We start from the raw sequence: 57,671 nt of genomic DNA, 5'->3' as shown, positions 1-57,671 counted from the left end.
GGATAAGGTTATCTTTCAGCCGCTTAGCTGTCATGAAGATCCCCGCTACAAGCATTTTTGTTTTAGCTGTAAACGTACCTTATTCCGCAGTAATTCAATTTTGTAAACCACATTCCCTGAGCAAGCTCAGGTCCCACAAGGCTAGATAGCATCTTGTGGGACCGCAGCTCGCTGCGGGAATAGGTTTAATGTCATTCACTAATGCTCGCTAACACATCTTGCATATCAAACAGTTCAATGTAGTTTTGCCCTGGCGTGAGGCTGATTTCAAAATTCAGCACTTCGCGACACACTTGCTTTAATTGATCGTCCATTTTTTCACTATCAAAGTCATCCACCACGGCGATCAGTTGCTCGGTAGAGTGCTTACCCACCAAGCCATCTTCGGATAACACATCAATAAAGCTGGCAACTAAGCCGTACAAGTCTTTTTCCGCGCTACCTTCTAGGCGCCATAGGGTTGGGTCGGCATATTGTTGGGCATATTGACTGGTGGCGACATCCCAACCAATACCAAAGTTAACCAACACGGCACGTTCACTGTTGCACACAATGTTCTTGGGGCAAATTGCACCATGAAAAATATCCAAACTGTGCAGGTATTGTAACCCCGTTAACAGCTGCACAAACCAGCGTACAGGCTGGCCCGGCACGATCTCGGGTAACTCGTCTAGTGTATGGCCTGGGATCCAAGCTCGGGTGATATATAAGTCTTGGCTGGTGCCTAATTGGCCAAAGGTGATCACCCGCTCGATATGGGGGTGATACAAGGTTGATAAACTGCGAAACAGGTTACTCAACTGAAACCATTGTGCATCCACATTGCGATAAAGGGATAAAGCACAATCATATTGACCCTGAATATGTCGCGCCTTCCAAAGCTCGGTATCGGCAGTAAAGTTGAGCAAACGTTCGAGCTGATAGTGGTGATCGATCACAGCGCCATTTTCGGCCTTCACATCCACCATGTCAGGATCAGGATAAAGGCGACGATAGGCTATCACGGCCGCGATGTCGGAACGAATGGTATCCAAATCACTCATGCGCCCTAGTGCTGCTTGCTTGAACCATTGACTAATGCGCGGCTCAAGGGTGGCCATGGCGGTTTGCTCAAAAATGCTCGCAAACGCTTTAATATCTTCATTAAAGCCCACGTTATCCTTGATATCGATAAATTCCACGGCGCCATCATCGGCCACAAACACGCAGTTTTTATCCCAACCACCTACTGTCATGCCTCGGCGGTGAATTTGCTGCAGTGAAGACACACCGCAACGCAGCACTTCTAAGATTTGATTAATATTGAGCTTGGCCGGGTCGAGTTCGCTCACTGGCTCGCCTTTAGGCATACGCACAGGGAGTACAAGTTGCTCGCCATCTTGGATCAAGGGCGCACAATAGGGCACACCCGAGCATCCCGCTAACGTTTGTAGGCGGTAGAATTCTTTACGCAGTAAGTTCTCGTGAGTAACTTGCATGGCTTTATCATCAAATGCCGACGGCACGATAATTTTAAGTAGCCAAGGGGCACTCCAGTCGCCCGGGCTATATTGCGCCTGCCACACTTCTAGGCCGTGTTGAATAAATAAACATTTAGTTTTTTCAAAGTCTTGGATCTTGTTATTACGCTGCTCCACCACAGCCACTTGGCCCAAGGTATCCAATACTAACTCTCGTTGTTTTTTGGTCACCGGATATTTACGCGGCGCGGTTAATCCCCACTCTTTGGTCAGCGCGGCAACAATCTGTTGCGGAGTGTAGATGGAAAGAGAACCATCGCTTTTTTCTAACGCGATTTCATTTCCTTTGCGACCCGTGACAAACACCATGCCTTGGCACCAAGGGGCATAGACGCCCACAGGAATTTTATGCTTAAGCTTGCCTGATAACACGCGCGCCACATAATTCGCTTTAGCTAGGCTGTTATCTACGTTCCTGCCATCTAACGCCCAAGCATGTTGCCCGGCTTCAAGACAGCCGATGTAGCCTTTCACATCAACCACATACACACCCCATTCACCAATGACTAAGGCATCGACTTCAAGGGCTTGGCCCGATGGGGTGGGAATTTCAATATTGGTCAATAAAACATAATCTGAGGGGAGCTCATCGCTCAGTAATTTAAATGCCCAGCGCTCGGCCTCATTAACCGGTTCGCCAAAACTTATCTGTTTTGCCATGACAAACTTCCCTGTTGCGATAGATAAAAATTTGAGAGCTTGAGCTTAGCATATTGGTTTTCGTCGGAGAACACTTACATCAAGCGCGAACACTGCGCCTGATGATGTGCAAATCCGCTAGGAGAAAATGCGCTTAAGCGCAATGACACTTTGCCATGACGCTTAAATTAAGGTGCTTAAATCGCAAAACACTTAACGCATTGAGGGGGGCAATTTTAGCGAGCCACATTTTAGATCGACCCATAAGCTCCTGACCGTCGGATCAAACCAGCGGCTAATAGTGTGTCTAATGATCACGAGCAAGATGGTCGCTATAATCACACTGAGCCAAAGCTCACTCACCCAAGCCAACAACAAACTAAGTACAACAATCGCGATTAAACTATTGCGGATAGAGCGTAATCGACTGAAGTGGTGGGTGTTCAAGATCAGTCTTTGGGGTAAGTAGCGTTGTAGGCGAACCAAGGCATGGGCTTTGACCGTAGGATTAAGAAACTCAATACGAGCAACCTGCTCAACACCGTATTCAATGGCAATCACGTCACTTGAATGGTCGCTTTTGATACATGTGATGTCTGAATAAGGGATCTCCTTTAGCTTACCATGAGACGCGGCCAAGATTTGTTCCCACGACCCTTGGTTTTGATAAAGGTGCTGCACCTCGTCTAGGTGCTTTTTATGGATCGACAAGGCGGATAAGCATTGCTCGTTCAGCACCACTAAATAGCCATCCTCAACATCAAGCCAGCTATTCTCACTGTAAAAGCCTTCTGGCAGATAGCCTTTTGGCTCACGGGCGAACAGCAAGGTGAGCAAATAATACAGCATGACAGTAGCAGGGATGATAAACATGGCCAATCGTAATGCACGCCGTACAGTAGATTGCGAGGTCAGTTGTTCATTGATCTTAAATGGGGCCATATTGATGCTAGGATCGGTGGCTTGATACCAAATCTCTAATTGCTGTTGACCAGCAAATTCAGTGTATTGTTCAGCCGTCAACGCGATTTCACCAAAATACACTTGGTTGGCGACCGAAAAATCATAGCGTAAATAATACACATCGCGTGTTTTGGTTTTGCCATTACGCCCTTGATACTGCTCAACGTCTTGGTATAAATCGGTGATTGAGCCCTGTGTGGCTTGATGATACAGATACAGAGATTGTGCTTGTTTAAGTTGGCTGTCTTGCATCGAAACCCCCACCACGATGGCTAACACCGAGATCAAGATACAACACATTTGAATGATGCGTTTTCGCTTCTGCCCTTGCGTTAATAGCTTCTTAGCCATAGCTTTGGCCATTCCCTTGCCCATTAATGATTAAAATATTGTTATGGGCATATTTTAACCAATTGAAATGCAAATACCGCTCAATGCGACGAACGGTAAGGTAAAAACGCCTTACCCAACAAGCTGAATAAAGCGCCCTTACCAACAATAATAAGACGAGAGACCAATGCTAATATAAAGTATAAAATATTTATCTTTTATATAATCGTAATTTAGCAAAACCTACCAAAAGGCATGAAAGCACTGATAGTGAGAGCTCGCTCTCAGTTTAGGCGAGCACCCGCTCAAACCCGGCCATACCACGTACCCGAGCGATATAATCGTGGATCACGCTATCTTGCTTTATCACCGCCAACTCTGCGGGTAACAGTGTGACATATTGCAAGGTAGGCACTAATAACGCATCAGCGATACAAAATTCATCACCGGCAATAAAGTCATGTTGTTGTAATTGACGCTCAACCACAGCAACAGCCTGCTCCGCATCGGGTTTACGCCTTGCCATTCGCTCTAGGTTAGGGTTTTCAACCAGCCCATCCATACCGACAAATTCAAGCAAATAACGTCTTATAAGCAGCCTGTCTATGTCCCCTGCTGCTAGCGTTGCCCACATATCTTGTACGGCTTGAACCTTAGGATCGGCATCAATTAATGCTGCCCCTTGAGGTTGTTGCGCTAAATAACGGCAGATGGCCAAACTTTCCGCTAACACAAGATCGCCATCAAACAAGATAGGCATCTTGCCAAAGGGGTGTAATTGAAAGTGCTCAGGGCTTTTCCATTTGATTAAGCGCCCCTGAAACTCACCCCCGATTTGATAATCGACTTGTTTTTGTAAACACACTAGCTCAACACTGCGCACAAAATTACTACGCTGATCGCCATAAATCGTTACCTTACTCATTTGCTATCCTTTTGTCGTAAACGTCCAGCCTGATTGCCAAACTGTTACTAGAGTAAAAAGCATGACAATATGTTCAAGAACATATTTTATGATTATTTTAATATCCTAATTTCAGTTCCGGTTAACCAAAATTGCAATCAGCGAGGAGCGAAAATGCCTTGGCAAGCAGATCATAAACAACAAACGCGGCAGCGCATTTTACACAGTGCAGGAGCCCTGTTTACGGAGCAAGGCTTTAAACAAGTGTCGATTGATGATGTGATGCGACACGCCAAACTCACCCGAGGGGCGTTTTATCATCACTTTGCGTCTAAGCAAGCCCTCTATAGTGAAGCTATCGTGTTTTTTGCCAAGCACGCTTCACAAGCCAGACGCCAAGGTGCCACTTCACTTTTGGAAATCATTGAACGATACCTTTCTCTTGAGCATGTGAAAGGTGAGCAAAGCCCTTGTCCGCTGGCTTTTTTAATATCTGATATTGGCTTGCAAGATCAGCAAGCCAAACAAAGCTACGGCCGCGTATTTGACGGCTTAGTGCAGCGCTTAAGGGATACGGCGGCAGTCAGCCACACCCAAGCGATGCAAGCAGCCATTAGCATGGTGGGCGCCGTCGCCCTGGCGCGCTCAACCCAGTGTGAGGAGCAAGCAACCAAGATATTGGCCGCAGCCCGCACTAACACACTTAATCTATTAGGCTTAAGCAGTGAGACATCCTGTTAATAATGCAAACAAGCGTTAAGGATAAATTAACCTTATATCAACATTCTTGATAAGACTAATAAGCTTAGTAAGGTAATTAAATTACTACTTTATTGACCTAGATAGGTATTTTGATCCGGCATCAGACTACATCTGTAACTCAATAACAGCTGTTCATCGCCCTACGGCAGCATAAAACCTAACGTAAAAAAGGCAATTTGCCACTTGGGGAATGGGCTGAAGCCCTAGGGCCTTAGTTTTAGATAAAAAAAAACCTTGGCACTTGGCCAAGGTTTTAATAAGGCATCACAGATGAGCTGATTAAATCAACTTAGGAATGCCAGGTAACATACCGACTGCCGCCATGGCGATAGTACAAATAACAAACGCAAGGCCCGGTACCACAATGCGATCCGCAAACGACAGTTTGGTTGCACGCTCTTTATCACCAATCAAACCATTGTTGTCGAGTAACATGGTTAATGCCCAAGCAAATACAGGATTAGCAACAAAGGCGGCAAAGATACAGATACCCGCAGACTGGCTGCTCTTAGTGTCTTTAACCATTTGCATACCCGCTTCCAGTAGCGGTAAGAATACACCTACTAACAATGCGATAGACATAACCGGACGCCATACAGTGACATCCATTGGGTAACCTAAGATAGCAACGATAATACAAAGAGCACCCAGCAAGATAGCACCAGCAGGAATTGGACGTTTGGCGATGGCCGCAGGGATCATGTAAGTACCCCAGCTTGATGTAATGTTACCACCACCAACAGCGGTACCTACGATTTGACGCACCGAACAACAAGTCATGGTGTCATCCACGTCCATCAGTACTTTTTCAGTCTTCTTCGGATAGTTCAACTCTTGGAAAATACGGTGACCTAGGAAGTCAGGCGACCACATGGCAACCGCCAAGATAGCGAACGGTAAAGAAGCGATAAAGTGCTCTAGGTTAGGTAAACCAAGCTGCCAACCGGTTTCCGTAGAGCCCCACCAGTAAACAGGGTTCAGGTTCGGTAGACCCGGCTCAGTGACAAATTTAAGGTCAAGACCCGCACCTAAACCAAGTGCAACGACAATGGCCGCAATCGCACACAATGGAATGGCTAACCAGCGTTTACCGATACGCGCTAGGTAGGCGTAAATAACGATGTTAATGGCGAGGATAATAAAGGCCACGTGACTCAAGCTGTAATCAAGGGCATGGGCCGTTTGTAAACCGGCAGACCAATCAAATAATGACGTGATCTGGCTTTTTGCCCCCATAAACCCGAGGAACACCAGTAATCCCCCAGCAACCCCATCACTGGTGAGATTAACCAGCTTCGAGCCCCCCTTAAAGTAGGCTAGTAACAAACCAAATATACCGAGTAGGATTGCCAATGCCAGTGGGTGAGCACCCGCTAACGCAATCGCACCAATTAGGGGAATCATTGGCCCGTGGTTACCGGCCAAGTTGGCTTTCGGGTTAAAGAAACCTGAGCCTAAAATACAAAATAGTAATGCAGGGATCAGCATTTCAACGCGAACCACCTCAATGGCAAATTCTGCCCCAAGGTTAACGTGTTCCCATTTAGCTGACAGGCCACTGGCCCACGCTTGCATTACCGCCGAGTACATCACGGTAATACCAATCGTACCGGCAATCGCTGGCACTAGGTCTTCCCACTCAAAACGAAAATCACGACCCGGCAGGTTTAAGCCCCAGCGGCGTGGCTTCATGATTTGTAATTCATGATCTAAGTAATCTGAGCGTGAAGCAAATTCAGAAGCGGGCTTGTGGAGCTCCTGATATGTTTTGCCTGCTTCAGCATCAGGTTTTGCTGTGTCAGTCATAACGTCCTCGACTATTTCAATATAAAAACGGTACTATCGGTAACGAATTGCAGTATGTTGCTAAATCCGCTGCAAAATCCTTTGCCATGCCGATATTCTGTGACTGTAGAGACTACTGGAGCACAGGTAAATTAGTTAAACAAGTTTTACTGATTAAGTATATAATTCTTTTTGATATGAAATTTTCTCTAAAACAAATAGCTATTTTCGATGCCATCGCCGATACCGGTAGCGTAAGTGCGGCCGCAACCCGTATTGCCATTAGCCAATCAGCAGCCAGTATGGCACTGCAACAACTCGAACAGCAGGTGGGAACCTTACTGTTTGATCGGCAAGGTAAACGCTTAGTATTAAATTCCTGGGGCTTGTGGCTGAGGCCGCGTGCTAAAGCCTTGTTGCAAGATGTCCATCAAATTGAAATGGGTCTCAATGCTAAGCACTCCCTCAGTGGCCAGCTCAAACTGAGTGCCAGCCAAACCGTGGCGGAAAGCTTGATCCCCAGTTTAATCAGTAACCTCGACAGTAACTTCCCACAAATCCAAGTGAAGCTAGAGGTCAAAAATAGCCAACAAATCATCCATGATGTGCGCAGCTTTAATATCGACCTCGGCGTCATTGAAGGCCGCTGTGATGACAGCCGTATTCATCAATCCTTATGGTGTGAAGATGAGCTGATTATCGTCGCTGCCGCCACCCACCCCTATTCTCGTCAAGAGGAAGTCTCATATAGTCAGCTTGAAGCCAGTAAATGGGTATTACGCGAGTCAGGCTCAGGCACGCGAGACGTATTTGATGCTGCCATTTTTGGTAAGTTAGAACATTTAGATGTGATCAAAGAATATGACCATATACCAACACTGATTGCGCTGATTGCAGCAGGTGAATACATCAGTTGCTTACCCGCCCGCAGTTGCGCCAGCGGGATCCAACAAGGCCTTTTAAAGCCCCTTAATATTAAAGGGTTAAGCCTTAAACGTCATTTTTCTTTTATTTGGCATAAAGACATGAACGACCATGCTTTACGGGATTGCTTAATCAAAGAAGCCAAACGGCTTATCCGTTAGGCCAAAAAGTCGAACAAGGTACCCACCTGACGACTCGTGCCAGCGCCTGCGCCGCCAAATAAACTGTCGGCCTGCTGGTTAGCATAGTCTTTGATGGCCAACTGCATTTCATTCACTAATTCATCAAGCTCTTGCTGCAAGGGCTTTAGCTGATCATCTTTTTCACCTGATGTCAGCGACGTATTGTAACGAACCTCAGCCATCGACTGCTTGACCCTTTGAATACCTTCTAAAATGGTTTCCCGTGTGGAGGGAGCAGCTTCCTCTTGATCCGTCTCGGGCAAGGTCGTTGCAGGTGAGTCTGGCTTAACCAAACCAGCCTGGGGAGCTTCAGCTTGAGATTGTGCCGCATTAGCCTCTGCCTGTTGCCGTTTTAATTGCGCCAGCTCAGCTTGGATCCCAATACTATGATAATCGTTTAATTTCACCTCATACTCCACTATATAAAACGGCCAATGCGTCAAAAACCCGACAAAACTCATTGGTAAAGCCTTATCAGCGAAATAAAGTAAGCAATATTCATACCCAACTAGGTATAACCTCAGCTTTGGTTAACTGAGAGTGGTGGTCAGCTTGTGCTTATATTTTTCGCCGAGCAAGCTCGTCTCCCACAAGGAAGCAATCCATGCAGCTGTGTAGAACGCTTTGTAAGCCGCGGCTCTGTGGGAGCTGCAGTCATGCAGCGATTAAATTAAGGTGTTGCTTAACCAAAGTTCAGGTAGTTATAGGTAAATATAAGCAAGCTCAGGTGCCACAAACTCACAACCACAGGCAATCCTCGTGGTCTCCCTATATCGCCCGTCGTATAAAAAATAGCCGCAAATGGTAATTGACATATAATGTCTCAAAGTTATGATGAGGCCACCTCTATTTAAATTGAGAAAACCCTACAAATGAAAAAGTTTTTTATGATGTTCGCGCTGATTTTTGCAGTCGGCCTTGGCGCTAGCCCAGACGTTGAAGCCAAAAAATTCGGCGGCAGTAAATCCTTTGGTAAAAGCCACAAAACTGCACCGGCTCAGCCAGCATCACCGAATAAACCTGCAACCACCCCTGCTACCAACCCAGGTAAAAAAGGCCTAATGGGCGGCATGCTAGGTGGTTTGCTGGCCGGTGGTTTATTAGCCGCATTGTTTATGGGTGGCGGCTTTGAAAATATCCAAATCATGGATATCTTAATCATTGCCTTAGTGGCGTTTGTGTTATTTAAAGTGTTCCGAGCGGTGATGGCATCCAAAGCAGGAGCACAGCAACGCCCCGCTTATGCAACAGGTCAAAGCCAAGATCAGTTCCGCCAACAAGCAGACCAAGGTGGCTTTGCTAACAGCGGCAATGGCGGCTTCGCTCAAGCGGCAAGCGATGTCCCCTTTGATTTGCCACCCGGATTTGATTTACCTGCGTTTTTAGAAGGCTCTCGCAGCCACTACAAAACCCTGCAACAAGCTTGGAACGACAACGACCTGAGCAAGATCCAAGAGTACGTATCGATTGAGCTATATAACGAACTCAGCCAACAGCGTCGTGAGCTGGAAGGCGCACAGCATACCGAGGTGATGTTCTTAGACGCAGAGCTAGTACGCGCAACCCACAATGCTAGCCTAGCTGAAGTGAGCGTTAAGTTTAGCGGTCGTTACCGCGACACGGTGGAAGGCGTTGAAGAAGACATTAAAGAAGTATGGCACTTAGAGCGCAACCTAGCGCAAGCTAATGCCCCTTGGTTAATCGTCGGTATCGAGCAATAAGAGCGACGTTCAATCCATCTGTTGTTAACGAAGCCCCTTTATAGGGGCTTTTTTGTTAGCAGTGCTAACACACTTAAGTTACATTAAAATGGCAGAGCAATGAGATTGTGGTAACAGAGGAGAATGATTGGATTGCAGCCACTGAGCTTTAAAAGCCACGAAAAACTGTCGATCAAGCTAACTCACCAATTAGCCAAGGGCGAGCTGCGTCGGCTAGACCTGTTCTTTTCATTACCCAAAGAGATGGGGATTAATCGCAACACCCTCAGTGAAACCGATTACTTTAATTCCGCCATCACCGGCCAGCGAGCTTATTACACCCAGGGCTTACATTTACCCTTGCTGCATACCCGTTTTGCAAGTCGAATGAAACGCTCACCGGAAGAATACCGCACCAACTTAAACCTGTTTGCCTACCAATATATAGTGGCGTTAGATACCGATATCGCCGAAGCCTTGGTGTTAGAAGACAGTGAATACACCCATGCGTTTTACGATGCCGCCATTGTGCTGGCTGCAAACAGTGTCACCATCCTCAAAAAAATGCGCCGTAATGCTCCCAATGATGTGAAGTTAAACTCCATCTTTGAGAACGTAGACAATTATTTATCTTGGTACACAGAGCAAGCATTACTGGCCATGCTGGCTAAAAAGCCCCGTCAGTCAGATTACAGTCAACAACGCAGCGATTTGTTGGCCATTTGCCAACAAGAAAACCAATATCGCTTAGACCTTAACTACAACTCCACGGCCACCCTCAACGACCCGAACCGCATATCCAACAAAATGCGCTTATTACGCCGTTTGATTGAACATGGCGTGGTGTTTCGCGAGCACACCACCGCATTAGGCAATATCACCAAAAAAGTGGTCACCGGGGTCGCGACTTCTTTAGTGATGATAGTCGTGCTCACCTTAATCATTAAAACCCAAGGCGCCCTCAGCGGCCTCACTTCGGCGATGATCTTAACCCTGTCGGTGATTTACGGCATACGTGAAGTATTTAAAGAAGACTTTCGTAATATCCTGTGGCGCTGGATCCGACGTGGCAAACCTAAGTGGTTGCGCACCTTAAAGGACTCGGTTAATCAAACAGAAATGGCGAAACAGCGCATTTGGCTCGACTATATTCGCTCGGCTAAATTGCCCCAAGCAGCCAAAGAGCTCTTGGCCCGCCGCCATAGTCAAAATCAACAAAGTGCCGTATTGCTGCATTATCGTTTGGAAACCAAGGTCGCCAATGCCGAATTCCAGCCCGGCTATGAAACCTTAGAAGAAAACCTGATCTTTAGCCTGCGCCCCTTCGCGCGATATTTAGAGCGGGGCCAAGGTAAGTTATACGAGCAAAACAACGACAAGATCCAAAAGACCTCGATAGAAAGGCGTTACCAAATCAATGTGGTGGTGGCCATCAACCAAAACAGTCAACAAGCCCAATTTGAACGCTATAAAATCACCCTAAATCGCTCGGGGATCGTCGACATTGAACACGCCGGCTCATACCAGCCTAACGCCGAAGAAAAGCCAAAATAAGTTAGCGTCGATAAGCTTCCAATAATTTCATAAACAAGGGTTTAGCCTGGTCGAATAAGGGGTTCATCTCCACCACACCTGAGTTTTTGAGGTAGCGCCCCACGGTTTGATGGTTGGGCCGAAACACAAAGCTGTAATGATGAGGGCGCTCTTCAATGCCAAATTCATCTTCACTTAAATGCACCGCATTATCTGAATAAATTTGAAACACCTTGAGGATCTTCTCCATGGTTGGCGATACCAACTCCGAGCGCGCCATGGTGGCGCCTTGCGCGTTAGAAATAAGCACTTCAAACACATTAGAACGATAAGCCACCAGAGAATACAATTTGCGGATTTGGTTACGCGTTGGCGGGCTCGCCGCATGAATTTCCCCTCGCAGGCAAAAGCGTAATAAGCGCAGTTCCGCCATCAACTTGATCAAGTCCACTTCGTTCCATTGCTTGCCCGACTCAGGCGGGCCATACATCACGGTCACAGCATCAACATGATTACGGCGGCGATCGGGATACCAGCGTTGTAAATTAAGCATGCGTCCATCAGGCAGAATAAACCCCACATCTTTGGCCGCAGTGGACAGACCAAAATGGTCGATTAAGACTTGCGTTTTTTGCTCTGGTGACAACTCTTGCATGGTTTCGCCTCTGATTCGCAAAGTGCTGATAATCAAACTATAAAAGCTATGCAGTAAAAGCAAATGTGATCGAGAATAATTGTGAATAGTTACAGCTTATTGGTAATTTTTGACGTAGCACAGCGTTTTATCTGCCTAAACTGTTTACTGTGACTACAACTTATAGCCTATTGAGGAAGACATATGAAAGGCGCTGACATCATTTCCGCTGAATTAGTAAACGACTTAAAGATCCTCTCTTGTTTTAATACCGACAACCACGAACAGGGCATTAAAATTCACAGTGACTGCGCTCCCGAACTGGCAGCGGCAGCCAAACGACTCTTCGACAAAGGCTTAATCAGTCGCGATGACGGCGGTTACCTGACCGACCTAGGGGTCACCACCGCCGAGCATTTAGAGGCGTTGTTACTTTCGCTTCGTTAATTGTCATTCATTACTGAGGGTTGCAAGCTAGGCTTAGGGTCTAGCTTGCGAATAGACAAGATCACCTCACCCACTTCAAAGCCCCATTTCACTATCTTGCTGCGATTGATGATTTCTCGCTCGGATACCTGATACATCCAGTCATCAAATTTTACCTCGTATTCGGTGCCGTCAACCGTTAACACCAAATCATAAACCCAATGCAGCGCATTGCCGTTACTGCGGCCTTGAGCGGTGCCGATAATGTCTCCTGCGGTGCCTGTGTATTGACCATTACCCAGATCGGTAATGCGCCAAGTGCGTGTGGTTTTTTCACCATCATCAAACACAAACCATTCTTCTAACACCCCTTGGTTATCTTGCCAGGTGCCCAGTAACTCAACGGTAAAAGTGCGGGTAACCACACCGGAGCGATCAATCACCACACCAGCGGCTTCTAATTCACCAGTGAAAAACTGCTGCAAGTCGAGTTGAGGTTGTTTGTTATCGTAATCACTGAGCTGCTGGCTGCTGCAGGCAAACAGGAGCAAGCTGGTCAATAGCAAGGCAAAAATACGCATTTAGAGGGCTCCTATCAGTTGTTGACGCAAGTCGGGGCGGCTCGTTTGTTCAGATAACCAGATGGCAATAAAGGCATTGGCGAAGTCGCCCCCTTCAATTTGACCCAGCAAGCGATTGTTGAAGAAAAATTGGCCCTCACTGGGTGAACTGGCCACAAAAGTGAGCACATCTCCATCTTTAACATCAGGCCAAAGCTGGGATAATTGTGCTAGCCACTTTGATTGCTCAGGATGGTTAAGACCAAGGTGCTGCCACTGATCTTGGGTCGCACTGACAAGATCGTCACGATCAATGTTTTTGTGATACTTGATTTGCAGCGCAACGGGATATTGCTGTGCTTGGTAACGCCCTGTCGGGCTGTATAAAGTGGCATCGTACAAGGTAAAAAATAACCAATCCATGGAGCCACTGCCTACCTGCTTTAAACCTTGTAAGGGTGAGGCGCTGACGGGGCTGGCGATAATAAGTGCAAGCCAAAGCGCGGTAAATAATGTGGCTGCTCGATGTTTCATTCAATCTTCTCCTTTGGCCGTTGCTGTTGTCTTATACGAAGCGAACCAAGGGGAAGATCTTAAATGCGCCTAACTCCACAGTAAATTCCACCAACGTTGCCACCAACTTTCAACGCGCCCTAGCCACTCACCTTGACTCGTCCCTTGAAAGTGAAAGCGCACCGTCACCGGCAGGTTTTCGATTTGTGCATCGATTAAACGCTCAGGTTTAATGGTGACTTCAAGGGCAGCATTATCCCGTTGAAATGCGGTGCTCAAGCTATCGGGGATCATCGCCGCCATCACGGTGGGCGCACTGACCTGACCGGCCACTGTTTTTCCATTGGGCAAGATAATGGTCACGGCTTGGCCGATATGGGAATAATCAAGGAATTTAGCCGGTAAGTAACTGATAACCTGCTGATTTTTAGGCTGACTTAGGAGCACTAATGGCGAGGTATTGGTAACAATGTCACCTTGCTTTACAAACACATGATGCACGGTCGCCGCGCGAGGCGCTTGTAGGTTTAACGCCGCTTGCTGTAACTGCAACAAGTTGATTTGTTGGTTAAGGTCACGCATCAAATTGGCAATGGGGCCGGTGATGGATTCGTTATAAAATTCGCGCTTGGCATTATCCAGCGCATACTGGCGATCATGAACCAGTATCCGAGCTTGAGTATATTGGTTACGAATTTCCGCCATTTCCGCTTCGTTTAATACCCCTTCGCGGCGTAGCGCGTTATATTTGGCCAGCGTCGCCCCTTGATCGGACAACCCCTCCTTCGCCGCAGCCAATGCTTTTTCCAAGCTTCTTAACAGCACCGAGCTGCGGTTTTGTTGCCGATTATGTAAGCTGGCCAGCTCAGTGGCTAACAAGGCTTGCTGACCTGTTAGACTTTCGCTGGATAGCTGGATCAAAGGCTGCCCCGCCACCACTGGCTGCCCCGGCTGCACTAAAATCCGCTCAACAATCGCTCTATCACTGGAATATAAGATTGCCGCATCGGTATTAAGCAACCCCTTAGCTTTCACTATGATGGTGTCATTAGCCAATTGGTACAGCATAAACACCACAGGGCTGATCACCACCAACAAGATAGCATACCAACGCAACCTAAAAACCTTACGCTTATCAGAGGCATAGATAACCTTGACGCCATTGTCCACATCAGGCTGACGTTGTTTTGGAACTGAAAACTTAATGTCCATCTTGCCCCCCTGTTGCTCCGCTCTGTTGCCTTATTCAATCTTCACATTAATACAGCAATGCCAAAAGTTATCGCTGCATGACTGCAGCTCCCACAAAACAGCTGCCTCCACAGAGCTTAGAACTTATTTCCTCGCTTGATGACCCGCTAAAGAAGAGTGCCATACTTTGCTTCTTCCCTACTTTATGAAACTTAGAACTTATTTCCACGTTTGATGACCCGCTAAAGAAGAGTGCCATACTGGGGGGATCCAAAACCCCAATATCGATCAGAACTTATTTCCACGCTTGATGACCCGCTAAAGAAGAGTGCCATACTTCACTTCTTCCCTACTTTATGAAACTTAGAACTTATTTCCTCTCTTTATTACCCACCAGGGCGCCATACTGGTTTCCTCGTGACCGCGAGCCAGTAGTTCATAAAGCGCCGCTATCATCGACCAGATCTTGCGAAAGAAGGCAAACAAGGGATAAACCGGCGACCAAAGAAAAATCCACAGCTCTTGTTCACGCCGCTCGGAAATCAAGAAGTAATACAGAGCAAGCAACAGCATGGCTTGGCCTAGATAAAGAAAATAAACAAACAACAACACGCCCCATACATAAGCCGCGGGATAAATTACAAACAACCAAATGGTAAAGAGAAAAATCAAAAACGGCAGGATCACTTCCTGCAACACCCCGTAAATCACAGTAAAAAGGAAGTTTTTTAATCCCAACAACCGCAATCGAAAGCTTTGCTTATGCTTACGCAAGTATAAAAACAGCAAGTCACCGTCCCAACGTAAACGCTGCTGGCGAAAAGACTTAAAGGTGTCAGGTACATCGGTAAAACCGATGGCATGGGGCTCAAACGGAATATATAAATGCGGGTGGCGACCAAAATACGCTTTGATCCGCATGGTTAAATCTAAATCTTCGGCGGTATGGGTATTCCAGCCACCTATTTTTCGCAAAAAGTCGCAGCGAAAAGCGCCAAATGCCCCCGAAATATTATTCACCATATTCCAACGTGCTAGCCCCGTTTTAGCACATTGAATCGACATCATGTATTCTAAGGTTTGCAGCCGTGTTACCCAGCTCTCCCCTTGATTGCGTACCTTTAATGCTCCTGCCACAGCAGGCACATTGGGATCCTGAAAGTGCTTCACCATTAAGGCCACAGTTTGGTTATCAAACGAGGTATCGCCATCTGCATTCATGATGATGTCACCCCGACTCACATGCAGTCCCGCATTTAACGTCGAAACGCGCCCACCGCGCTGCCATTTTGGTAATACGCGGTAACTGCGATTGGGGTAGCGCCTAATTTGATTACGATTGGCTTGAATAAACCATCGACGGCATCCCATGGCCGCTTGATAGGTGTGCAAATTTTGCTTGGCACCATCGATCACCGCAATGATTTCAATGTGGCCCGCGTAAATTTGCTCGGCAAAACTCAAAATGGTTTTTTCTATGTCTCGCCCCTCGCCATAACAGGTAATGATCACCGAAACCCTTGGCGAATAAGTGCTGGGCGCTCGCAAGAAAGCCTGACGATGGCGATACCAATTGAGCACACCAAACACCACCACCAACAACAAAGACAGCTCAAGAAAAATAAACGCCGGTAACAGAAAAGCCGTGCGCTGACCATCAATGAACGCGCTTAACCAAATTTGACTTAAAAACCCCCAAAGGGCATTGAAGGTATCAAGCATCACCGGATACCTCAGACAATAGCCGCGTCAACAAAAAGTCGGCATTATCCCCCTCTTGCAGCTCGGTTGGCGCATGGAACGATGACACGGCCATGGCTAACGCATCCGTACCTTGCACTAAAGAAGACAGCTGCTGCATTTTTTGCTGCACCACCGTCAAATGATCAAAAGGTAGATTAGGTAACAAAAGGAGGTAACTGTGGTCTTGGTACTGACAGATCACATCCGTTACCCGTAAGCTGTCTTTGATTTGCGCACCTAATTGGCTGATTATGCGATACACCTGAGCGGCACCTAATTGCTCAACCGCTTGCTCTACACGATTGAAGCTTAAGCATAATAAGGCAAACTCAATTTGATGGCGTCGACTCAGGCCCACTTGCCAATCCACTAACCAATGTAAGTAATCGCGAGATACTTGTTCACCTAAATCCAAACTAAAGCGCTCATCTGAAGCGACTCTTAATCTGAACTTGGTCTTATCCGTGATTTTGAAAGATTGGATCTGAGCGATATTTAAATCACTGGGGTCGTTTTCATGATCACAATGTAAACAACGCGCCACCACCTTAGCCTCAATGAAAAAGGCCCCGCAATGGTTACATTCCATATTCTCTAAAGGCCGATCATAATCTGTACCAATATGGCGTAAGGCAGTTGAACAATTAGGGCAAACCAAGCGTCCACCCTCCATAAAGGTTTGTTGCTCACCCACATGGCCGCAAGTAAAACAATGTATCGCCGACTGCTGTTTAATATCAATACTGCTGCACTGCGGACACAAATCTATATAGTTCAGCGTGTTATGACTGCAATGAGTACACTGGCGAACGCGGTCGATTAAACTCACAGGCGCAAGCAGTTCATCACGCACGGCTTGGCGCAAAAAGAACAGGCTGTCGCCTAAGTCAAACAACTCGATCAGGGGATAGCGATAACTGAACGCTGAGGCCAAATCTCGCTCAGGCTGTAATAATTGCTCACCACGCAAGGCCAAATAAGCCAGTAAATGATCTTGTGGGTTTTGCATTTTTTCCAGCTCAGGGAAACTTTGATACGCCTGCTGCCATGCGGTTAAAGCTGCAATCAAGGCGGCTTCATCGGGTAAGCGACCATCCAAAGGAAAGCGGCACGGCAAGTTGGAAAAAACCAATTTAAGTGCCGAATTGGAATGCTGACGGATCACAGGGAGCGCTTCATCTGCGCCATGTTGACAGAGCAAAATAGCCACCAGCGAGAGCTCGCCAAGAGCATCATAAAACGCCGCCATATTCACCACCACTTGCACGCGAAAGCGCGCTGAATATATCTGCTGCGGCTCGCCCAAACACAAAATGGTCGGCTTATTGTTGTCCTCAAGGAATGCTTCGCCGGCCTCGTCTACACACAGCAATGCGGGTACTTGATTAGCTGGATCTGACATAGGCGACTCCTTGCGACAGCAAACCTTTTCCAAAGGGGCTAATAAGGTTATCTGTTACTCTTTTAATAAGTTTAGTCTGGAATTTCAAAGCAACCCCAGAGAAATAGATTAAACCACTCTAATATCGAGACTTTTTTCATAATTCGTCACGGGTGTTGACTCATTTAGTAAAAGCCAATAGGATTTGCGTAACCAGTTACGTAAATAAAAACGGAAATAATGGATTATTTAAAAACCTTAGGTAGCTTATCCCTAGGCAGTCGAACTAAACGTTTATCAGACTTGTTAATGCAACAAGTGGAAGCCATCTATCAACAGCAAGGCATTGACCTACACCCAAGCTTTTTCCCATTATTTATGCTGATAGCTAAACAGGGCCCCGTCAGCGTCACTCAAGCCGCAACACGCTTAGCAGTCAGTCATCCCGCTATCAGCAAGATAACCAAAAAAATGATCCAAGCTGGCTTGCTTAGTAAACAATCCAGCCCAGATGATCAACGGGTATCGGTATTGGCTTTCACCGACAAAGCCACCGCCATCAGCCAACAAGCAGAGCCCATTTGGCAGCAAATTCAGTGGCATGTAGAGCAGATAATGGCGCAGCAGCAACACCCTCTGCTCGCCGCCATTGAAGAATTTGAACACCACTTGCAGCAGCTAAGCCTGACTCAGCGGGTGTTGGGGGAGCTGCAATCCACCCCCAAGGAATTAGTGTTGGAGCAATGGCAAAGTCAATACAAGGCAGATTTTACTCGCTTGAATCTAGCGTGGCTTGAGCAGTATTTTAATGGCGAGCTCACCGACATTGACCAACAAGCCCTGTTTTCACCTGAGCAATACTACCTAGCGACAGGCGGCTATATCTTTTTTGCGCGCATTGGCTCTCAAGTGGTGGGCACCTTGGCGTTAAAAGAAGCGGGCCAGCAGATGGAAGTATCAAAGATGGCGGTTGAGCCTGAATTCCAAGGTCGCGGCATTGGCCGCCAATTAATGCTCAAAGCCATTAATAAAGCCAAGCAACTCAACAAAGCCGGGCTGTATTTAGAGACCAATAGCGGCTTAGCCAACGCCATGACCTTATATCAACACTTGGGCTTCCAATGTCGGCCCCACCCCGAGGGCCAATCCCGTTACCCAAGAGCAGACCGCTATATGACCTTAGATCTAGGAGCGATAACATGACCGCCATCTCGATGACCCAGTCGCCCACCAGCAAGGAATTCAGTGCCGGCGTGATCGCTACCCTACCGCTGATCTTGGGAGCCATACCCTTTGGCATCTTATTTGGCACCTTAGCACCAAGCAGTGGCCTTTCCATTGCCGCCACGCTGGCGATGTCCTTGTTTGTCTATGCAGGTGCGGCCCAATTTATTGCCTTAGGCTTGCTCGCCGCAGGTGCCAGCCCAAGCGTGATTATTTTCACCACCTTAGTGGTGAATCTGCGCCACCTACTTTATGCCACTGCCATGGTCGAGCAGGTAAAACACTTACCTTTAGTGATGCGCGCCCTGATGGCCTTTGGTCTGACCGATGAAACCTTTGCCGCCGTCAGCCGCCGCTATCAGCAGCAAGATATCAACAAAGCACACTGGTTTTATTTTGGCTCTATGACCGCCATGTACGGCAATTGGGTACTGTGTACCATCATAGGGCTGATATTAGGTAATGCCATTCCCAACGTGGAACAATGGGGGCTCGACTTCGCCATGTCGGTCACTTTTATTGGCATGGTCGTGCCTTATTTAAACAGCCGCGCCATGATAGGCGCCGTGGTCGTGGCGGCGGGTATGTCACTCGCGTGTGCACACTTGCCCAATAAAATGGGGTTAATCATCGCGGCGCTCGCAGGTATCGGTGTTGGTTATTGGCTATCACGGCGTTATCCTAGCGCCCAAGGCGAGGTGAAAGCATGATGTCTAACCAAGAACTTATTCTTATCCTTGGCATGTTTGCCGTGACCTTTGCTATCCGTTTTATCATGTTTGCCGTGGCCGGTAAGATGCAGCTACCCAAGCCGCTGCAGCGGGCATTAGCCTATGTCCCCCCGACAGTATTAACGGCGATCATACTGCCTAGCTTAGTCTTACCCCAAGGCAGCGTAGATATTAGTTGGCAAAATAGTTACCTGGTTGCCGGTGTGGTGGCGTTTGTGATCGCCCTTGTCACTCGCAATCTGCTATTAACCATCGCCTTAGGCTTGGCCTTTTTTATGGTGTATCATCACCTTATCTAATACAACGCGCACCTGCAGTGACTGGCAGAGTGCGCCTGAATGGCTAGAATTAGTGGCCGCCGTGAGCCTTGTCATATAACCAGATCCGCATAATAGAAACCAAGTTATCGAAGTCCACCGGCTTGGTTAAGTATTCCGACGCTCCAGATGCAAGTGACTTTTCTTTGTCTTCTGGCATGGTTTTCGCGGTTAGGGCTATGATAGGCACTTTTTTATAATGCTCCATCTGCCGGATCAATTCGGTGGCTTTATTGCCATCCATCACCGGCATCATGGTATCCATTAATATCAATTCAAAATCTGTAACTTGCTCTAACAGGTTAATGGCTTCTTGACCGTTTTCGGCAAGCTCTACATTGACGCCAATCTCGATCAGCATTTTCGATAAGGCATAACTGTTACGCATATCGTCATCAACCAGTAGCACCTTGCGCCCTTCTAGTAACTCAGCCTCATTGTGGAGCAAGCTAATTTCCGCTTCCTTGTCGGTTTCTGCTTGGTGCAAGAACAGCTTCAGATCATCTTCCAGTCTTTCAGCCGAATCGGCTCCTTTTAGCACAATCGAAGAAGAATACTGATCCAGTTGCTTTTGCTCTTCTTTACTAATCTCTCTTCCGGTATAGATGATAATGGGGGTAATATTGCCGCTGCCACTTTCGCCCAATTGATTTAATAGCTCAAAGCCGGACATATCCGGTAGGCCAAGGTCTAAGATCACCGCATCATACTGGTTTTGTTGCATCCGTTTTAGGCCATCCCCCCCTGTGCTAGCCGTATCTATCTTCAAGTTTTCACTTTCTAGCAATTGCGCCGTGGCTTTTTGGTTACTTTTATCATCTTCAATCAGCAACACATTCCTCATACTAGATCCACTCACTCTGGCCATGTGGGCAAACATGGCAACTAACTGATCATTAGAGACCGGCTTGCTATCAAAACCAATGGCGCCGATGGCCAATAAGGATAATTTGTCTTTATCTTGACTGGCGATCACTTGCACTGGGATGTGGCGCGATTGGGGATTCGTTTTAAGCTGGCTAATGACCTGCCGTGCGTTCAGCTCCTCTAAATCGGCATCTAAAATGATGCCTACGGGTTGATACTCAATCGCCAGTTGCAGCACGCTTAGGGCACTATGAGTAATAATACATTTGTACTGGTTTTGGTTTGCAGTGGCTTGAATACTCATGATTAGCTCATTGTCATTTTCAACAATCAGTAAACACTTATCATCAGCAGTAATGATATGCCTATCATCGCTAAACCATTGGGAAGTCGAACTTGGACTCTCGGGCGTAGCCGCCGCTAATGATGCACTCTGTTCTGCTGGTATCGGCGTAGTTAATGCAGGTAAATACAAGGTAAAAGTACTGCCGTTGCCTTGTTCACTTTTCAGGTGAATTTCGCCTCCCAGCAACCGGCTCAATTCGCGAGCTATGGTTAGCCCAAGCCCTGTGCCACCGTACTTACGACTGGTGGTGCCATCTTCTTGCTGGAAAGCTTCAAAAATGGCGTTTTGTTTCGCCTCTGGAATGCCGATCCCAGTATCAATAACCGAAAACGCGATGCAGTCTTCCACCTTCATGTCACTGTGTAAAAAGTGAGTATTTGCATCCGCCCGATGAATCGACAGCTTCACTTCTCCATGAGGAGTAAACTTCATTGCATTGGATAACAGATTTCGCAAAATCTGCTCAACCCTAAGGTTGTCACTACAAAATCTAGTGGGTAAGCCAGATTCAATGTCTATCACAAAAGCCAAGTTTCGCTCTTGAGCGACAGGCTTAAACATTCTTTCCAAGTTGCTGGTCAGATGCGAGAGCATGATTTCTTCGCTGTGTATGGTCAACTTACCGGCTTCGACCTTAGACAAGTCCATAATGTCATTAATCAGAGTTAATAAGCTGTTGCCACCATCAAAAATGACCTTCGCATCTTCGACTTGAACCGGCGTTAAATTGCCGTGTTTATTTTTCGCTAAACCTTTAGCCAATAACAGCAAGCTATTCAGTGGCGTTCTCAATTCATGGGACATGTTCGCCAAAAATTCAGACTTATATTTGCTGGCCGTTGCCAGCTCCTTCGCTTTTTCTTCAATTTGCTGATTTTTAATTTCAATATCACGCTGTTTAACTTCCAGCGCTTGGGTTTTTTGCTCTAAATCGGCATTGGCACCTTTTAGCTCACTGGACTGCTGATTGAGCAATTGCGCTTTTTGTTCGAGCTCTTCATTGGTGGCTCTCAGCTCTTCAGATTGACTTTGCAGCTCTTCGGTCTGACTTTGTAATTCTTCGGTTTGACTTTGTGATTGCTGCAATAGCTCAACAATGCGTTTACGTCCCATTAAACTGTTTATGGTCACACCGAGATTGATCATGGTTTGATGCAAAAACTCAAGCTGGAGCTCGCTAAATCGGCTGAAACTCGCCAACTCAATCACACCAAGGCACTTATCTTCAAATACAACAGGCAAAGCAATGATGGTGTTTGGCTTTTCCTGACCTAAGCCAGAGCTGACCTTGATGTAGTCATCAGGTACATTGGTCAATATGATGGTGTTCCTTTCTAGAGCACATTGACCAACAATTCCTTCCCCTAACATAAACCGATTAGCAACATTCTTGCGCTCCACATAGGCATAACTTGCTAACAAACGGTACTCGTCTTGCTCTTTAGCATTTTCATCACGCAGATAAAACACGCCATGACCAGCTTGAAGAATGGTGGCTAATTCCGCGATGACAGCTTGCGCCAACGCCACCACATCATTCGCACCTTGAGCAAGCGAGCCTATTTTTACCACTTGGCTTTTGAGCCAGTTTTGCGCTTCTACTTGTTCATTGCGATCTGTCACTTGCTGCATCATGTGGGATAGCGCGATACCTAGCTCATCTTGTTTAGAGCGCGGGGTAATTTGACTGGCATAATCCCCCATGGCAAAAGCATTAGCTTTTTCCACCATGCCTTTAAAATTGAGTTGCATCTTGTTGAGTGCCACACCCAACTTGTCTTTGTCAGAAGCCAATTGGATCTCTGCGTTTAAATCCCCTTCGGCTATTTTTTCGGTCGCGTTAATTTTTATTTTTAGCGCCATGATCATTTTTTTCAGAGCATCATAAATACCATAAGAGACTTTGCCTTCATCATCGAACGCCATATCCACGTTGCCGGCAGCCACTTCATTAGCTAACCCCTCTATCACTCTCGGCTCACCACCCACCGAACGTAAAATGCTACTCGTGATCCAATAACTAATGGCCACACCAAAAATCAACACCGCCATGGTTAAGGAGATAATAGTGAAATTAACCTGTGAAAGGGTGTTCGCTAAGGTATCTAAAGCTAGGTTTGCATCAGCCTGTTCTTCTAATGCGGAGCGATCTATCAAGGCCTCTAACTCATTGAGAATAGTGGATTCAAGCTCGTCTAAAACCACTAGCGCATGCTTTTTGTTTTCTGGGCGATATTGCGCAAACACTTTTTCTGCAGTGTTTACGATATCGGTATAATAGCCATTGATCGTGACCAGCTCTCTGATCTCTGCAGGTCTTTGCTCTAAGGGTTCAAGCAAGTCAAAGTAATGAGTAAAATCTTTTGCATATGATGCAAAATCACTTTCTTTACCTGACTCACCTGCCACATAGTCATGTAATGCAGCTAACATATCGCCTGCCGCATCAATCAATTCAAGGTAATACCTAACCCCCGGTAAATCATCCTGTACCGTTTGCTCTATGCTGGTACTTTGCAAGGCTTCTGCTATTTCCTGCTCTTTCAGTGAATCCAATAATTGCTCTAATTGTGAGCCTTGCTTACGCTGTAGCTCTTCGACCGTCTGAATAGCCCACCTTTCATTCTCTGGTTGATATTTTTCAAAGACTTGCTGGTTAACCTCTTTCACATACTGGTTGATAAGCCGCTCAACCGTCGCCATTTGATTTCTATTTTCTTCGGTGTCACTTTCGAGCGGCTTTAGCTCTGCCAAAAAACCAGTAAACTCATGAAAATTATACTTAAAACCATCTCTTCGCCGTTCTTCCCCATTCATATATTCAGCAACATTACGATCCATGTCGCCCATTTCATCCAATAACTGCAAATAAAGTATCGCGCCGGGCACATCATCCGTCTGAATATAGCGCGAGGCCGAGTATATATTGGAGTTTAAGTAATAGATTACGCCCCCCATCACCACTACCATGGCCAAAATTGAACCAAAAGCAGCGGCGATCTTCTTACCTATGGTCAGATTCATATGCTAAACCCCAATAAAATTCAGCTTTCATCAAAATAATTACCTAACAATCAGTGGTATGCAGATTTATTCAACGTAATTAGTCAGCAATCAACGACAATGGCAACGAGATGATAAAAGTGGTTCCCACCCCCACCTCACTTTCACAACGTATGTTCCCACCAAGGTTCTTATTGACCACGTTATAGACAATGCTCAATCCTAACCCACTGCCACCCGAACCACGTTTAGTAGTAAAAAAAGGTTCAAATATTACTTTGAGTGACTCACGCTCTATACCGACGCCATTATCAGAAAAGCGAATGATGAGATGCTCATCATCCCGCGCAACTACAATGTTTATGATACCCAGCATCTCGTCAGTAAATGCATGCAATAGCGAGTTCATGATCAAATTGGTGACAACTTGAGAGAGGTTGCCGGGGCAAGTGTCTATTTTAATGCTGGGGTCGCCACTAACCGAGATATCTACTTGTGTGTTTTTAACGGCCGGATGCAAGCTTGAAATCGTACTATTCAAATAATCAACGACGCTAATTACTCGATTTTGCTCACTGCTGATATCTACTGCAACCAACTTAAAGTTACCTATCAGGGTCGCTGCCCGCTCTAAATTGGATTGTAAAATCGAAGATAATTGGCTAGTTGAATCGATAAAATTGTTTAACTTGTTTTTTCCTATGCGCCCAGCTTGAATATCGCTGTGTACTCCCTTGACGGTGCCTTCTAGGTGTGAGGCTGCGGTAACACAAACCCCAATCGGGGTATTGAGTTCATGAGCCACCCCCGCCACCAATCGACCTAAGGATGCCATTTTTTCTGTTTCAACTAACTGCTCTTGCGCACTCAATAAATCAGACAGGGAGTTTTGTAAATCTTTGGTTCTTTCCTTCACCATCTGCTCAAGCATCACTTTGTGCTGACGTAATTCATTTTGCGCCTGTTTTTGGACCTCAAATGCACTCTCGATCCGTTCCTTGTCTAGGTGCAGTTCTAAAAACACGCTGACTTTACTTTTTAAAATACTATCGTTGATGGGTTTGACTAAGTAATCAACCGCACCGCTGGCATAGCCTTTAAACTCAAAACTTTCATCACGGGCAAAGGCGGTAATAAAAATAATAGGAATATGCGATGTTTTCGGATGATTAAGTAACAAAGAAGCGGTTTCAAAGCCGTCCATCTCAGGCATTTGCACATCCATCAAAATCAAAAAAAATTGGTGACGGTGGGCGACGGCCAATGCCTGTTGGCCTGAAAGTGCATTAACAAACTCAATATCGAGGGACTCTAAAATCCGCTCATAAACACGGTGATTATTGGGTTCATCATCCACAATAAGAATCTTGCAAGGAGGGCTATCCATGGTCATCTCCCATTAGCAAACGCGTTAAAAAGCTGGCTATCTGTGACAACGGCAAAATATGATCAACCTGAGTTGCCGCAATAGCCGCGTCTGGCATTTCTGGGTATTCAGCTGAATCGGGAGACTGCACTAAGGTTAAACCATGGTATTTCTTAACTGTCTTTAAACCTAGACTACCATCATGATTTGCTCCAGTTAGAATCAAACCGATAAGTTGGTGTTGATAACAGATAGCTGCCGATTCAAACAGCACATCGATGGCAGGAATCGAATAGTTGACCCGCGCGTCAATACTCAAGCTAAAAGTCGCATTACGCTCAACCAACAAATGGTAACCCGTAGGTGCAATATAGATAGAGCCAGGCGTTATGGGTTGACTTGGAAGTGCAAGTTGCACCGCCAGCTGACAGCGCTTAGCCAAATACTCAATTAAGTAATCTCCTGCCATGTGTTTGCGATGTTGCACCACAATCACACTCACAGGAAAGCCAACTGGCAATTTCGGCAAAATGCTGCAGAGCGCTTTTAACCCTCCCGCAGACACACCTACCACTAAGGCTTTATAGGTCGCTTTTTTTTCTATAAATGCGTTCATTCTTACCAAACTCTTCGAACGCCTTACCATGAGCGTTAAATTCTAAACTTTCCTTTTCTCCTAACACTAAAAAGCCCCGATGCACTAAGCTGTCTTTAAATAAACCTACCACTCGTTCCTGTAGTGCATTATTGAAATAAATCAAAACGTTACGACACATAATTAGATGCATTTGGGCAAAAACCTGATCTTTCATTAAATTATGATTGGCAAAAGTGATGTGATCTTGCAGCGATGAGTGGAACGAAATCGTTTGTTGATGTACTTGATAGTAATCACTCAAGCAAGTTTGCCCACCTGCTTCGAGGTAGTTTTGAGCATAAGGAGCTATCTTATCTATTGCATAACTGCCCTTTTTCGCGATCTCAAGGGAGTGGTTATTGTAGTCTGTGGCATAGATCCGGCTGCGTTTGAGCAAGTCTTCTTCTGCCAATAACACGGCTATCGAATAAGCCTCTTCCCCGGTGGCACACCCAGCATGCCAAATATTGATTCTGGAATAGGTTTTAAGGTGCGAACAAACCTGCTGACGAATTTTTTTAAAGACATAAGGGTCACGAAACATTTCCGTCACAGTGACCGACATGTCTTTGAGAAACAGGTTGAAAAACTCAGGCTCGTATAGCACCTTTTGATTCATTTCAGTGACACTTGAAAGCCCTGATAACGCCACCCTTTTGATAACTTTACGCTCCAACGAAGCGCGCGCATAGTTTCGAAAATCATAGCCATAACGAAAATAGATTGACTCAAGAAGCTGATTTATCTCAAAATTCTGCAAATCTAACTGGTTCATTGTGCGCCCTTGTGTGCCGTTCAAAAATAAGTATAGCTGGGACACATTGAACTTGTATTTCAAGCGTTAACCTCTGACTAATAGATATGATTGAACGCTCTGTGCACACGCTACTAAGGGGTAAACAGACCGAGTTGGTGATCGTGTGAATGGGTGTTAATCTGGTATTCAAGCTCAACATCAACCAACTGACTATGAAGGGAATATCATGATGACTTGGCAAAAAAGTATCTTAGGGTGCTTTGCTTTCGTGCTTGCTGCCTGTACTGGCATCCCCGATGGCATGGCTCCAGTAACCCCCTTTGATAGTGCACGTTATCTAGGCACTTGGTATGAAATAGCGCGACTTGACCACAGTTTTGAGCGCGACTTAAGCCACGTCACCGCCACTTATTCGATGCGCGACGACGGTGGAATTCGGGTTGTGAATCAAGGTTATGACGCTAACAAACAAGAGTGGCAACAAGCCGAAGGTAAGGCTTATTTTGTGAATGGCGATAACCAAGGCCATTTGAAGGTGTCGTTTTTTGGCCCCTTCTATGGCTCTTACGTGGTGTTTGGCCTAGACCAAACCGATTATCAATATTCCTTTGTCGCTAGCTATAACCACGACTATTTATGGCTGCTTGCCCGCACACCCAACGTCAGTGATGCCGTTAAACAAGAGTTTATCAAGCAAGCACAGGCACTCGGTTTTGCTGTTGATGAGTTGATTTTTGTCGACCAAAGCAATCCCCCTGAACGTGAAGATAAATAGGCATAAGACGATGAAAAATTGCCCATTTTGCGCCGAGCCCATTTTAGACGCTGCGATTAAATGCAAACACTGCGGTGAATTCTTGACCCCGCAGGAAGCGACCTCGGCGCCACCGCACCAAGCAGCTCAGCCTTGGTATGTTCAAAAAGCCGTGATCATCGTGTGCTTGCTATCTATCGGCCCCTTGGCCCTACCTATGATTTGGTTTCATCCCACCCTAGCACCGCGCTATAAGGTGTTGATTACCTTAGTCACAAGTCTAATCACTTGGGGGTTAATCCTCGCGACCATTAAGGCCTTATCCGTGCTGCAGGAGTATTATGAATTGATTAATCAGCTTTAGGTCACCCCAGTAGGAGCACCAGTCATGGTGCGATTTATCTATTAGGTTTAGCCTTTATCGCCGCATTACTGCGGCTCCCACAAGAGGAACCAATTAGCTAATGATACTGCTTACCTCAGCAATCAGTTCAGCCAGCTCATCCCAGCGCTCATTGTCTAATAAGTCATTGGGAATCATCCACGTCCCACCACAGGCAAGCACCTTGGGCACAGCCAAATAGTCTTTTACATTGGCAGGGCTAATGCCACCCGTAGGCATAAATTGCACCGGATACACAGCACATAGGGCTTTTAGCATAGCAATACCGCCTGACGGCTCGGCTGGGAAAAATTTCAAGGTATCTAGCCCCATGGCCATGGCTTGCTCAACTAAGCTGGGATTATTAACGCCCGGTACGATAGTTACCCCACGCTGCTGACAATAAGTCACTGTGATGGGGTTAAAACCTGGGCTAACAATAAAATCCACGCCCGCATCAATGGCCGCATCAACCTGAGCCGTGGTTAATACCGTGCCCGCACCTATCAACATATCTGGGTAGGCTTCGCGCATTAGGCGAATCGATTCGGCGGCAGCGTCGGTGCGAAAGGTGATCTCAGCACAAGGCAGGCCATTTTCTACCAGCACTTGCGCTAACTTAACGGCCTTATTTGCGTCATTAATGGCAATCACAGGGACAACTTGAATTTGTTTTAGGCGTTGATTAATCGATGTCATATTTTCAATCTCATTAGTTTCTTTAATTAGCTTAAATGTGCCATGGCTTGGCGCGCAATTATCGCACCTGGATATTGGATCACGGTGGCGGCCAAACTGTGCCCGGTTTGAGCAGCATGCTCTGGGCTCGCCCCCAGTAGGCGCGTTGACAAATAGCCAGCGCTAAATGAATCGCCCGCTGCTGTGGTGTCGACTATTTTTGCTACTTTTTCCGCGCCGACTTCATAACGCGAGTCTGCAGTGACGATGTAACACGGCAGCGCCCCACGCTTAATGACGATTTCGACCACTCCCGCCTGTTGAGTGCGAGAAATCGCTGTTTGCTCGTCAACGTCTCCCCACAATAACTGCTCGTCATCAAAGGTTAAAAAAGCTAGATCTGTGAGTGCCAGCATTTGTCGATAACAAGCTTGCGCTTGTGCTTGATCGGCCCAAAGCGCAGGGCGATAGTTATTATCAAAGGCGATTTTTATTCCTTGCTGTTTCACTTGCTCTAAGGCCGTGAACAATAATGTGCGCGAATCTTCGGGTAAAATAGCCAAACTGACGCCACTTAAGTACAACCAGTCAAATTGTTGCAACAAGGCCACTAAAGAAGCACAAGTGTGCTCGCGTAGCCAATAACGCGCCGCAGCATCACTGCGCCAATAATGAAAGCTGCGCTCTCCCAGTCCATCTGTGGTGATGGTGTATAAACCGGGTAACTTGGTCGCGCTACGCCAAACATATTGAGTCTCAATTTGCTCTTGTTGCCATGCGGCTAACATTTGTTCACTAAAATCATCTTGCCCTAAGCCGGTTAAATAAGCAGTGGAAACCCCCTTATCAGCGGTTAAGCGCGAAAAATAGACGGCCGTATTTAAGGTGTCACCACCAAAATTAGGTCGATATAGTTCACCTTGGCGCTGCAACTCCACCATGCACTCACCTAAAACTGCCACCTTGTTTACCGCCATTCACATCCCCTAAGCACTTCTTTTGGCTCATTATGCGCAAGATAAAAAACATAAAGCAAACATTATGACCACCAGCTAGGTCACTCTTAACTATTGCAAATGATAATCCTTATCATTACAATTTAACTTTATTGCAGCTAAGTCTTCGCAAAAAGTTAACAAAACATGATAAATCGAATTAAATCCAATTGGCTATCTGGCCTACTTTGCCTGTGTTGTTACTCGGCTCATGCCGATGAAGTCATGGTGATAACCGGTACCAAAACCGAGAAAAACCTGCTCGACGTGCCGGTGCGCACCGAAATTGTCACTGCTCAAGAGCTCGCCAATACCCACGCCCGAGATCTCGCCGAAGGCTTAAAGCATGTGCCCGGCCTGATGCTCAAACCGATCCACGGTAAAAGCGGCCAAGAGGTTTGGCTGCAAGGTATCAATGCCGATCGGGTATTAATTCTTATCGACGGCCTTCCCGTCACCGCCTCAACGGGCTCAAGCGTGGATTTAACCCAAATTGCAGTCGCCGATGTCAAACATATCGAAATCGTTAAAGGTGCGGTATCAGCCCTGTATGGCAGTGAAGCCATGGGCGGCGTGGTCAACATTATTACCCGCCAACCAAAAGCAGGCACGCATTATCAGCTCACCCTAGATGGTGGCAGCTATGGCAGCCAGCACAATGTCAGCTCGGCGCTATTTAACGATCAGCACGCCAATGTCGTGCTTAGCCACAGTAGCGATACTTGGTATGGCCAGCTGATGGCCGATGTACGCCACAAGGGCGGCAGTGATTTGGATTTATCCGACTGGGACTTTGAAGGCGATGCCGGCGATAAAACCAATGTTTCTCTCGAGCTGGGTTATCACTTGAATAATGGCGGCTTGATCAAGGTAAAGCCCAGTTGGTACCACGAAGATATTTACAAAAACTTTGGCACCTTTGTGCCCGGCATCGGCAAGCTTAAAAAGGTCAAAGCCGAGCAAGCCACCCGCAAAAACATCCTCGTTGCTTATAGCCAGCCCCTGACGAGCCATTTAGCGCTATCGACTTGGTATATGCACGAGCAATTTGAAGATAACACCTCGCAAGATACTTTAGTCACGCCCGTGGTCGATCAAAGCCGCAGCAGCCTGAGCAAGTTTGACAAACTCGAGCTACAACTCGACAGTGACTACTTTGACCAGCACCTGCTCACGTTGGGGGTGGTGGCGTATCGCAGCGAACTCAGCCAGCAGCAAGTCAAGCGCAGCAATAATGGCTCACCAGATACTTCTAGCGAATTAGGCGGTCGCAAACAACGCGACAATATCGAGCTGTATCTGCAAGACGACTACTTCTTAAACGAACAATGGGAGCTGTTGCCCGGTATTCGGCTGCAACACGATTCCGATTTTGGTTTTCATGGCGCGCCCAAATTTAACCTGATGTATAGCCCCACCGCCCTTGCCGATCTCAACGCTAAGATTCGCGCCGGTGTCGGCGCCGGTTATCGCGTGCCCACCTTAAAAGAGCGCCATTATGTGTTTGACCACAGCGCGCTGGGCTACATGATCATAGGTAATCCCGATTTAGTGCCGGAAACGTCCTTGAGTCTACAACTGGGTGCCCAACTGCAACCCAGTAGCGACCTAAATCTAGACATCAACTTATTCCATAATGAAATCAAAAACCTGATTGATACCACTTATGATGAGCAGGCCTCAAATGCAGCGGCGCTCAGTATTTTTAAATACCACAACGTCAACAAGGCCATGACCCAAGGGGTCGATCTCAGTGCAAGCTACCAATGGCATACAGACTGGCAAACCAACCTTTCATACAGCTATTTAAACAGTGAAGACAAGACCACAGGCAACACCTTGCCAAGGCGTCCAGCCCACTTAGTCAAGGCCAAGGTGAACTATCACCTCGCCGCCCTAAACACAGATTTATCTTTGTACGGTAACTATCAAACCAAGGAATATTTAGATGGCGACAACCAGCGTCAGTCACCCGATTACGCCACCTTTGATTTCAAGGTGAACTACCAAGTTACCCCGCAAACCAAGCTGTTTTTAGGTGTCGACAACCTCACCGACACAGTGCGCGACACCCCCAGTAACGGCATGGACTTTCGTCCCGAAACGGGCCGCTTTATCTACTTAGGATTCCGCCTTGAAGGCTGACATAACTGATTTTATTAGGAAAGGAAAACACACGATGCAACATAAATATAAACTACTCGCCCTTGCCATCAGCTCAGTATTACTCAGCGCCTGTGGCGGCGGCTCAGGTGGCAGTGACGCAAAAGACAGCGATAATGCGGTAACGCCTACCCCTGCGCCAAGCGTTGAGCCAACACCAGAACCAACGCCTGCGCCGCCATTTAGCCTTGCTGAACTCGACGCCACCGATGCCAGCCAGCCGGCTCAATTAGATCTGTTATCGGGCGCCACCGTAACCGACTCCAGCTGGCATCTAGGGTATCAAAAATACGTTGGCTTTAAACTCAATGGCGGCCTGTCTGGCAACGGTAAAGTATCTGGCTGTATTGCTCATCAATACAGTAACTTGTTTGATGAGCAAGGTAACGCAGTCGCCGCAGAATTTGAACAACTGACCCAAACCAGTACCGAAGCCGACTTTAGCGCGGTCACCAAAACGGCCTGTAGCGAGTTTGTTAGCGACAGCTTGATCACCCAAATAAAAACTGCCGACTGGCTTAATGCTGATTACAGCCAAGGTGCGCCGGTTTATTCAGCAAAAGATGGCAACGGCTGGATTATTCGTTCTGCCAGTGGCGACCACTACGCGCGCGTTAGCGTCAAACAAGTCACCGTGGCCTTTGGTCAAGCCCCTAGCCGCAAGCTTGTGCTGAGCGTAGAGCACTGGGATGCCAATGCGAAACAATTTAGCCCGGCCGTGGATTCGCCAGAGCTCGACTTTTCAACCGCGACGGCTTACTGGGATTTAGAAAGTAACAGCCTTACCACCGCAGACCAAAGCTGGGACCTGAGCGTTAAGGTCAGCGGTCGTGACTACCCGCTACAAGTTAATAGCGGCGCATCTGGAACCGGTAAAGCCGGCGTGGGCGCCATCAGGGTTGCCAACATTGCTGCCGTAACCGACCCAACGGACACCAACCAAGTTTATAAGTACTTTGGCGATCGCGCCGAAGGTATCTTAAGCAAACCCGGCAGCTACGGCCCGCTGGAATACAGCGTGAAAGGCCAACATAAGATGTGGCCAACCTTCACCACCTATCTAATCAAAGATGAAACAAACGATGCGGATAACCCGCGTTTATTTAAGGTGCAAGTGGTCAGTAACTACGGCGTGGATGGCAGCCAAGCGAGTGCCAATTTGGTGTTGCGTTATCAGGAGTTGAATTAGTTTTACCCTAGCCATAGCTAGATTAAACCGCCACGAGCCGATATGAATACACCTCAGTAGGCTCTGCTCGTGGCTACTTGGTAGGAGCTACAGTCATGCAGCGATTAGGCTGTAAAGAACATGGTGTTTTGCATATTCATCGCCGCATTACTGCGGCTCCCACAAGACTGCTGCTGCCACAGGGCTAATCTTTAGCAATCGGCTTATGTCCTTCGGTTAAGTGAACAAAATCAACTAAGTCTTCGCCAGATACTTGGAATGCTTGACCAAACCCCTTCACAAATAACCCCTGTTGCGGTGTTAACTGGAATAACACAAAGTCTTCCAAGTCGCTCAAGCCAATGACGATTTCGCCAAAGCGCTCGGTGAGCAAGGCAATCACTTGTTGCCATTGCTCGGTATCGCGCGCGACGGTTTGCACGCTGGCATCAAAGGTTAGGCGTTTACGGGCGAAAATACTTTTGGCTTGGGCTTCATCTTCAACCAGCATCAAAGACACCTTTGGCTGTGCCAATAGATTACGGGCGTGGCGCGCTATCTGGCTGATTAGGATGTAATAGGCCTTATCGTGCATCACAAACGGCGCATAGCTGACATTGGGCTGGCCCGCTTCGTCCACCGTTGCCAACTGTAAGGTTTGGCATTGCTGGCGAAACTCGGCGATTTCGGGCCCTAAACGGCCTTGTAAACGCTGCTGTTTTACTTCATGTTCAAGTGTTTGGTTCATACTGCTGCTACCTGTAACTGCTTTAGGTGTTGAAATTTTTCGACTTGTTCAGGGATTAGTTGGCGCTTGTTGTCACGACCTAAATACACCTTAAAGATGCCCTGACCGCTGGCACTGAAAAAGCCGATAAAATGACTTTCTTTGCCATTAAAGGGCTTACTGACCAAGGCGATATACGCCACTTCAGTGAGCTTTAAGTGGCCATGAAGCTCGCCATCTCGCCCCATCAGGTTGTAATAACCGTGGGCGGTTTTACCTTTGGGAAAACGGGCTTTCACCTCAAAGATCGAGCCCTGATTGTGCACTATGGTGGTGACCGGGCCCCATTCACTTAAGGTTTGTAAAATGGCTTCGGCGGCCTCACCTTTGATGGCTGTCACCATCTCGCTCGGCAGCGCCAGCACCACTTCCCCTTCGCTAATATTGAGCTGCTCGGCCATGCCCGCTGGATGTAAGCCGGGTTGCTGTTGTAGCAGGCTTGCCACTTGCTCGATCAAACTCGGTGAGATACCGGACTGTGAATAAACTGGATACACGATTAAACCCCTAAAAAATTTTAAGCTCGCACGTTAACCGAACTTTTGCGTTAATTTATCGCAAATGATAATTGATATCAATTGCATTTAAATCTATCATTTGCCGACTTTATCGCTCGAGGACGTATTGATGCGCGGATTAACCTTATTATTGTTCGCTTTGACTTGGACAGCCACCACAGTGCCACTTACAGCTTTAGCGCAGGAAGCGCAGGCTCAAAGCACAGCTTCTAGCAATATTCCTAGCAATGCTGCCACCAATCGCATTATCAGTGCCGGTGCCAGCATCACCGAAATCATTTATGCCCTCGGCGCGCAGCAGCAGTTAGTGGCAACCGATGTCACCAGTCACAAATGGCACAATGGCACCCTGCCCAATGTGGGCTATCACCGTCAGCTAACCACCGAAGGATTACTGGCTCTCACCCCAACCACGCTGATCGCCAGCCAAGAAGCAGGGCCAGATACCACGCTGCAATTACTTCGCCAAGCAGATGTTGAGGTGACGGTTTTGCATCCAGGTAATCAGATCGACGATCTCAAGATGCGCATAGAGCAAGTGGCGCAGCAAACCGGGCACACCAGCCAAGCAACCCGTTTAATGGCCAAAATAGACAACCTTGCTAGTCAATTACAACGTCAGCAGCCTGCCCTCCAGCAGCAACAAAAAGTGGTGTTTATCTTGTTGCGTGACGGCAGCCCACTCAGCTTGGCAGGGAGTAATACCCCTGTGGATACTATTATTGAGCTCATGGGGGCAACCAACCCTGCCGCCGCGCAAATCGATTCCTACAAACCCGCGTCAAGTGAAGCCCTGCTAACCATGGCGCCCGATGTTATCTTGGTCAGCCAGCGCAGTTTGCAACAGATAGGTGGCGTTGAGGCCTTATTAACGGCTCATCCCATGTTAGCGGTCACGCCCGCCGGACAAAAGCAGCGCATCTTTAGCATCGAAGGCACCAGCTTAATCGGTGAACTCGGCATTAGCAGCCTGCATGAAGCGCAGCGACTGCATAACTTGGTCTACGGAGACTAATGATGCAGGTGGTACGTTATCAACCTCGCACCGTCTTTGTTCCCGTTGCGCTTGTGTTGGCCGTCATGGCGGTCGGCTCCATTTTTATCGGCCCAATGCCTATTTCCATCGAGCAAGCTTGGCGCGCCATCTTCAATCAAGAGGTAGCGCCCCATATCAGCTTAGTGATCCAGCAAGTGCGCATTCCTCGGGTGCTATTGTGCTTGGCCATAGGGGCTATTTTGGCCATGTGCGGCGCGGTGATGCAGGGGCTGTTTCGTAATCCCCTCGCTGACCCCGGCATTATTGGCGTGTCGGGCGGTGCAGCCTTAGGTGCGGCGCTCGCCATCGTGGTGTTTGCGCCTATGGCGGAGTTTTATCCTTTATTGCTGACCTTAGGCACAGTGCCTATCTTTGCCTTTATTGGCGGCAGTCTCGTCACGCTTTTGGTGTATCAACTGGGCACCAGTCAACATGGCACGTCGGTTGCCATCATGCTGCTTGCGGGTGTGGCGATCAGCGCACTAGCTGGCGCAGCCTTGGGATTGCTTAACTTTTATGCCGACGATCAAGCGCTGCGCGATCTCGCCTTGTGGTCGATGGGCTCGGTCGCTCATACCACTTGGGCCAATATCGCTTTGGCGTGGTCAACCTTAGCCGTGTTGCTGTATTACTTGCAACACGATGCCAATAAGCTCAATGCGTTTTTACTGGGCGAAGCCGAAGCGCGTCACATGGGCATAGGCGTGGAAGCGTTAAAACGTCGTCTGATTTTACTCTGTGCGGCAGGGGTCGGCATCAGCGTTTCCTTGTGCGGCATGATCGGCTTTGTTGGCTTGATCATTCCCCATTTAGGCCGCCTTTTAGTTGGACCGAATCATAACCTGTTAATTCCTCTATCTGCTTTGCTGGGAGGCTTATTACTGCTGATTGCCGACACCCTATCTCGCACCTTAGTCAGCCCAGCCGAGCTGCCCGTTGGCATCATCACCGCCTTAGCAGGGGCACCCTTTTTTATTGCTCTGTTATTTCAGCAGCGAGGCAGAATGTAATGTTGAATTTATTCACCTCCTCCTACGACACCAAGCTTAACTTTGCCGCGCTACACACCCCAAGCGCATCGCCCCTGCAAGTCAGCGATTTAAGCTATACCACAGCGAAGCAAACCTTAGTTGACCAAGTCAGCTTTAGCCTGAAGGCAGGGGAATTAACTGTCATCCTCGGCCCCAATGGCGCGGGCAAAAGTAGCCTGCTCAAGCTGATTAGCGGCGAACTAAGCCAAGGGGGCCACAATATTCGCATCTTTGGCCAACCTAGGGATATTTGGCCGGATCATTTACTGGCACAACATATGGCCATTTTGCCCCAGTCAAGCCAGCTCAGCTTTGCCTTTAGCGCGCGCGAAGTGGTCGCCTTGGGAGGCTTGTCATTGCCACTCAAGCAGTCAGAAGTTCAGTATTTAACGCAAGAAAACATGGCCGCGACCGATGTGCTGCATCTAGCTGATCGCGCTTACCCCAGTTTATCTGGCGGTGAAAAACAGCGCGTACATCTAGCTAGGGTGCTAACCCAGCTAAGCTGCGCTAACCAACATGGCATCTTGCTTCTTGATGAGCCTACATCCGCTCTAGACTTGGCTCAGCAACATAAGGTATTGAGCCTATGTCGGCAAATGAGTCAAAAAGGCATGAGCGTGCTTATGGTGTTACACGACCTGAATTTAGCCGCTCAATATGCCGACCGCCTGTTACTGATGCAAGGCGGCAAGCTAGCACTCGATGGCTCGCCAAACACGGTGATCAGCACGGCAAACATAGCTCAGATTTATGGCCACAAGGTCAGTATTAAGTCTCACCCTATCCATCATTACCCCGTGATCATGAGTGCTTAGTAAAAAATTAAATACACGCTACTAAATCATACTAATATCAATAAAGGATGAAGCAGTGGGAGCACCAGTCATGGTGCGATTTGTCTTTGAATCTATCGCTGCCTTTGAATATATCGCTGCATTACTGCAGCTCCCACAAACACAATCCAGTGGGAGCGGAATTTATTCCGCGAATCAGCGTCTTTGAATCTATCGCTGCATTACTGCAGCTCCCACATACAGGCGCTCCCTCGAGCAAGAGTCAGGCAGGCATCATTAATTAACGAATTTGCGAGGCAAGAATGAGAGCATTAGTGGTAGACGACACTATGTGTTTACGGCATATACTGCATCATATGTTACGCGACTTTGGCTTTGACGAAGTGGAAGAAGCCGCAGATGGAATACATGCGTTAAAGCTGATCAAAGCCCACCCTTTTGATTTGATTGTCACAGATATAAACATGCCTAAGCTAGACGGCCTTGGCCTACTTAAACAAGTTAGAAGCAACCCGTTTACTTTGGATTTACCGGTATTGATGGTCACCAGTGAAGCAGATAAAGAACATTTAACCTTGGCTATTCGCGCCGATGTATCCGGTTTTTTAGCTAAGCCCTTCACTCAAAACGCATTAGAAAAACAACTGCAACGGATCGGCTTTAAAAAACCACAGAAGGTTTCCTAATCTTCGTCTGGCTCATTAACCAAGCTGGAGCCGAACAAGGTGGAGTATTCTTTTTCGAAACGCCGTGAAATCATTCTTAAAAGCTGTTGATGGCTTAACTGCCGCATTCTTGCGGCAAATATTCGACTAAGAAAACACCACCGTTCGGTCAAAAAACATTCATGCGTTTGCCCTGCACCAATGCGAACTTATAAATATGGTGATGCAGTCTCTGATACTTCGACAAACTTATCCATTTTTGACATAAATAGCTCTTGAATCATAAACTTATTTCTCTTATCTACTAATGGGCCTGTTCTAATAGATTTAATGCACTCAGGTGTAATGTTAACATTAACATAGCGAGTGAGCCCTCCTGCACAAGGCTTTATTTCTATGTCTCCGTTAAAGTTATCTTGTAGAAGGAAAAAACGAATTTCTGATTCAGGCTCAAACGACTCATGTTTGATTTGAATTGCCATTTCTTGAAAAGCTAGCATGTACTCAAATTGAGTGAGGCCATGCTCCATGAACTCAGGATTTGATTGGTTCATGACTTTATACCAACCATTACTTCTGACCAGCTGTACGTAGCGTTGAAGCAACTCTCGCTCTTTTGTTATTGAGTATACACATTCGCATGATACAGGCCTTTTTTCGTGTAACAACTTAACCAACTGTTTTTCCAGCGCTTCCTTATCAAATTCAATACATACCCCTTTGGTTTTCTGAGTATACGAGCGCCACTGGCTCAAGTCATCACCACTCTTAGAGGTGGAAAAGCCAAACGCTCGATACTGGAACTCATCTATATTATTTCGTTTGAAATAAAAATTTTGAGGGAGCTCTGACTCACTAAATTCATTAGTGTACAACTCATGAAGAAGGTCATTATCAATTTTCGTTTCAAGTGGGTCATTCATCATCCCGAAACTACCAAAGTGCAATGATCTATTTGCCACAATATTGTATAGAGCTTCGATACTCGTATAGTGGAAACAAGAGTTACTCATCCATCGTTCACCTAATTTTTATCTGAAAATTGCTAGGGTCAATAACCAAAAACCTCAGCCAAACTAAATTTGGCTATTGATTAACGCACGGATCTCAGTCAGCGTCGTGGTTTTCACTAAACGCCCATCTTCAAACACGGTTTCAAGTAGGCCTTGCTGCTCTTCGGCTTCGCTGACGTTATCCAGCACCACGAGTTCGCCATTGACACGTTCGACCTTTAATAAGCCTTTGGCCGATTTTTTCTTGGTATCGGTTTTCGGGTCTTTAAATATCGCCATGCGCTCGCCATTTTTCACCACACTGGTGGCTTTTACGGCGCTGCCGTGGGTGTCGCGGGTAACGTATTGGTAGCTGTAAGAGCCAATACCTAACACCACCTTAGACGCAAAGCCTTTGTCCATTAGACGTTGTAAAATCTGGCGTTGACGCTCTAAGGTGATGGCATCGCCGTAAATAGCACCTATGTGCGAATCCAGTAGCTTATAGCCCTTGTCGGTTAATGTGCCGCCAAAAATATCCCATAAGCATTCAATCAAGCCTTTGATTTCACATGGCATCAACTCTTCTGGCTGGGCATCTTGACCCACTACGGCATAAAACTTGTCGTCAAAACTAAAGGCTTCGGCATCGGCCTTACGCGCCTTTAGGTTAGCGGCAGCTAAGGTGACATCGGCAGAGCTAAACGGCGCCCTGTGAACCAAATAACCCGTTAATATCTTCACTGGGTCGCCCGAGTCTGGACGGATCACTAAGGTGCCATCACGCGCCATAATTTCTTGTTTTAGCTGCGGTAGATACTCGGTCACTAGGGTCCAAAAATCCCATGTATCGCTGACCACAGACAAGATCCCCTTCGGCGCTTGCTGCTGCATAAGGTAGCGGAAAAATTCAATCTCGCCTTCCATTAACCAGCTACACGTCACGCTGTGCTCGGTGGCATCAACCGAACAACCTACCAGCTCCTCGTCAACATTAGCACCATAGTACTTTTCGGCGAATAACACGGCGGTAATGGTATCTGTGCCCACTAATCCAGACGCAAGGTGACCAAAGCCACTCATGGCCGCCGCCGCTTTACCGAACATACCGCGAAATGAAAAATCGTGGCCTTGGAATGGCACAAAGCTCATGTCTAAACCGGTTTTTTCGGCAAACTCTTTAAACACCTTCATATAAGCCGTTGACGTGGTTGCACTAGTTTGAATTGGCCAGTTTTCACAGCTGAGTACGGTTTCTATCATGTTGGTTAACCACTGAAACCCAGCCTGAGTATTCACTATGGTCATCGGCGGCACTTGATATGGCACTAACGTGCCCTCAGGTAAGGCTTTGATCTTAAGTGGCAAGTAACCAAGATCGTGAAGCTTCTCTAGGTAAGTGATGTCCACGCTGTAACCTAACATGGCCGATAAAATGCGCTTGTGCTGAGCCACCGCCGTGGCCTTATCGGCTTTGAAAAACGCATCCCACTCTTCAATGAGATAAGACATGATGAAGTATTGCAAGCCAACGAAGGCTACCTTGTCGTTATTGGCCACATTACTTAGCTTGCCCGAACGAGAGGTAAAGTTTGCATAAACCTCTGACACATCAGGGTGATAAGCGCGGCCGTGAAACTCTTTGTAGACATCTTTTTGCATGGTTGGGGCTGAAATCGTCATAATCACTTCCTCTTCGCTGGTTAAGCTATGTGTAATTCGGTTGCACCTGCTACTTGAGGTGCTGGGAAAGATTCGCTGGTGTAAATGGCATCGATTAGGCCATCAAACACGGCTAAGCCATTGGCAAAAATGCCGTGAGTCACAAACAGGCTGACACGCTTGGCGCCCTGCTGTTTTAATACCTTGGCTAATTCAATAAAGGTGCGGCCACCGTCGCAAATGTCATCGGTGATCAGCACGTCTTGATTGCTGATATCGCCAAAAATGGCGGTATGAGTAATTTCTCCCGTGGCGACATCGCGTACCTTTTCCGCTTGCACCACGGCAATCCCACCGCCGAAGAATTTAGCTAGGTTGTGTACTTTTTTGGCCGCGCCGGCATCGGGTGCCACTAAGGTTAACTGGCCCGCTTTAAGTTGGCTAACAAGCTCGGGATGACGCGCTAGCAGCTCACCTTGAGGCAGATTAACCACGTTATTGATCAAGGCGGGGGTTACATCGCTGTGGGCATCCCAAATGGTGACTTTTTGTAAGTTTAAGCCATTGATTAACTTGGCCATCACCGCCACACCTAAGGCTTCACCCGAGTTACAAACGCGATCTTGGCGAGCATAAGGAAAGTATGGCGCCACCAGCTCGATCGCGACTTGGCTGCCATATTGGCGTTGCACGGCATCAACCGTGATAGCTAACTGCATAAACGCCGCCGAGTTAATTAAACGCGTGGTAATTTCAATGCGAGACACCTGCTCTACTTGCTGAGTTAAGCGCACATGCTCTTCACCACCATTAAATGTAAAACTGTCAAAAGGGATTTCCATTCCCTCTAACTGACCTGTTTGGTATGCCTTGATCTTCATGGTTTAACTTCCTTTTATTAAATGTCTCTAGGACTCTTTAATGCTTGAGATAAATATAGTCTCAGAGACTCTTTATTGTCAAACTTTATTTTGGTCTTTTAGACATTAATTAATAATGCCGTGACAGGGCTGTAAACAAAGCTGGATTGATACGGGGTTGATAATGGCTCAAATTAAAGTCAAATCACAGCCTAGTGAGATCACAATTAAGCACATACGTATTTAATCAGAAGCAAGCTAGGTGGAGCGCTAACACACTGGCTTTATCACTCGGCTTAGGTATCATAAGGTCTCTGGGACTTAAAAGATGAAGCCAATGAGCCAACAAACCGAACAAGCCTATTTAGCCAGCTACAACATTAAAGATTACGATGTGTGCCTGACCTCGGTAGACAGCGTGCTGTTCACCGTGATCCATGGTGAGCTTTATACCTTGCTGGTACGCCGTGCCAATCATCCCTTTTTAGGGGTATGGGGCTTACCCGGTGGCTTTATTGATGTGCAGTTAGATGAAGACCTCAGTGCTTGTGCCAATCGCCATTTAGCCGAAAAAACCGGGGTAACGCCGCCTTATTTAGAACAGGTCGCCAGCGTCGGTAACAAGACACGCGATCCCAGAGGTTGGTCTACCACGGTCACTTACTATGCCTTAATGGCCCATGCTCACTGCACTACTGACATAGATTCGGTGGATGATGTGCAATGGCTACCGCTGCAACAAACCCTCAATATGGAGCTGGCGTTTGACCATAAACAGATGATCGAACAGGCATTAGCGCGTCTACAGCAAAAAGCCTTGTATTCACTGGTGCCTGTGTACGCCCTACCCGAGACCTTTACCCTCAGTGAGTTGCAACAGTTACACGAGGTTATTTTAGGCAAATCGATTCAAAGCAAATCGTTTCGCCGCCGTATCGAATTGGCCGATGTATTAGAAGAAACAGGCGAGCTAAGCCAGCACAAGGGCAAGGGAAAACCCGCCGCGTTATATCGTGTGAAAGAAGGTGCTGCGGATTATCGGTTTATGCGTAACCTAGAAAATTAGCTTAGCAATCCCCAACCCTTTGGGAGCACCCAATCCTGTGGGAGCACCAGTGATGGTGCGATTTGAGCTCATGACTATATCGCCGCATGACTGCGGCTCCCACTGGACTGTAGCTCCCACAGCACGGCTCCTACCCCACAAAGCCAACCATCAATACTGGCGCGAGCTACGGATCACAAACAAATTACCAAGCCTGTTTTGCAAGCTAACACCCCGCGATACAGCTTTATCTTGGCCCTTACTTAATACCGCATTAAGCCACATTTCATTGCCGCTTTTGGGCCGTAAGTCTGAGGTTCGCCAAGTCTTTTCTATGGTTAACGGCACATCACTGACTAAATCCGCTAAGCGGGTCAGGGTCAAATTAGTAAACCAACGCCCATTGCGCTCCCCTTCACTATCGCCATACTTAAACGACAAATACAACACGCCACCGGGCTTCAAGGCACGGTAGAGCCGATTTAAGATATCCGGCAACTCATCATAAGGAACGTGTAACAAGCTGGCGCAGCACCAAATTCCGTGATAGGCACGCACTTCGTCAATCTGGGTAAAATCACGCAGCTCCACCGCAACGCCAGAAAAGCGTGAAGCCTTAATGGCCAGCTCTGGGCTGGGATCCAACGCAGACACCTGAAAGCCGTGTTCAACAAAATATTTGGCGTCACGACCCGAGCCGCAGCCCGCATCTAAAATCGCCCCACCGGGAGGTATGTAAGGCAAAAATGCATCGTATAAAGGCGTTAGGTTTAGGTTCACCGTCGCCTCAAAAAATGCATCTGCATTCTTGCTGTAATAATCGAGAGTATTGATCATCTTGATATCGTCAACTGCCGCTCGTCCGTGAGCACGGCTAGTTTACCCTTTTGATCAGTTTCGTGCATTATTTGTGCGATTTTAAGCGAGCTGGATCAAGCAGCATCATGGCAAAATGGTGAGTGAGTTCCCCTTATAGCCAACCCACTCACATCTACACCACTACAACCAACTCGGGCACCTTGGCATGCTGATGTGTTGCGATAGCTTTTCTGCCACCGCAATCAACTGCTCCTCGCCATTCATTTTACCCACAAGTTGAATACCAATGGGCATACCATGCTGGTCAACGCCAATGGGCATGGTGACCACGGGGTGACCAATCAAGCTGATCGGGGTGGTATATGCCGTCAACGCATCTAAGTAGTTCACTTCTAGGCCATTAATAATTAGTGGCTGCTGATAAGTCCGGTTGGGGCCGTGCTCTGAGGTCGGCGCCATATGTTTAAACACCTTGCAACAAGTAACAGGCAGCACCCAAGCGTCATAATGCTGAAAAAAGGCTTCACTGTGAGCGATCAGCCGCTGCCTATTGGACAGCGCATCGCCATAATGACTTGCGTTACGTCGATACCCTTTAATCACATTCGCGAAAAAGTGGGGCGACAAACGGCTATAAGCTCCGCCGGTGAGAATACTGAGCCAACGCTGGAAAATATTGAGCAGCCCCGCGATCTCATATCCCATGATCTGGCCATACCAACGCCAACATTCATTAAAGTTAAAGTTCTCCGGTTTATCCTGCTGTAAGCTCACCCCCGCTTCCTGCCAAAGGGTAAGCGCATTATCCATGGCTTGTGATATCTCGAGATCCAAAGGCAGCTCATCTAACGCTTTCCAGAAGGCGATGCGTAAAGGCCGCGCTAACTCATCAGTATCTAATGATGTTACGTCTTTACCTTTGCCACTTAATCCTTGCCAGAGCAAGCGTAAATCTTCCGCCGTTCTCACTATTGGCCCAGGGCGCGCAAAATGTGCAATCTGCTCGTCGGGATCAACAAACATGCCTTGATTGGACAATGCGCCCTCACTGGGAAGCAAACTATAGACACCACAAAAACTGGCTGGAATACGCAGTGAGCCCGCTAAATCAGAGCCGATATCAGCAAAGCTCATCGCTGCAGCAACGGCAGCCGCACCGCCGCCACTACTGCCCCCCGAGGTATAGTCCACATTCCAAGGATTGTTACAAAAGCCCAATCGCTTGTTGTTGGTTTGAAAATCCATCGCAAACGGCGGCAAGCTGGTTTTGCCAAGCAGCGTCGCCCCTTGCTCAAGTAAGGTGCTAATCACGGGCGCAGTCACGCTGGATATGGGCTGCTCTTGCATACCAAAACTGCACGGTGTATCCGCTATATGATATTGATCTTTAACGCTAATTGGTAAGCCCCCTAGCAAGGAATTCGGCCTGACTGGGCTTGGCGCGTTGTCGGTAAATAAAAACGATTTGATCTTAGTATCGTCGGTCGCAATCCCCTCCAACAGGGTATCTTTAAGCTGTTGAGGGGTGATGTCACCCGCTTTGAGCTGCTGGCTAGCAGCGGTGGCTGAGCAAAATCTATCTATGGTCATCGCGGTTCCTTAGTCATTAACTGAGGAGCCTATATCAACAAATTTTGCTTATTCGGGCTGTTCCGATCCTGCGCTCTTTATGGGTAAATAAATTTTGGTGCACCACGCCTTTTCAGCAAGTTGCTGCGGGTCGGTGAAGTATTGCTCAAAGGGTAAGGCATCGCGCAGCTCATAGCCGGACGAAGGCAGCCATGCGTTCCACATTAAATTCCAGGTTTGATATAAGAAATCATAACTGCCTTGATGTTCACACACCGCCCACAAGCCTTGGTTGAGGGTTAACCAATCATGGCTCCAATGGCTAGGCTGCATAGCCGGATATAAAGCTCCATAGAGCACCTTTACCTCGTCATCATTCATGCCCTGCGGGCTGCGGGGAAACGCGCTGACCAAGCCAAGGGGTTCACTAGACTGACGCAACAGAGCAAAGTCATCAACGATGTCGGTGAGGGTGCGGCTGAAAAAGCGGCCATTTTTGGTTCCAGAATCACCCTTATAATTCAAATGCATATTAGGTAAAGCCGTGACAACCACCTGAGGCGCACTTGATTTAGCGGCGCGCGTTTTCAGTAGCGGACGATTGATATCCAACCCAAACGGCGCTCGATGCGCTTGGGCTCTAAACGCACTTGGGCTGAGCTCAAAATGCTGCTTGAATGCGCGAGAAAATGCGCTGTGGGTGGCAAAACCGGTATCGATTGCGATATCTAGAACCGTTTTACTGGGCGCGGTAACCAGTTGCTGCGCGGCGCGCTCTAACTGGCGATGCAATACATATTGTGCAAAGGTTTCGCCAATGTAATGAGTAAAGTGACGCTGGAAATGAAAGCTTGATAAATTAGCATGTTGAGCCACCTCTTCAGCGGTCAGCCGCTGATCAAGGTGATTTTCAATAAACAACAAGCCTTGCTCTATCTTACTGCGGGTACTTTTGCTCACACTTTATCGCCCCGTATCCACGACTACTTCAATTAGATGCATCAACCTTAGCCCAAAACGCCTTTTTGCGGCCATGCCGCTGCTTTACTTTTTCTAGGTAGTAATGGTGATCGATATGGCCTTGATAATCCTTAACATCAGGACTTAACTTAATCAGTTTTTGTAAATACCGCGCACCATGGTGATACGCTTTCGACCTCGCTGAGCTGAGAATATCGTCCAACAACATGCGATAACATAGGCTGGCAGCAAGGGGAAAATCTTGCTTGGTGAACTGTTTTGCCCACTCAACTGGTTCATAATAGCCTGCCGTTTGCAGCTCATCGCCAGCCGTTACGATTTGCTCACTGGCTTCTTGCCATGCTTGTAATTTGAGTAAGGTATCGATTCTGTTTGAAAACACACCTATCTTTTTAGCATTAGCAACTGCACCTTGCTGAAGCGAAGCCACGTCCTGCGGATCACTCACTTCTATTAAGGCGGCTAAATTGGCCATGCTTGGCTCGGCTTGGTAGCGGTCTTGGCGTAACTTAATTAGCGCACGGCTGTCGCCCGCAGCTTGGTAGCAAGTGTCCAGTAAACGCAGTTGCTCGCTTTGATGAAAGCTTTTCCACTCCCCTTGCAGCCAAGTGACTGCTCGCTGCGGAAAACCTAGGTCAAGCAGCTCTTTGGCGAGGTGCGCCTTTTGTAACTCATTAATTTCATCCTGATACAAGGTCATGCTTTTTTCTAGCAAGTCAGGATCTTGTAAGGCAATGGCCACCCCTTCCAATCTTAGCCTTGCCTTTATTGGCGCTAGACCAAATTTATCCTCTTGCTTGTTGAGGTTTGCTTCACGCATGTCGTTTTCAAACCGCCAAGCTAACTGCTTTAGCTCGGTATCCGTTAACAACAACGCGCTATTTTGCAACAAGTAATCCCATACCGCATAACCGTTATCTTCAAGCCGTTTAAGCACTTCCTGCTGCCAATCAAGGCTCGTTCGTTTAGCATTCGGCGACTGACGCAACTGGCTTGCGGCCTTAATCCAAAGATCACAGCCTTGATGATACAACTCGCCGATATAACCACTGGAATCATCAACGCGCTCATACACCTTGCCATGACTTTGCATAAAACTATCCACTAAAGAAAATACGGCTTTAGCTTCTAGCTTGCTCTCTACAAGCTCAGCCATAGCAGCAACCATAGCACTGATTTCATTAGTAAATGTACCTGCTTCACGATAAGAAATGAAACGCTGGCTTCGTTTTAAGCTTTGCACTTGTTTCTTGATTAACGCAACTTGCCCAGCCACCGAATGCTTGTTTGCAAGTAACTCTATTCGGTGATCTAAGTCGCGATTTTCAGCTTGCAACTGGACAATGAATTCCACCAACTCTGCTTTATCGAGTTGCATAAGCTGCTCAAACAATGGCTTCAAAGCGCTCTCCCCATTTTTAAATTTATCAAAGACCAAACGAGCAATATGTTACCACTTAACACAAACCAAGGTATAAACCCTGCCGGCTTCAAACAAAAAGTTCACCTTTAGTGCTAGTGCTGAACCAAAACGCGCTTCACCCTCGGCGCACAGCTTAAAATAGGCTTCGCCTTTAGCTATATCGATGGCGGTCAGCATGGCGTCGCTAAACTCTAGGTAGGTTTTTACCCTTGGATAGATGGCTTTGAAAATACTCTCTTTAGCGGAAAACACTAAGGTGGCAAAGGCTTGGGTTGAAAGGCCAGTATCGGCCAACAAAGCCTGCTCTGTTGGGCTAACAAACAAAGGCATTAGCGAGTCGACTTGGCTGTCGGCAATCAGGTTTTCCACATCTAGCCCAAGCAAGTTAACCTCTGAGGTGGGCACTATGGCCGCTATCGCCATGTCATCGGTATGAGAAATACTGCCGAGCCATCCTTGGGGCCACACGGGCGATCTATGTTCGCCAATAGGAATGTCGGTGCAGGGGCAGCCCGCGTGTTGCAACATGGCTAATGCCAAGGCCCTGCCAGCCACAAACTCGGCCTTGCGCTTGGGCACTGCCCGCACCACCTCATTAGGCAAACTGACATTGAGCATCTTGGCATGCTCATCGCGATAACGCAGCACCTCGAAACGGCGCTGCCAAATGGTTTGCCCGCCTAAGGTGAGCATTTGTGGCTCAGACAAATAGGTCATAGGCCGTTATATCCCTTATTTGCCAAGGGGCACGATTAACGGGGTGTGACTCACGGGATCGTCAATAATCACACTATCCAAACCAAACACTTGCTTCACCAAGGCCGCATCAACCAAGTCATTGGGCTCACCTTGCGCCACTATCTTGCCACCGGCAAAAGCAATTAAGTGGTCGGCATAACGACAAGCTTGGTTTAGGTCATGCAATACGGCCACAATCGTGTGCTGCTTGGTTCGATTTAGGCTGCGAAACAGCTCTAATAAATCGATTTGATGGGCCACATCCAAATAAGTGGTTGGCTCATCCAACAAGACAATCGGCGTTTGCTGCGCTAACACCATGGCAATCCACACCCGCTGCTTCTGGCCGCCCGACAGTTCATCTACCTGCCTTTCGGCTAACTCGGTCACGCCGGTGTCGGCCATGGCTTGAAACACAGCGTCTTGATCTGCTTGGCTCCATTGCTTAAATAGCTTTTGGTGTGGATAGCGACCCCGTGCCACCAAATCCACCACGCGAATGCCCTCCGGGGCTTGCGAACTTTGCGGCAGTAAACCTAAGGCTCGCGCTAGCTCCTTGGCTGGCATCTGCTGAATGTTTTTGCCATCAAGACAAACTTGGCCCTGGCTAGGTTTGAGCAAACGGCACAAACTGCGCAACAAGGTCGATTTACCACAGCCGTTAGGGCCAACGATCACAGTAAATTTACCCTCGGGAATGCTAAGTTCAAGGTCTTCGCAGATCACTCGGTTTTCATAGGCAAGCTTGAGGTTCTCGCCCTTTAGCCGAGGCATAAGCCGAGCCGACACGTTAGATTTTGTCACTGTAGATAAGCTCATCATATTATGTGTTTTTCATTACTTCTTAAGGCCACCAAAAAACAAACAGCATCAAGAGGTTATTCTTAATGCTGTTGAAATACCAGAGTCATTAGGTATGCATATCGGATGAAGTAGTAGCAAAACTTCGTTTTCAGGGATGAAAACGTAGAGCGTATAGGGACATATACACAGCGTTTTTGCGGATACTTCATGCGATATTGCTATTCTCCATGTCGCTGATTAAACAACCGCGACCCCTTGCGACTCAATCACATCTTGTTTAATGGCGTTAAGTGATTGCGCCCCCTTAGGGGATTTCGCAAACTCAGCAAATAAAGCGCTAAGGGTATCACAGAGTAATGTCACCTGAGCGGGGCTGTAGTTTTCGGTAAGGTAACTCATCATCACCCGTAGCACTTGCTCATTGTTGACGGTTTCTTCTAGCACCTCAAACTGCAGGCCTAGCCCCGACTCGCTGCGATCTGAATCCACTTGTTGGAAGTTCACCTTGTCACCGTTGGCCAGCTCAAATGCGCCACTAAACTTACTTTTCGCATGCAGCTGAATAAACACCTCAAACATGTGGCCGTCCACCTCAGGCTCACCGCCTACTAAGCCCTCTTCTATCAGGTCGATGGGAATATCACCATAAGGCATAGAATCGTTAATGGTGTGTTTTACCTGAGCCACCAAATCGGCCACGGTATTGGCGCGATCAAAGTCCACCAAATGCGCCACCACAGTCGTGAAATAACCTATGGTGTCATAGTATTCAACATCATGACGCCCAGAAGCCGATGTTCCAACTATCAACTTGTTCGGTGCTCCCACAACATTCAGAGCTGCGGCGATAGCGGCGTAAACTACGTTAAACAGCGACGCACTTTGTGCTTTAGCCAAGGCATATAAACCATCTCTTACCTCATCTTCCATTTCAACTATCACCCAACCGCCTTTCGGCCCGTTAGGATCGGCTGGTGCAGATAAAGCATGATCTTTGGGGAAGATAGGCGTCGACCAAGGCACATCTTTAAAGTTATTCAGCCAGTAATCTAGGTGCTTTTGATGGTTACCTGAGCTGCGTTGCATGCGCGCATATTCGTGCATAGGTAGCGCTTCATAACGCCAGCTTGGCGCCTTGCCTTGCACCCGCAGTTTATAAGCGTAATTGAGCTCATCCATCATCAGGTTCACCGACCACTCATCTTGCACTATGTGATGGAACAAGAAGGATAAAAATTGCAGGCCGGTTTGCTGGCAACGAATAAAGCGCACCCGCAAAGGCAGCTCTTTTTGTAAATCAAATGGATGGAGCGCCTCATGCTTAAGGAACTCATTCAGATCGCTAAATTCACACTCGTCTGAGGTCCAATACCATTGGTAATTATCTAGTTCAGAAACCTCTACCACGTGCTGACAAGGCACGCCCTTGTCTTCATAGAAGTGGCTGCGTAAACCTGCATGGCGCACCATAATATCGCGGCAAGCTTCGCCAAAGGCCACTTCGTCCAATTCGTCTAAAAAGCGCAATACAAACGGCAAGTTGAAGATGGTATTTAGACCAAACTTGGCGTATTTAGGGATCGCTTTCCACAGTGAGTTTTGCGCCAACGACAGCGGCGCCAGATTTGAACCAACATGAGTCAGTTCCGAATCAACCGTCACATCCGCTGTCACCTCTCCAGACTCTACGCCTTGCAACACAGCCTGCTCGGCCAAAGATTGCGCCGTGGGGTGGCTGAACACGTCATTGATGGTGATTTCAATGCCGTGGTGGGTTAACAAGCGACCGATAACGCGTGTGGCAATCAGGGAATGGCCACCAAAATCAAAGAAATCATCCGTTGCCGTCATCTCATCATTGGCTAACGCCGCTTTAAACTCGGCTAAGATCAGCTCAACCACAGCTGCTAAACGGCTGACCTGTTCAGTTGGCTCAGTAGCAGCCACCTCTACTAGCTTTGCATATTTCCCTAGCTCGGCCGCGGTGCGATAAGTAAATAAATCAGCAATGGCGACTTCAATGCCATGGTCTTTCAGTAACCTGCCAACCACTCGGGTACCAATTAATGAATGGCCACCAAAATCGAAAAAGTCATCGGTTAAGCTCATCTGTTCAACCGAGAGTGCTGCGCGAAACTCAGCTAAAATGGTGTCAGCAATGGATGGGTTGTGGGTTTGTGGGGTAATTTGGGTAGCGCTTTTCGGCTTTGCCAATGGCTCTGCCAACGGCTGTGCCAACGGCTGCGCTATTGTCTGTAATACTGGCTGTGCCAATGGCTGCTGACTGGCTACCGCTGATACAGGCATAACCTCAGCTGAGACAAGCTGCTCACCGCCTATGTAGGCAATATATTGCTCAAACAAATGCGCTCCTAAATGCGGCGACACAGACGCTGCCGTCACTAATTCTAAGGCCAGCTCACCTTGGCGATTAACGCCAACACCCAAGGCAATTTCAAATTTAGGCTGCAAAGGCGCAATGGCTAGCTTGCTGGCCGTCACGTGCTCAAGAGATAAATACTGCGCCGGATCGACCAACCAAGTTACCAGAGCCGCCGCATCCGCTCCTACTTGCACCTTAGCATTTGGCTGCTGCGCTAAATCCAGCTGAGCTACCACGTCAGTAATGGCTTGTGCCAGTTGTGAGTCATCTTGGGTTAAGGTCAGCTGAGTTAGGTTAGATTCAACCATGGCGCCGTTGATGGCCAAATTCGCCTGACTAATATCAACAGGCACACAGACCTCTAGGCTTGCCAAGCCATTGGCTTGGGTAATATAACGAGCAAACAACACGGCCGTGGCCGCCAAAACTTCAACCTCGGTTAAGGCTCGACCTAGGTATTTATCGTAAGCACTTCTTTGAATAACTGTGGCGAACTTGCGTGGCTCGGCTGCTTGTAAATAGGCCGATATGTCGTCTGTCACGCCCGCTTGCACATATTGGATTTCTTGGCTGGCACGCTTAAGCCAAGGCAAACAAGTTGCAGAAAGCGCTGGTAAGCTTTGTAGCGGCGTAAAGCCCACCTGCTCACTTGACTGGGTCGGCTTATCGAGCGCGGCTAGGCCGTGGTTATATAAGGCACTCAACACCTCAAACACCTCTTGCCAGTTCAGCTCACCTTCCAGAATCTGATGCGCAGTCACGCCTAACACTAACTCTTGCTCGGCGCAGACATAAACGGTGAACTGGATAGCAGAGAGACTTTCAAGGGCAATCGGGCTGGCTTGCTTAGTTTGCAGATGCGCTATCGCCTCTTGCACATTATCAAGGGCTTCAATATTGATGGGCTGAGCGTCGGCCTTACCTGGCACTTTAACTAGCCCCGCCTCTTCATCAAACCGATAACTCAGGTTCAAGGCAGGCACAAATTGAGGAAGCTTTTGCAGCGCCGCCACCAGCCGGCCTATGTTGGTTTTGCCGGTTAAATGATACGCCGTGGCATACTGCATCGAGCCATCGTCATTATGCTGATGGTGCATCCAAACGCGCTCTTGAAAATCCGTTACCGCTTGCATGGGGTGCTGGTTATTTATCATGTTCCTTTCTCCTGACCCGAAACCATTCAAGCCATCCTTTTTGACGCCCACGCCACCCCGCTCAAATTCAGTGTGGTGAGACGTTAAATCACAGGGTTAATTAAAAATAGGGGCATACTTTATTCACAATAAAATTAAATGTAAAGCATTCTCATTTTCACTGTTTTGAAATTGATGAAGTTATGAATTTCAACCGTGGCCTACAACTCAGCCCTAACTAAACAAATTGAATATCGGATGGATAAGTAGCAAAACTTCGTTTTCAGGGATGAAAACGCAGAGCGTATAGGGATATATTCACAGCGTTTTTGCGGAGTATTCATCCGATATGCTTACTTAGGGCCTAAGGTATTTAAAACTGCCGCGAACGAGTCAGTAACCAAATCAGATAAATACCACCGACGATGCCCGTCATACGGCCAATCGGCATACTGGCTTGAAACGGTAACCACTGGATTAGCACATCCGCCGCTAATACCAATAACGCCCCCATCAGGGCTGACGAAAACAACGACATTGCTCGCGATTGCCTTAATCGGCTGACCAACTGCGGCGCTGCCAGCGCAATAAAGGCAATGGGACCGGCCGCGCCAGTGGCAAAGGCTGCCAGCACCACGGCAAAGAAAATCATGATTAGGCGAACTCGCTCAACACGGATCCCAAGCTGAGTGGCCATGTCGTCACCCATTTCGATCATCGCCAGCGCGCGCTTTAACACCATCATAATAGGCAACAACACCACCACTCCCACCAGCACAGGGTAAACATGAGTCCAAGTGCGGGCGTGCAATGAGCCCGCCAACCAAAGGTTGGCCATGATGGCATTATCTAAATTACCTTTAACCAACATGAGTCCATTTAGGGCGCTTAAAATCGACCCTATGCCTATGCCGGTTAAGATCAAACGATAGCCACCTACCACACCGGCTTTAACCGCCAGCAAATAAACCACCAGCGCCGTCACCACACCGCCCACGATGGCCGCCAATGCCACTTCAAGGGCACCCGATTCAAACAAGACAATTTGCGCGATGGCGCCAGTTGCCGCGCCCGTGGTAAAACCGATGACATCGGGCGAACCCAGTGCATTTCTTGAAACCGACTGAAACACAGCGCCAGAAATGCCTAAGGCCGCACCAACAAACACCGCGGTCAGTACCTTAGGTAAGCGAATATTCAAGATAATGCGATCTTTCACCCCGCCCTCGCCCGCGCCGCGTATGGCATCCACCACTTGCAACAAGGACAAATTAAATTTACCTAAGGTCATTGAATAGGTCGCAATAACGCAAACCAGCAGCAACAAGGCAAAAGCCACCAGCAGATGCAAAGGCTGATAAACAATGGAAAACGGGCCAAGGCGACAAACATAACCCGCACCCGCAGCTTGCAAAGGATAACGGCGCTGGATCATAACTGAGATATCTTCCAACGTCTGACAAGGAACACAAAAAACGGCCCGCCAATCAAGGCAATCATAATACCCACGCTGATTTCATTGGGATAACCCACCACTCGGCCTAACACATCGGCCAGCACGGCCAAGGTTGAAGCTATCAATAAAGAAAAAGGCAGCAACCATTTATGATCTGGCCCAACGACCATGCGAGCAATATGAGGCGCGGTTAGCCCAACAAAACTAATCGGCCCCGCCGCCGCCGTTGCCGCTCCTGCCAAAATCACGATGGCAATGGCCGCAAAACACCAAATTTTAAGTGGGTTTACGCCAAGAGCTTGGCCTATGTCCTCGCCCAGCGACACCGTATCTAAGGCTTGGCTTAAACAAAACGCAATCACCAAACCCACCGCAATCAGCAAGGTAGCTGGCAGCAAGACATCAAAGCCCCGCCCCTGAAACGAGCCCACCGACCAATGACGATATTGCTCAAACACCATTTCGTGGCTGTTAATGGTGATCATATGAGTAAAGGCAAGCAGCACCACAGATAAAGCCGTCCCCGCGAGTACCACCCGAACTGGATTCACGCCTTTATTCACCCCAGCAAGGACAAACACACCCACGCCCGCAATGGCTGCGCCGAGCAAACCAAACCACATCACATAAGCCATGTCTTGAATGCCGAGAAACGCAATGGCGAGCGCCACCGCCACGGCAGCGCCAGCATTGACCCCCAAGATGCCGGGATCGGCCAAAGGGTTGCGCGTTAATCCTTGCATGATCACTCCCGCCACGCCCAAGGCGCCGCCGACCACCATGGCCAACAAGGTTCTGGGAATGCGCAAATGCATCACGAGTAAGTGATCGCTATTACTGGGATCGAAAGAGAAAATGGCGGCTAAGGTCACCGCTGGCGAAATCGTGTGGGTGCCGATAAACATACTCAAGCAAGCCACCGCACACAGCAGCACCAGTCCCGCCCATAGCCAACGTCGCCTTTGACTATCTCTGGCTTGGTTTACGCTTGGCATCACATCCGCGATAACCGACACGCTTGCGCGATCAGCCGGCATTGTCAGCCTTGCCAAAAATCGCCACTATGTCGTTCACGATTTCCGTGGCGCTGTACATGTCGATGCGAAACGAGTTACGCCCTAACTCATATACCTGCTGATTCTTCACTGCAGGCAAATTGACTAAGATAGGGTCTTGCATAAATCGACTGGCACTGTGACCGCCGACTTCTAACAAAAAGGTGGTTTCGGCTTTTAGCTGCGGCAGCATCTCAAAATGCACGCGTAAAAAATCAGCCAGTGGCACGGTATTGTCATGCCACGCTCGATTTTGCACTTCCATCTTAAAGCCTAAGGACGAGAGTAATTCAGCATGCACGCCATCTTCTAGGGCGATCATATTGGTTGAGCCCGCCCCAAAATACGCCACAATATTGGCCTCACCAGCGGGGATCTGTAACTGGGTTTTACTCTGCGCCACAAACTGCTCAAATTGATCAATTTTTTGCTGTGCCTGCGCCTCTAGGCCCGTAGCCTCCCCTAGCTTAAGGGCTAAGCTCTGCCAAGATTGCGAGGTGTAATCGAGCACTATCGTCGGCGCAATTTGTTGAAATTCCGCAATTTGATCGCGCGCCGAATCACCGCCATTCCAAGCCACCACAATTAAATCTGGCTCGTAAAGATACGCCGACTCAAGATCGACACTGCCCGCAGGCCAAGCCTTGGCCACCTTGCGCTGCTCACCTATCTCGGCCCACTGGCTAAAAAATTGACCTTCATAAGTTAACGCGCTGGCAATCAAGGGCGCATCAATGGCAAGCAAGGTGCCGCTGATCGTGACAGACGTAGACAGAATACGCTTAGGCTGAGCAGGGATCGTGGTTGTTGAACCATCAGCGTTAACAAAGGTGCGAGGAAACCCATCTTGCGCTGCCTGCGCCCACACAGCCGACGCCGCCGACACAGCCAACAACATAATGGCCGTTATAACTCGATTGATTCTCATAGCTTAGTTTCGCTTCCGTTCCTATGGGTTTGATTCGGTTAGATGGGTGGCTATCAGCAAAGGAATGGAAAACAACCACACACAACACAAGTGATAAGCTATATGCTAACTATTATCATATGCAACAAGCAAGATAAATTCGATTTCTGGTGAGAGTGCGTGAAACCAGCCCTTGGTGCGCAAAAAAATGCAGAAGCTTCGTTTTACTCACATCAAACACTTAATTGATTGATGTATAATCATAAAAACATCAAACTGCTTAGTTACGTCGGCTAAATCGTGGCTCGTCCGTTATCTGGTTTGATTTGTTTGCCTCTGGGATTAGAGTGAATAGCCAAGAATTTACTTAAGCCGATGATATACAAGTGCTACATTTGGGTAAGCTAGACAAAATCGTGCAAGTTTACCAAGAAAGGTGTGCAATATACTGTTAGATTTCAACACAAATTGCCACTACGGCTACAAAAGGAAAGTAATGGACAGAATAACTAAAAAGCTTTTGCAAGATTTCCTAGAAGCTCAAGAAATGGACTCCTGCGATGAAACTGTTGACTTTGAGATGTTTTGTAATTTCTCTGTTCTAGCTAATGAATATAATAAGACATTCGACGTAAAAAATATTACTGTTGGGGCTGGTGCAGATACTGGAATTGACGGAATAGCTATCATCGTAAACGGACACCTTGTTGAGGATACCGATGAGATTGATAGTCTGCTTGAAGCTAATGGATATTTGGAAGTAACGTATCTGTTTATTCAGGCGAAAACATCATCTAACTTTGATACCAAAGAGATGCACGCTTTCTACTTTGGAATCAGTGACTTCTTTAGTGAAAGCCCAAAACTCGCTAGAAACGATGATATTAAAAAATTCTCAGAAATTTCTGATTATCTACTAGATAATGCGTCAGATTTTAAAGAAAACCCTGTTTGTAAGAGTTATTACATAACCACTGGTGTAGTAAATGATGATCAAAACATATCTGCTGTTGTCAGTTCTTCTGTAACCGACTTAGAAAGCTACAACCTATTTGAGAGTGTTGAAGCAAAAGTGCTCGGGGCGAATGAGCTTGGAAAGCTTTATCGAAAGACAAAAAATCCAATAACATCTAAATTCACATTTTCAAACAAAATCACCCTTCCGGATATTGATGGAATAGATCAATCATTTTATGGAGTTCTACCGTTCTCCGAGTTTAAAAAACTTTTAATCGATGAGAATGGAAATATTCAAAGTATCTTTGACGATAATGTTCGAGACTTTCAAGGGATTGGAAATTTAGTCAATAGCAACATTAATGACACATTAAATAGTGAGTTGCCGGATTTGTTTAGTGTCCTGAACAATGGAGTAACGATCGTCGCAGACTCAATAAAAACCTCAGCGAACTCACTAACGATCACTGATTATCAAATTGTTAATGGCTGCCAAACAAGCAATGTTCTATATGAAAATCGTAACAATGAAAACATTGGTAATATCAATATACCTTTGCGGCTAATTGTAACAACTGATGAAGATGTAAAATCTAAAATTACAGTTTCGACAAATAACCAAACGGCGATTAAGAAAGAACAGCTTGCTGCGATGTCAGACTTTCAAAAGAACCTTCAACACTATTACGCGTCGATAAATGGTGTGGGTAAGCTATTTTATGAAAGGAGGGCTAAGGAATACAATTCTGATAGAAATGTGGTTAAGAGAAAAGTAATCACCATTGCAAACCAGATCAAGTCCTACTCAGCGATGTTCAGTAAGAATCCACACCTAGTTACCACATACTCAGGGCGAGATCTAACATTATTAGTAAGGTCTAATTGCTGATAATTTATGCACTATGGGCGTTTTATGAGCTTATTTTTCCTTTTCCTAGAAAATCATATATTAAATTGAACTAACTGTATTTTCAG

51 protein-coding genes (1 of these 51 running past the window's edge) are annotated in these 57,671 nt (G+C 47.4%); 19 read left to right on the top strand and 32 right to left on the bottom strand.

The window, feature by feature from the left end; genetic code table 11:
- On the top strand, positions 1-106 hold the final stretch of the coding sequence (locus K6Y21_RS18060; RefSeq protein ID WP_233073280.1) for a hypothetical protein. It extends 185 nt beyond the left edge of the window; only the last 106 of its 291 coding nucleotides appear in the window; its start codon lies beyond the left edge, outside the window; its stop codon occupies positions 104-106.
- Between the two features lie 85 nt (positions 107-191).
- On the opposite strand, the gene K6Y21_RS18055 is transcribed toward K6Y21_RS18060, so the two are convergent.
- The 3 genes from K6Y21_RS18055 to K6Y21_RS18045 form a co-directional block, all read right to left on the bottom strand.
- Complete coding sequence (locus tag K6Y21_RS18055) at positions 192-2,180, bottom strand: NERD domain-containing protein kinase family protein (protein WP_233073279.1); 1,989 nt, start codon at positions 2,178-2,180, stop codon at positions 192-194.
- Between the two features lie 192 nt (positions 2,181-2,372).
- Positions 2,373-3,485 (bottom strand): hypothetical protein, encoded by a 1,113-nt coding sequence (locus K6Y21_RS18050; RefSeq protein WP_233073278.1) that lies wholly within the window; start codon positions 3,483-3,485, stop codon positions 2,373-2,375.
- Between the two features lie 256 nt (positions 3,486-3,741).
- Positions 3,742-4,377 (bottom strand): glutathione S-transferase family protein, encoded by a 636-nt coding sequence (locus tag K6Y21_RS18045; RefSeq protein WP_233073277.1) that lies wholly within the window; start codon positions 4,375-4,377, stop codon positions 3,742-3,744.
- A 153-nt stretch (positions 4,378-4,530) separates the two neighbouring features.
- Here K6Y21_RS18045 and K6Y21_RS18040 point away from each other — a divergent pair, with 153 nt between their 5' ends.
- Positions 4,531-5,097 carry a TetR/AcrR family transcriptional regulator gene (locus tag K6Y21_RS18040; protein ID WP_233073276.1) on the top strand — a complete coding sequence of 189 codons (567 nt, stop codon included), beginning with the start codon at positions 4,531-4,533 and terminating at the stop codon, positions 5,095-5,097.
- A 300-nt stretch (positions 5,098-5,397) separates the two neighbouring features.
- Here K6Y21_RS18040 and K6Y21_RS18035 read toward each other — a convergent pair whose 3' ends face one another.
- The gene (locus K6Y21_RS18035; protein WP_233073275.1) at positions 5,398-6,924 is read right to left on the bottom strand and encodes a DUF3360 family protein; all 1,527 of its coding nucleotides are present in this window, start codon (positions 6,922-6,924) and stop codon (positions 5,398-5,400) included.
- A gap of 176 nt (positions 6,925-7,100) precedes the next feature.
- Here K6Y21_RS18035 and K6Y21_RS18030 point away from each other — a divergent pair, with 176 nt between their 5' ends.
- Entirely contained in the window at positions 7,101-7,988 is an 888-nt protein-coding gene (locus tag K6Y21_RS18030) for a LysR substrate-binding domain-containing protein (protein WP_233073274.1), read from the top strand.
- Here K6Y21_RS18030 and K6Y21_RS18025 read toward each other — a convergent pair.
- Positions 7,985-8,416, bottom strand: a complete 432-nt coding sequence (locus K6Y21_RS18025) for a hypothetical protein (RefSeq protein WP_233073273.1) — start codon at positions 8,414-8,416, stop codon at positions 7,985-7,987. The two genes, K6Y21_RS18030 and K6Y21_RS18025, sit on opposite strands and share 4 nt — an antisense overlap.
- 465 nt (positions 8,417-8,881) lie before the next feature.
- Between K6Y21_RS18025 and K6Y21_RS18020 the strand changes: the two genes are divergently transcribed.
- Both K6Y21_RS18020 and K6Y21_RS18015 read left to right on the top strand, forming a co-directional pair.
- On the top strand, positions 8,882-9,730 hold the full coding sequence (locus tag K6Y21_RS18020; RefSeq protein ID WP_233073272.1) for a Tim44 domain-containing protein: 849 nt from the start codon (positions 8,882-8,884) through the stop codon (positions 9,728-9,730).
- A 132-nt stretch (positions 9,731-9,862) separates the two neighbouring features.
- The gene (locus K6Y21_RS18015) at positions 9,863-11,263 is read left to right on the top strand and encodes a hypothetical protein (protein ID WP_432758006.1); all 1,401 of its coding nucleotides are present in this window, start codon (positions 9,863-9,865) and stop codon (positions 11,261-11,263) included.
- A 1-nt stretch (position 11,264) separates the two neighbouring features.
- On the opposite strand, the gene K6Y21_RS18010 is transcribed toward K6Y21_RS18015, so the two are convergent.
- Complete coding sequence (locus tag K6Y21_RS18010) at positions 11,265-11,897, bottom strand: hypothetical protein (RefSeq protein WP_233073270.1); 633 nt, start codon at positions 11,895-11,897, stop codon at positions 11,265-11,267.
- Positions 11,898-12,080: 183 nt separating this feature from the next.
- Between K6Y21_RS18010 and K6Y21_RS18005 the strand changes: the two genes are divergently transcribed.
- Entirely contained in the window at positions 12,081-12,323 is a 243-nt protein-coding gene (locus K6Y21_RS18005; RefSeq protein WP_233073269.1) for a TIGR02647 family protein, read from the top strand.
- Here the strand turns inward: K6Y21_RS18005 and K6Y21_RS18000 are convergent.
- The 5 genes from K6Y21_RS18000 to K6Y21_RS17980 form a co-directional block, all read right to left on the bottom strand.
- Positions 12,320-12,883 (bottom strand): DUF3833 domain-containing protein, encoded by a 564-nt coding sequence (locus K6Y21_RS18000; protein ID WP_233073268.1) that lies wholly within the window; start codon positions 12,881-12,883, stop codon positions 12,320-12,322. The two genes, K6Y21_RS18005 and K6Y21_RS18000, sit on opposite strands and share 4 nt — an antisense overlap.
- Complete coding sequence (locus K6Y21_RS17995) at positions 12,884-13,396, bottom strand: chalcone isomerase family protein (protein ID WP_233073267.1); 513 nt, start codon at positions 13,394-13,396, stop codon at positions 12,884-12,886. It lies immediately after the preceding gene.
- 69 nt (positions 13,397-13,465) lie between these two features.
- Positions 13,466-14,587 carry an HlyD family secretion protein gene (locus K6Y21_RS17990; RefSeq protein ID WP_233073266.1) on the bottom strand — a complete coding sequence of 374 codons (1,122 nt, stop codon included), beginning with the start codon at positions 14,585-14,587 and terminating at the stop codon, positions 13,466-13,468.
- Between the two features lie 342 nt (positions 14,588-14,929).
- The gene (locus K6Y21_RS17985; protein WP_233073265.1) at positions 14,930-16,288 is read right to left on the bottom strand and encodes a glycosyltransferase family 2 protein; all 1,359 of its coding nucleotides are present in this window, start codon (positions 16,286-16,288) and stop codon (positions 14,930-14,932) included.
- Positions 16,281-17,711 carry a TackOD1 domain-containing metal-binding protein gene (locus K6Y21_RS17980; RefSeq protein WP_233073264.1) on the bottom strand — a complete coding sequence of 477 codons (1,431 nt, stop codon included), beginning with the start codon at positions 17,709-17,711 and terminating at the stop codon, positions 16,281-16,283. Before K6Y21_RS17980 ends, K6Y21_RS17985 begins: the two co-directional genes overlap by 8 nt.
- Before the next feature lie 219 nt (positions 17,712-17,930).
- Here K6Y21_RS17980 and K6Y21_RS17975 point away from each other — a divergent pair, with 219 nt between their 5' ends.
- From K6Y21_RS17975 to K6Y21_RS17965, 3 genes are read left to right on the top strand one after another with little or no spacing between them, the layout of a single operon-like run.
- A complete protein-coding gene (locus K6Y21_RS17975; protein ID WP_233073263.1) occupies positions 17,931-18,893 on the top strand; it encodes a bifunctional helix-turn-helix transcriptional regulator/GNAT family N-acetyltransferase in 963 nt (320 codons plus the stop codon).
- On the top strand, positions 18,890-19,624 hold the full coding sequence (locus tag K6Y21_RS17970; protein WP_233073262.1) for an AzlC family ABC transporter permease: 735 nt from the start codon (positions 18,890-18,892) through the stop codon (positions 19,622-19,624). The genes K6Y21_RS17975 and K6Y21_RS17970 overlap by 4 nt, the downstream gene beginning before the upstream one ends.
- Complete coding sequence (locus K6Y21_RS17965) at positions 19,621-19,944, top strand: AzlD domain-containing protein (RefSeq protein ID WP_233073261.1); 324 nt, start codon at positions 19,621-19,623, stop codon at positions 19,942-19,944. The genes K6Y21_RS17970 and K6Y21_RS17965 overlap by 4 nt, the downstream gene beginning before the upstream one ends.
- A 49-nt stretch (positions 19,945-19,993) precedes the next feature.
- Here the strand turns inward: K6Y21_RS17965 and K6Y21_RS17960 are convergent, their stop codons facing one another.
- The 4 genes from K6Y21_RS17960 to K6Y21_RS17945 form a co-directional block, all read right to left on the bottom strand.
- On the bottom strand, positions 19,994-24,199 hold the full coding sequence (locus K6Y21_RS17960; RefSeq protein ID WP_233073260.1) for a response regulator: 4,206 nt from the start codon (positions 24,197-24,199) through the stop codon (positions 19,994-19,996).
- Positions 24,200-24,278: 79 nt separating this feature from the next.
- Positions 24,279-25,565: a hybrid sensor histidine kinase/response regulator gene (locus tag K6Y21_RS17955; RefSeq protein WP_233073259.1), complete on the bottom strand. Its 1,287-nt coding sequence runs from the start codon at positions 25,563-25,565 to the stop codon at positions 24,279-24,281.
- Positions 25,558-26,160 carry a chemotaxis protein CheB gene (locus tag K6Y21_RS17950; protein WP_233073258.1) on the bottom strand — a complete coding sequence of 201 codons (603 nt, stop codon included), beginning with the start codon at positions 26,158-26,160 and terminating at the stop codon, positions 25,558-25,560. The genes K6Y21_RS17955 and K6Y21_RS17950 overlap by 8 nt, the downstream gene beginning before the upstream one ends.
- Complete coding sequence (locus K6Y21_RS17945; RefSeq protein WP_233073257.1) at positions 26,126-27,019, bottom strand: CheR family methyltransferase; 894 nt, start codon at positions 27,017-27,019, stop codon at positions 26,126-26,128. The genes K6Y21_RS17950 and K6Y21_RS17945 overlap by 35 nt, the downstream gene beginning before the upstream one ends.
- A 148-nt stretch (positions 27,020-27,167) precedes the next feature.
- On the opposite strand from K6Y21_RS17945, the gene K6Y21_RS17940 reads away from it, so the two are divergent.
- Both K6Y21_RS17940 and K6Y21_RS17935 read left to right on the top strand, forming a co-directional pair.
- On the top strand, positions 27,168-27,713 hold the full coding sequence (locus tag K6Y21_RS17940) for a lipocalin family protein (protein ID WP_432758005.1): 546 nt from the start codon (positions 27,168-27,170) through the stop codon (positions 27,711-27,713).
- Positions 27,714-27,723: 10 nt separating this feature from the next.
- Positions 27,724-28,056, top strand: a complete 333-nt coding sequence (locus tag K6Y21_RS17935) for a hypothetical protein (protein WP_233073255.1) — start codon at positions 27,724-27,726, stop codon at positions 28,054-28,056.
- A 93-nt stretch (positions 28,057-28,149) separates the two neighbouring features.
- Here the strand turns inward: K6Y21_RS17935 and K6Y21_RS17930 are convergent, their stop codons facing one another.
- On the bottom strand, positions 28,150-28,773 hold the full coding sequence (locus tag K6Y21_RS17930; protein ID WP_233073254.1) for a bifunctional 4-hydroxy-2-oxoglutarate aldolase/2-dehydro-3-deoxy-phosphogluconate aldolase: 624 nt from the start codon (positions 28,771-28,773) through the stop codon (positions 28,150-28,152).
- 26 nt (positions 28,774-28,799) lie between these two features.
- Positions 28,800-29,729 carry a 2-dehydro-3-deoxygluconokinase gene (gene kdgK, locus K6Y21_RS17925; protein WP_233073253.1) on the bottom strand — a complete coding sequence of 310 codons (930 nt, stop codon included), beginning with the start codon at positions 29,727-29,729 and terminating at the stop codon, positions 28,800-28,802.
- A gap of 165 nt (positions 29,730-29,894) precedes the next feature.
- Between kdgK and K6Y21_RS17920 the strand changes: the two genes are divergently transcribed.
- Positions 29,895-31,892, top strand: a complete 1,998-nt coding sequence (locus K6Y21_RS17920; RefSeq protein ID WP_233073252.1) for a TonB-dependent receptor plug domain-containing protein — start codon at positions 29,895-29,897, stop codon at positions 31,890-31,892.
- A 34-nt stretch (positions 31,893-31,926) separates the two neighbouring features.
- A complete protein-coding gene (locus K6Y21_RS17915; RefSeq protein ID WP_233073251.1) occupies positions 31,927-33,099 on the top strand; it encodes an HmuY family protein in 1,173 nt (390 codons plus the stop codon).
- Positions 33,100-33,283: 184 nt separating this feature from the next.
- Here the strand turns inward: K6Y21_RS17915 and hutZ are convergent, their stop codons facing one another.
- On the bottom strand, positions 33,284-33,826 hold the full coding sequence (gene hutZ / locus K6Y21_RS17910; RefSeq protein WP_233073250.1) for a heme utilization protein HutZ: 543 nt from the start codon (positions 33,824-33,826) through the stop codon (positions 33,284-33,286).
- Positions 33,823-34,362, bottom strand: a complete 540-nt coding sequence (gene hutX / locus K6Y21_RS17905) for a heme utilization cystosolic carrier protein HutX (RefSeq protein ID WP_233073249.1) — start codon at positions 34,360-34,362, stop codon at positions 33,823-33,825. Before hutX ends, hutZ begins: the two co-directional genes overlap by 4 nt.
- 130 nt (positions 34,363-34,492) lie before the next feature.
- Here hutX and K6Y21_RS17900 point away from each other — a divergent pair, with 130 nt between their 5' ends.
- The 4 genes from K6Y21_RS17900 (at position 34,493) to K6Y21_RS17885 (ending at position 37,933) form a co-directional block, all read left to right on the top strand.
- On the top strand, positions 34,493-35,398 hold the full coding sequence (locus K6Y21_RS17900) for a heme/hemin ABC transporter substrate-binding protein (RefSeq protein ID WP_233073248.1): 906 nt from the start codon (positions 34,493-34,495) through the stop codon (positions 35,396-35,398).
- A gap of 2 nt (positions 35,399-35,400) precedes the next feature.
- The gene (locus tag K6Y21_RS17895; RefSeq protein ID WP_233073297.1) at positions 35,401-36,429 is read left to right on the top strand and encodes a FecCD family ABC transporter permease; all 1,029 of its coding nucleotides are present in this window, start codon (positions 35,401-35,403) and stop codon (positions 36,427-36,429) included.
- Positions 36,429-37,268 (top strand): heme ABC transporter ATP-binding protein, encoded by an 840-nt coding sequence (locus tag K6Y21_RS17890; protein ID WP_233073247.1) that lies wholly within the window; start codon positions 36,429-36,431, stop codon positions 37,266-37,268. Before K6Y21_RS17895 ends, K6Y21_RS17890 begins: the two co-directional genes overlap by 1 nt.
- Before the next feature lie 281 nt (positions 37,269-37,549).
- The gene (locus tag K6Y21_RS17885) at positions 37,550-37,933 is read left to right on the top strand and encodes a response regulator (protein ID WP_233073246.1); all 384 of its coding nucleotides are present in this window, start codon (positions 37,550-37,552) and stop codon (positions 37,931-37,933) included.
- Positions 37,934-38,121: 188 nt separating this feature from the next.
- Here K6Y21_RS17885 and K6Y21_RS17880 read toward each other — a convergent pair whose 3' ends face one another.
- The 3 genes from K6Y21_RS17880 to prs form a co-directional block, all read right to left on the bottom strand.
- Positions 38,122-38,838, bottom strand: a complete 717-nt coding sequence (locus tag K6Y21_RS17880) for a DUF2971 domain-containing protein (protein ID WP_233073245.1) — start codon at positions 38,836-38,838, stop codon at positions 38,122-38,124.
- Between the two features lie 150 nt (positions 38,839-38,988).
- Complete coding sequence (locus K6Y21_RS17875; protein ID WP_233073244.1) at positions 38,989-40,587, bottom strand: nicotinate phosphoribosyltransferase; 1,599 nt, start codon at positions 40,585-40,587, stop codon at positions 38,989-38,991.
- Between the two features lie 20 nt (positions 40,588-40,607).
- Positions 40,608-41,447: a ribose-phosphate diphosphokinase gene (gene prs, locus K6Y21_RS17870; RefSeq protein ID WP_233073243.1), complete on the bottom strand. Its 840-nt coding sequence runs from the start codon at positions 41,445-41,447 to the stop codon at positions 40,608-40,610.
- Between the two features lie 316 nt (positions 41,448-41,763).
- Between prs and K6Y21_RS17865 the strand changes: the two genes are divergently transcribed.
- Positions 41,764-42,492, top strand: coding sequence for an NUDIX hydrolase (locus K6Y21_RS17865; protein ID WP_233073242.1), 729 nt, complete (start codon positions 41,764-41,766; stop codon positions 42,490-42,492).
- Positions 42,493-42,642: 150 nt separating this feature from the next.
- Here K6Y21_RS17865 and K6Y21_RS17860 read toward each other — a convergent pair whose 3' ends face one another.
- The 10 genes from K6Y21_RS17860 to fepB all read right to left on the bottom strand — a co-directional run bounded on the left by K6Y21_RS17860 (position 42,643) and on the right by fepB (position 55,760).
- Positions 42,643-43,308, bottom strand: coding sequence for a class I SAM-dependent methyltransferase (locus K6Y21_RS17860; protein WP_233073241.1), 666 nt, complete (start codon positions 43,306-43,308; stop codon positions 42,643-42,645).
- Between the two features lie 162 nt (positions 43,309-43,470).
- Positions 43,471-44,880, bottom strand: coding sequence for an amidase (locus K6Y21_RS17855; protein WP_233073240.1), 1,410 nt, complete (start codon positions 44,878-44,880; stop codon positions 43,471-43,473).
- 48 nt (positions 44,881-44,928) lie between these two features.
- Positions 44,929-45,819, bottom strand: a complete 891-nt coding sequence (locus tag K6Y21_RS17850) for a helix-turn-helix domain-containing protein (RefSeq protein WP_233073239.1) — start codon at positions 45,817-45,819, stop codon at positions 44,929-44,931.
- Positions 45,820-45,847: 28 nt separating this feature from the next.
- Positions 45,848-47,242: a DUF6880 family protein gene (locus K6Y21_RS17845; protein ID WP_233073238.1), complete on the bottom strand. Its 1,395-nt coding sequence runs from the start codon at positions 47,240-47,242 to the stop codon at positions 45,848-45,850.
- 48 nt (positions 47,243-47,290) lie between these two features.
- Complete coding sequence (locus K6Y21_RS17840; RefSeq protein ID WP_233073237.1) at positions 47,291-47,980, bottom strand: 4'-phosphopantetheinyl transferase family protein; 690 nt, start codon at positions 47,978-47,980, stop codon at positions 47,291-47,293.
- Between the two features lie 15 nt (positions 47,981-47,995).
- The gene (locus K6Y21_RS17835; RefSeq protein ID WP_233073236.1) at positions 47,996-48,805 is read right to left on the bottom strand and encodes an ABC transporter ATP-binding protein; all 810 of its coding nucleotides are present in this window, start codon (positions 48,803-48,805) and stop codon (positions 47,996-47,998) included.
- Positions 48,806-49,042: 237 nt separating this feature from the next.
- Positions 49,043-52,342 (bottom strand): condensation domain-containing protein, encoded by a 3,300-nt coding sequence (locus K6Y21_RS17830; protein ID WP_233073235.1) that lies wholly within the window; start codon positions 52,340-52,342, stop codon positions 49,043-49,045.
- Positions 52,343-52,694: 352 nt separating this feature from the next.
- A complete protein-coding gene (locus K6Y21_RS17825; RefSeq protein ID WP_233073234.1) occupies positions 52,695-53,756 on the bottom strand; it encodes a FecCD family ABC transporter permease in 1,062 nt (353 codons plus the stop codon).
- Positions 53,753-54,814 carry a FecCD family ABC transporter permease gene (locus K6Y21_RS17820; protein ID WP_233073233.1) on the bottom strand — a complete coding sequence of 354 codons (1,062 nt, stop codon included), beginning with the start codon at positions 54,812-54,814 and terminating at the stop codon, positions 53,753-53,755. The genes K6Y21_RS17825 and K6Y21_RS17820 overlap by 4 nt, the downstream gene beginning before the upstream one ends.
- Positions 54,804-55,760, bottom strand: a complete 957-nt coding sequence (fepB, locus tag K6Y21_RS17815; RefSeq protein ID WP_233073232.1) for a Fe2+-enterobactin ABC transporter substrate-binding protein — start codon at positions 55,758-55,760, stop codon at positions 54,804-54,806. Before fepB ends, K6Y21_RS17820 begins: the two co-directional genes overlap by 11 nt.
- 475 nt (positions 55,761-56,235) lie before the next feature.
- Here fepB and K6Y21_RS17810 point away from each other — a divergent pair, with 475 nt between their 5' ends.
- Positions 56,236-57,585 carry an AIPR family protein gene (locus K6Y21_RS17810; RefSeq protein ID WP_233073231.1) on the top strand — a complete coding sequence of 450 codons (1,350 nt, stop codon included), beginning with the start codon at positions 56,236-56,238 and terminating at the stop codon, positions 57,583-57,585.
- Positions 57,586-57,671: the final 86 nt, after the last annotated feature.

The organism is Motilimonas eburnea (assembly GCF_021295345.1).
GTDB lineage: Bacteria > Pseudomonadota > Gammaproteobacteria > Enterobacterales > CBDFNC01 > Motilimonas > Motilimonas eburnea.
The sequence above is the reverse complement of the archived record's forward strand: the minus strand, read 5'-3'. Positions and strand labels throughout refer to the sequence as shown.

Bases quoted from the DNA above. Each gene is read 5' to 3' on its own strand.
- K6Y21_RS18040 (WP_233073276.1), top strand. From the start codon at position 4,531: ATGCCTTGGCAAGCAGATCATAAACAACAAACGCGGCAGCGCATTTTA.
- K6Y21_RS17975 (WP_233073263.1), top strand. From the start codon at position 17,931: ATGGATTATTTAAAAACCTTAGGTAGCTTATCCCTAGGCAGTCGAACT.
- fepB (WP_233073232.1), bottom strand. From the start codon at position 55,760: ATGAGAATCAATCGAGTTATAACGGCCATTATGTTGTTGGCTGTGTCG.
- K6Y21_RS17940 (WP_432758005.1), top strand. From the start codon at position 27,168: ATGACTTGGCAAAAAAGTATCTTAGGGTGCTTTGCTTTCGTGCTTGCT.
- hutZ (WP_233073250.1), bottom strand. From the start codon at position 33,826: ATGAACCAAACACTTGAACATGAAGTAAAACAGCAGCGTTTACAAGGC.
- K6Y21_RS18050 (WP_233073278.1), bottom strand. From the start codon at position 3,485: ATGGCCAAAGCTATGGCTAAGAAGCTATTAACGCAAGGGCAGAAGCGA.
- kdgK (WP_233073253.1), bottom strand. From the start codon at position 29,729: ATGGCGGTAAACAAGGTGGCAGTTTTAGGTGAGTGCATGGTGGAGTTG.
- K6Y21_RS17950 (WP_233073258.1), bottom strand. From the start codon at position 26,160: ATGAACGCATTTATAGAAAAAAAAGCGACCTATAAAGCCTTAGTGGTA.
- K6Y21_RS17930 (WP_233073254.1), bottom strand. From the start codon at position 28,773: ATGACATCGATTAATCAACGCCTAAAACAAATTCAAGTTGTCCCTGTG.
- K6Y21_RS17860 (WP_233073241.1), bottom strand. From the start codon at position 43,308: ATGATCAATACTCTCGATTATTACAGCAAGAATGCAGATGCATTTTTT.
- K6Y21_RS17865 (WP_233073242.1), top strand. From the start codon at position 41,764: ATGAGCCAACAAACCGAACAAGCCTATTTAGCCAGCTACAACATTAAA.
- K6Y21_RS17830 (WP_233073235.1), bottom strand. From the start codon at position 52,342: ATGATAAATAACCAGCACCCCATGCAAGCGGTAACGGATTTTCAAGAG.
- K6Y21_RS17890 (WP_233073247.1), top strand. From the start codon at position 36,429: ATGTTGAATTTATTCACCTCCTCCTACGACACCAAGCTTAACTTTGCC.
- K6Y21_RS18030 (WP_233073274.1), top strand. From the start codon at position 7,101: ATGAAATTTTCTCTAAAACAAATAGCTATTTTCGATGCCATCGCCGAT.
- K6Y21_RS18005 (WP_233073269.1), top strand. From the start codon at position 12,081: ATGAAAGGCGCTGACATCATTTCCGCTGAATTAGTAAACGACTTAAAG.
- K6Y21_RS17960 (WP_233073260.1), bottom strand. From the start codon at position 24,199: ATGAATCTGACCATAGGTAAGAAGATCGCCGCTGCTTTTGGTTCAATT.
- K6Y21_RS18010 (WP_233073270.1), bottom strand. From the start codon at position 11,897: ATGCAAGAGTTGTCACCAGAGCAAAAAACGCAAGTCTTAATCGACCAT.
- K6Y21_RS17965 (WP_233073261.1), top strand. From the start codon at position 19,621: ATGATGTCTAACCAAGAACTTATTCTTATCCTTGGCATGTTTGCCGTG.
- prs (WP_233073243.1), bottom strand. From the start codon at position 41,447: ATGAAGATCAAGGCATACCAAACAGGTCAGTTAGAGGGAATGGAAATC.
- K6Y21_RS18045 (WP_233073277.1), bottom strand. From the start codon at position 4,377: ATGAGTAAGGTAACGATTTATGGCGATCAGCGTAGTAATTTTGTGCGC.
- K6Y21_RS17985 (WP_233073265.1), bottom strand. From the start codon at position 16,288: ATGCTTGATACCTTCAATGCCCTTTGGGGGTTTTTAAGTCAAATTTGG.
- K6Y21_RS18020 (WP_233073272.1), top strand. From the start codon at position 8,882: ATGAAAAAGTTTTTTATGATGTTCGCGCTGATTTTTGCAGTCGGCCTT.
- K6Y21_RS17880 (WP_233073245.1), bottom strand. From the start codon at position 38,838: ATGATGAATGACCCACTTGAAACGAAAATTGATAATGACCTTCTTCAT.
- K6Y21_RS17970 (WP_233073262.1), top strand. From the start codon at position 18,890: ATGACCGCCATCTCGATGACCCAGTCGCCCACCAGCAAGGAATTCAGT.
- K6Y21_RS17825 (WP_233073234.1), bottom strand. From the start codon at position 53,756: ATGATCCAGCGCCGTTATCCTTTGCAAGCTGCGGGTGCGGGTTATGTT.
- K6Y21_RS17980 (WP_233073264.1), bottom strand. From the start codon at position 17,711: ATGTCAGATCCAGCTAATCAAGTACCCGCATTGCTGTGTGTAGACGAG.
- K6Y21_RS17885 (WP_233073246.1), top strand. From the start codon at position 37,550: ATGAGAGCATTAGTGGTAGACGACACTATGTGTTTACGGCATATACTG.
- K6Y21_RS17995 (WP_233073267.1), bottom strand. From the start codon at position 13,396: ATGAAACATCGAGCAGCCACATTATTTACCGCGCTTTGGCTTGCACTT.
- K6Y21_RS18055 (WP_233073279.1), bottom strand. From the start codon at position 2,180: ATGGCAAAACAGATAAGTTTTGGCGAACCGGTTAATGAGGCCGAGCGC.
- K6Y21_RS17895 (WP_233073297.1), top strand. From the start codon at position 35,401: ATGCAGGTGGTACGTTATCAACCTCGCACCGTCTTTGTTCCCGTTGCG.
- K6Y21_RS18000 (WP_233073268.1), bottom strand. From the start codon at position 12,883: ATGCGTATTTTTGCCTTGCTATTGACCAGCTTGCTCCTGTTTGCCTGC.
- K6Y21_RS17900 (WP_233073248.1), top strand. From the start codon at position 34,493: ATGCGCGGATTAACCTTATTATTGTTCGCTTTGACTTGGACAGCCACC.
- K6Y21_RS18035 (WP_233073275.1), bottom strand. From the start codon at position 6,924: ATGACTGACACAGCAAAACCTGATGCTGAAGCAGGCAAAACATATCAG.
- K6Y21_RS17855 (WP_233073240.1), bottom strand. From the start codon at position 44,880: ATGACCATAGATAGATTTTGCTCAGCCACCGCTGCTAGCCAGCAGCTC.
- K6Y21_RS17920 (WP_233073252.1), top strand. From the start codon at position 29,895: ATGATAAATCGAATTAAATCCAATTGGCTATCTGGCCTACTTTGCCTG.
- K6Y21_RS17810 (WP_233073231.1), top strand. From the start codon at position 56,236: ATGGACAGAATAACTAAAAAGCTTTTGCAAGATTTCCTAGAAGCTCAA.
- K6Y21_RS17955 (WP_233073259.1), bottom strand. From the start codon at position 25,565: ATGGATAGCCCTCCTTGCAAGATTCTTATTGTGGATGATGAACCCAAT.
- K6Y21_RS17840 (WP_233073237.1), bottom strand. From the start codon at position 47,980: ATGACCTATTTGTCTGAGCCACAAATGCTCACCTTAGGCGGGCAAACC.
- K6Y21_RS17915 (WP_233073251.1), top strand. From the start codon at position 31,927: ATGCAACATAAATATAAACTACTCGCCCTTGCCATCAGCTCAGTATTA.
- K6Y21_RS17990 (WP_233073266.1), bottom strand. From the start codon at position 14,587: ATGGACATTAAGTTTTCAGTTCCAAAACAACGTCAGCCTGATGTGGAC.
- K6Y21_RS17875 (WP_233073244.1), bottom strand. From the start codon at position 40,587: ATGACGATTTCAGCCCCAACCATGCAAAAAGATGTCTACAAAGAGTTT.
- K6Y21_RS17935 (WP_233073255.1), top strand. From the start codon at position 27,724: ATGAAAAATTGCCCATTTTGCGCCGAGCCCATTTTAGACGCTGCGATT.
- K6Y21_RS17820 (WP_233073233.1), bottom strand. From the start codon at position 54,814: ATGCCGGCTGATCGCGCAAGCGTGTCGGTTATCGCGGATGTGATGCCA.